Annotated in this window: 45 protein-coding genes and 1 tRNA gene (2 of these 46 running past the window's edge); 24 read left to right on the top strand and 22 right to left on the bottom strand. The window is 65.3% G+C overall.

Features of this window, described 5'->3' with window-relative positions:
* The 3 genes in view from pilD to pilB are tightly spaced (at most 3 nt apart) and all read right to left on the bottom strand, a layout consistent with a single transcriptional unit that may run on beyond the window.
* Positions 1–555, bottom strand: the 5' portion of a protein-coding gene (pilD, locus tag LE197_RS21395; protein WP_003107301.1) for a type IV prepilin peptidase/methyltransferase PilD. It extends 318 nt beyond the left edge of the window; the window shows 555 of its 873 coding nt (coding positions 1–555); its start codon is at positions 553–555; the stop codon falls past the left edge of the window.
* The gene (locus LE197_RS21390; protein WP_003107299.1) at positions 556–1,773 is read right to left on the bottom strand and encodes a type II secretion system F family protein; all 1,218 of its coding nucleotides are present in this window, start codon (positions 1,771–1,773) and stop codon (positions 556–558) included.
* A gap of 3 nt (positions 1,774–1,776) precedes the next feature.
* On the bottom strand, positions 1,777–3,477 hold the full coding sequence (gene pilB, locus LE197_RS21385) for a type IV-A pilus assembly ATPase PilB (RefSeq protein WP_003122078.1): 1,701 nt from the start codon (positions 3,475–3,477) through the stop codon (positions 1,777–1,779).
* 230 nt (positions 3,478–3,707) lie between these two features.
* Between pilB and LE197_RS21380 the strand changes: the two genes are divergently transcribed.
* From LE197_RS21380 to LE197_RS21370, 3 genes are all read left to right on the top strand, one after another.
* Complete coding sequence (locus LE197_RS21380) at positions 3,708–4,172, top strand: pilin (RefSeq protein WP_003122079.1); 465 nt, start codon at positions 3,708–3,710, stop codon at positions 4,170–4,172.
* A gap of 75 nt (positions 4,173–4,247) precedes the next feature.
* Entirely contained in the window at positions 4,248–5,633 is a 1,386-nt protein-coding gene (locus tag LE197_RS21375) for an O-antigen ligase family protein (protein WP_003122080.1), read from the top strand.
* Between the two features lie 52 nt (positions 5,634–5,685).
* Positions 5,686–5,761, top strand: a tRNA-Thr gene (locus LE197_RS21370).
* Positions 5,762–5,813: 52 nt separating this feature from the next.
* On the opposite strand, the gene nadC is transcribed toward LE197_RS21370, so the two are convergent.
* On the bottom strand, positions 5,814–6,662 hold the full coding sequence (gene nadC / locus LE197_RS21365) for a carboxylating nicotinate-nucleotide diphosphorylase (RefSeq protein ID WP_003122081.1): 849 nt from the start codon (positions 6,660–6,662) through the stop codon (positions 5,814–5,816).
* Between the two features lie 285 nt (positions 6,663–6,947).
* Here nadC and LE197_RS21360 point away from each other — a divergent pair, with 285 nt between their 5' ends.
* The 6 genes from LE197_RS21360 to LE197_RS21335 all read left to right on the top strand — a co-directional run bounded on the left by LE197_RS21360 (position 6,948) and on the right by LE197_RS21335 (position 15,120).
* Entirely contained in the window at positions 6,948–9,203 is a 2,256-nt protein-coding gene (locus LE197_RS21360; protein ID WP_016264271.1) for a DUF1631 domain-containing protein, read from the top strand.
* A gap of 150 nt (positions 9,204–9,353) precedes the next feature.
* The gene (gene ampD, locus LE197_RS21355; protein WP_003094640.1) at positions 9,354–9,920 is read left to right on the top strand and encodes a 1,6-anhydro-N-acetylmuramyl-L-alanine amidase AmpD; all 567 of its coding nucleotides are present in this window, start codon (positions 9,354–9,356) and stop codon (positions 9,918–9,920) included.
* Positions 9,917–10,753: a regulatory signaling modulator protein AmpE gene (gene ampE, locus LE197_RS21350; protein WP_003110342.1), complete on the top strand. Its 837-nt coding sequence runs from the start codon at positions 9,917–9,919 to the stop codon at positions 10,751–10,753. Before ampD ends, ampE begins: the two co-directional genes overlap by 4 nt.
* Positions 10,754–10,942: 189 nt before the next feature.
* Positions 10,943–12,964: a methyl-accepting chemotaxis protein gene (locus LE197_RS21345; RefSeq protein WP_023108749.1), complete on the top strand. Its 2,022-nt coding sequence runs from the start codon at positions 10,943–10,945 to the stop codon at positions 12,962–12,964.
* 451 nt (positions 12,965–13,415) lie between these two features.
* Entirely contained in the window at positions 13,416–14,579 is a 1,164-nt protein-coding gene (locus LE197_RS21340) for a type III PLP-dependent enzyme (protein WP_003094617.1), read from the top strand.
* Positions 14,580–14,694: 115 nt separating this feature from the next.
* On the top strand, positions 14,695–15,120 hold the full coding sequence (locus LE197_RS21335; protein WP_003094613.1) for a VOC family protein: 426 nt from the start codon (positions 14,695–14,697) through the stop codon (positions 15,118–15,120).
* Positions 15,121–15,175: 55 nt separating this feature from the next.
* Here the strand turns inward: LE197_RS21335 and LE197_RS21330 are convergent, their stop codons facing one another.
* From LE197_RS21330 to LE197_RS21320, 3 genes are all read right to left on the bottom strand, one after another.
* Positions 15,176–16,978: a phosphoethanolamine transferase CptA gene (locus LE197_RS21330; protein WP_003104902.1), complete on the bottom strand. Its 1,803-nt coding sequence runs from the start codon at positions 16,976–16,978 to the stop codon at positions 15,176–15,178.
* 122 nt (positions 16,979–17,100) lie between these two features.
* Positions 17,101–17,916, bottom strand: coding sequence for a tetratricopeptide repeat protein (locus tag LE197_RS21325; protein ID WP_012614537.1), 816 nt, complete (start codon positions 17,914–17,916; stop codon positions 17,101–17,103).
* Positions 17,917–17,918: 2 nt separating this feature from the next.
* Positions 17,919–18,599 carry a Fe2+-dependent dioxygenase gene (locus LE197_RS21320; protein WP_003145945.1) on the bottom strand — a complete coding sequence of 227 codons (681 nt, stop codon included), beginning with the start codon at positions 18,597–18,599 and terminating at the stop codon, positions 17,919–17,921.
* Positions 18,600–18,816: 217 nt separating this feature from the next.
* Here LE197_RS21320 and piuD point away from each other — a divergent pair, with 217 nt between their 5' ends.
* Both piuD and LE197_RS21310 read left to right on the top strand, forming a co-directional pair.
* Entirely contained in the window at positions 18,817–21,117 is a 2,301-nt protein-coding gene (gene piuD / locus LE197_RS21315; protein WP_003104896.1) for a TonB-dependent siderophore receptor PiuD, read from the top strand.
* A gap of 215 nt (positions 21,118–21,332) precedes the next feature.
* Positions 21,333–23,885 (top strand): PepSY domain-containing protein, encoded by a 2,553-nt coding sequence (locus tag LE197_RS21310; protein WP_023089628.1) that lies wholly within the window; start codon positions 21,333–21,335, stop codon positions 23,883–23,885.
* 404 nt (positions 23,886–24,289) lie between these two features.
* Here the strand turns inward: LE197_RS21310 and lpxO are convergent, their stop codons facing one another.
* Positions 24,290–25,189 carry a lipid A hydroxylase LpxO gene (lpxO, locus tag LE197_RS21305; protein ID WP_226033698.1) on the bottom strand — a complete coding sequence of 300 codons (900 nt, stop codon included), beginning with the start codon at positions 25,187–25,189 and terminating at the stop codon, positions 24,290–24,292.
* Between the two features lie 129 nt (positions 25,190–25,318).
* Between lpxO and LE197_RS21300 the strand changes: the two genes are divergently transcribed.
* Genes LE197_RS21300 through LE197_RS21290 form a run of 3 tightly spaced genes read left to right on the top strand, consistent with a single transcriptional unit; the run spans position 25,319 to position 27,674 of the window.
* Entirely contained in the window at positions 25,319–26,074 is a 756-nt protein-coding gene (locus LE197_RS21300) for a 5-oxoprolinase subunit PxpA (RefSeq protein ID WP_003105460.1), read from the top strand.
* The gene (gene pxpB, locus LE197_RS21295; RefSeq protein WP_003116237.1) at positions 26,071–26,748 is read left to right on the top strand and encodes a 5-oxoprolinase subunit PxpB; all 678 of its coding nucleotides are present in this window, start codon (positions 26,071–26,073) and stop codon (positions 26,746–26,748) included. Before LE197_RS21300 ends, pxpB begins: the two co-directional genes overlap by 4 nt.
* Positions 26,745–27,674, top strand: a complete 930-nt coding sequence (locus tag LE197_RS21290) for a biotin-dependent carboxyltransferase family protein (protein WP_023108748.1) — start codon at positions 26,745–26,747, stop codon at positions 27,672–27,674. The genes pxpB and LE197_RS21290 overlap by 4 nt, the downstream gene beginning before the upstream one ends.
* Before the next feature lie 4 nt (positions 27,675–27,678).
* Here LE197_RS21290 and LE197_RS21285 read toward each other — a convergent pair whose 3' ends face one another.
* Complete coding sequence (locus LE197_RS21285; protein ID WP_003094456.1) at positions 27,679–28,152, bottom strand: Lrp/AsnC family transcriptional regulator; 474 nt, start codon at positions 28,150–28,152, stop codon at positions 27,679–27,681.
* A 141-nt stretch (positions 28,153–28,293) separates the two neighbouring features.
* Between LE197_RS21285 and LE197_RS21280 the strand changes: the two genes are divergently transcribed.
* Positions 28,294–28,926: a LysE family translocator gene (locus tag LE197_RS21280; protein WP_003105452.1), complete on the top strand. Its 633-nt coding sequence runs from the start codon at positions 28,294–28,296 to the stop codon at positions 28,924–28,926.
* A 32-nt stretch (positions 28,927–28,958) separates the two neighbouring features.
* Here LE197_RS21280 and LE197_RS21275 read toward each other — a convergent pair whose 3' ends face one another.
* From LE197_RS21275 to psdR, 8 genes are all read right to left on the bottom strand, one after another.
* Positions 28,959–29,930, bottom strand: coding sequence for a peptide ABC transporter ATP-binding protein (locus tag LE197_RS21275; RefSeq protein WP_003094452.1), 972 nt, complete (start codon positions 29,928–29,930; stop codon positions 28,959–28,961).
* On the bottom strand, positions 29,930–30,904 hold the full coding sequence (locus LE197_RS21270) for an ABC transporter ATP-binding protein (RefSeq protein WP_003094451.1): 975 nt from the start codon (positions 30,902–30,904) through the stop codon (positions 29,930–29,932). The genes LE197_RS21275 and LE197_RS21270 overlap by 1 nt, the downstream gene beginning before the upstream one ends.
* A 52-nt stretch (positions 30,905–30,956) precedes the next feature.
* A complete protein-coding gene (locus LE197_RS21265; protein ID WP_003105451.1) occupies positions 30,957–31,868 on the bottom strand; it encodes an ABC transporter permease subunit in 912 nt (303 codons plus the stop codon).
* A gap of 11 nt (positions 31,869–31,879) precedes the next feature.
* Complete coding sequence (locus LE197_RS21260; protein WP_003105448.1) at positions 31,880–32,890, bottom strand: ABC transporter permease subunit; 1,011 nt, start codon at positions 32,888–32,890, stop codon at positions 31,880–31,882.
* Between the two features lie 67 nt (positions 32,891–32,957).
* On the bottom strand, positions 32,958–34,553 hold the full coding sequence (locus LE197_RS21255) for an ABC transporter substrate-binding protein (protein ID WP_226033697.1): 1,596 nt from the start codon (positions 34,551–34,553) through the stop codon (positions 32,958–32,960).
* Between the two features lie 49 nt (positions 34,554–34,602).
* Positions 34,603–36,057 carry an OprD family outer membrane porin gene (locus LE197_RS21250; protein ID WP_003120938.1) on the bottom strand — a complete coding sequence of 485 codons (1,455 nt, stop codon included), beginning with the start codon at positions 36,055–36,057 and terminating at the stop codon, positions 34,603–34,605.
* A 224-nt stretch (positions 36,058–36,281) separates the two neighbouring features.
* On the bottom strand, positions 36,282–37,883 hold the full coding sequence (locus LE197_RS21245) for an ABC transporter substrate-binding protein (RefSeq protein ID WP_003116233.1): 1,602 nt from the start codon (positions 37,881–37,883) through the stop codon (positions 36,282–36,284).
* Between the two features lie 265 nt (positions 37,884–38,148).
* On the bottom strand, positions 38,149–38,712 hold the full coding sequence (psdR, locus tag LE197_RS21240; RefSeq protein WP_003094433.1) for a transcriptional regulator PsdR: 564 nt from the start codon (positions 38,710–38,712) through the stop codon (positions 38,149–38,151).
* A gap of 167 nt (positions 38,713–38,879) precedes the next feature.
* On the opposite strand from psdR, the gene mdpA reads away from it, so the two are divergent.
* Positions 38,880–40,097 (top strand): metallopeptidase MdpA, encoded by a 1,218-nt coding sequence (gene mdpA, locus LE197_RS21235; protein WP_003107426.1) that lies wholly within the window; start codon positions 38,880–38,882, stop codon positions 40,095–40,097.
* Between the two features lie 67 nt (positions 40,098–40,164).
* On the opposite strand, the gene LE197_RS21230 is transcribed toward mdpA, so the two are convergent.
* The 3 genes from LE197_RS21230 to LE197_RS21220 form a co-directional block, all read right to left on the bottom strand.
* A complete protein-coding gene (locus tag LE197_RS21230) occupies positions 40,165–41,763 on the bottom strand; it encodes an ABC transporter substrate-binding protein (RefSeq protein WP_003112862.1) in 1,599 nt (532 codons plus the stop codon).
* Between the two features lie 93 nt (positions 41,764–41,856).
* Complete coding sequence (locus LE197_RS21225; protein ID WP_003161454.1) at positions 41,857–43,470, bottom strand: ABC transporter substrate-binding protein; 1,614 nt, start codon at positions 43,468–43,470, stop codon at positions 41,857–41,859.
* A gap of 252 nt (positions 43,471–43,722) precedes the next feature.
* Positions 43,723–44,433, bottom strand: a complete 711-nt coding sequence (locus LE197_RS21220) for an SIMPL domain-containing protein (protein ID WP_003094423.1) — start codon at positions 44,431–44,433, stop codon at positions 43,723–43,725.
* Positions 44,434–44,709: 276 nt separating this feature from the next.
* On the opposite strand from LE197_RS21220, the gene LE197_RS21215 reads away from it, so the two are divergent.
* The 8 genes from LE197_RS21215 to LE197_RS21180 all read left to right on the top strand — a co-directional run bounded on the left by LE197_RS21215 (position 44,710) and on the right by LE197_RS21180 (position 56,997).
* Positions 44,710–45,978 carry an ATP-binding protein gene (locus LE197_RS21215; RefSeq protein WP_003094421.1) on the top strand — a complete coding sequence of 423 codons (1,269 nt, stop codon included), beginning with the start codon at positions 44,710–44,712 and terminating at the stop codon, positions 45,976–45,978.
* A gap of 25 nt (positions 45,979–46,003) precedes the next feature.
* Positions 46,004–46,564: a response regulator transcription factor gene (locus LE197_RS21210; protein ID WP_003094419.1), complete on the top strand. Its 561-nt coding sequence runs from the start codon at positions 46,004–46,006 to the stop codon at positions 46,562–46,564.
* 161 nt (positions 46,565–46,725) lie between these two features.
* A complete protein-coding gene (locus LE197_RS21205; protein WP_003094417.1) occupies positions 46,726–47,535 on the top strand; it encodes a YfaP family protein in 810 nt (269 codons plus the stop codon).
* Between the two features lie 38 nt (positions 47,536–47,573).
* Positions 47,574–49,343: a DUF2138 domain-containing protein gene (locus tag LE197_RS21200; protein ID WP_003116230.1), complete on the top strand. Its 1,770-nt coding sequence runs from the start codon at positions 47,574–47,576 to the stop codon at positions 49,341–49,343.
* Entirely contained in the window at positions 49,340–49,978 is a 639-nt protein-coding gene (locus tag LE197_RS21195) for a DUF1175 domain-containing protein (protein ID WP_003094413.1), read from the top strand. The genes LE197_RS21200 and LE197_RS21195 overlap by 4 nt, the downstream gene beginning before the upstream one ends.
* A 26-nt stretch (positions 49,979–50,004) precedes the next feature.
* A complete protein-coding gene (magD, locus tag LE197_RS21190) occupies positions 50,005–54,555 on the top strand; it encodes an alpha-2-macroglobulin MagD (protein WP_025921210.1) in 4,551 nt (1,516 codons plus the stop codon).
* Positions 54,552–56,201 carry a YfaQ family protein gene (locus LE197_RS21185; RefSeq protein WP_003106536.1) on the top strand — a complete coding sequence of 550 codons (1,650 nt, stop codon included), beginning with the start codon at positions 54,552–54,554 and terminating at the stop codon, positions 56,199–56,201. The genes magD and LE197_RS21185 overlap by 4 nt, the downstream gene beginning before the upstream one ends.
* 4 nt (positions 56,202–56,205) lie before the next feature.
* Positions 56,206–56,997: a YfaP family protein gene (locus LE197_RS21180; protein WP_003112868.1), complete on the top strand. Its 792-nt coding sequence runs from the start codon at positions 56,206–56,208 to the stop codon at positions 56,995–56,997.
* Positions 56,998–57,121: 124 nt separating this feature from the next.
* On the opposite strand, the gene LE197_RS21175 is transcribed toward LE197_RS21180, so the two are convergent.
* Positions 57,122–57,508: a carboxymuconolactone decarboxylase family protein gene (locus tag LE197_RS21175; RefSeq protein ID WP_003094405.1), complete on the bottom strand. Its 387-nt coding sequence runs from the start codon at positions 57,506–57,508 to the stop codon at positions 57,122–57,124.
* Positions 57,509–57,539: 31 nt separating this feature from the next.
* A protein-coding gene (locus LE197_RS21170) for a septal ring lytic transglycosylase RlpA family protein (RefSeq protein ID WP_003116225.1) crosses the window boundary here: on the bottom strand, positions 57,540–57,671 show its 3' end. Its footprint extends 246 nt past the window's final position; 132 of the gene's 378 nt are visible here — the last part of the coding sequence; its start codon lies beyond the right edge, outside the window; its stop codon occupies positions 57,540–57,542.

The following is a 57,671-nucleotide window of genomic DNA, read 5'->3' as shown; positions in this document are numbered from 1 at the left end:
GCCGAACAGCGCATCGTCGAGGCTGGCGAAGAGGCCGAAATGGTTGGCGATCAGGCCCAGCCAGAGCAGCGGCAGCACCAGCACGTCCGGCAGCAGTTGGTGATCGGCATCGATCAGGCTCATCGCCAGCAGACCCCAGGTCAGCAGGAGCATCGCGCCCGCCTGCCAGGTGAAGCCGAAATGCCAGGCGACGTAGCCGGAAAGCAGCGCGGTGGCCAGTTCCACCAGGGGGTAGCGTTTGCCGATGGCGGCCTTGCAGGACGAGCACTTGCCGCCCAGCGCCAGGTAGCTGACCAGCGGGATGTTTTCCCAGGGGCGGATCTCGTGGCCGCAGCGCGGGCACGCCGAATTCGGCAGCACCAGGTTGTAGGTCGCCTGCTTGGGTTCCGGCTCCAGCCCGAGCGCTTCGCGGGCTTCGGCCTTCCAGTTGCGCTCCATCATCTTCGGCAGGCGATGCACGACGACGTTGAGGAAGCTGCCGACCAGCAGGCCGAGGAGGATGGTGCACAAGACAAAGGCCAGCGGATGGCTGGCCAGGTAGTCGAGGAGGGTCATTTAGACGACGTTGCCCAGCTGGAAGATCGGCAGGTACATGGCGATGATCAGGCCACCGACCAGGACCCCGAGGACCGCCATGATCATCGGTTCCATCAGGGCGGTCAGGTTGTCCACGGCATTATCCACTTCCTGCTCGTAGAAGCCAGCGACCTTGGCCAGCATGTCGTCCAGCGCGCCCGACTCCTCGCCGATGGCGGTCATCTGGATGGCCATGCTGGGGAAGATGTTGGTGGTGCGCATGGAGAAGTTCAGCTGCATGCCGGTGGACACGTCCTGCTTGATCTTGCCCACCGCGTCCCTGAACACCACGTTGCCGGTGGCGCCGGAAACCGAGTCGAGGGCTTCCACCAATGGCACGCCGGCGGCGAAGGTGGTCGACAGCGTCCGCGCGTAGCGTGCCACGGCGGATTTGTAGAGGATGGCGCCGACGATAGGCAGCTTCAGTACCGTGCGGTCGGTGGCGTCGCGGAACTTCTCCGAACGCTTGTAGGCGTGGTTCAGCAGGAAGCCGGCGCCGCCCATCATCAGCAGTACCAGGAGCCACCATTCCTGGAGTACGTTGGAAATGTTGATGACCATCATGGTGAAGGCTGGCAGTTCGGCGCCGAAGCCCTCGAACACCGACTGGAACTGCGGCACCACCTTGATCAGTAGGATCGCCGAAACGATGATGGCGACGACGATCACCGCGATCGGGTAGGTCATGGCCTTCTTGATCTTGGCCTTCAGCGCCTCGGTCTTTTCCTTGTAGGTGGCGACCCGGTCGAGCAGGGTTTCCAGGGCGCCGGATTGTTCGCCGGCGTCCACCAGGTTGCAGTAGAGCGAGTCGAAGTACTGCGGCTTCTTGCGCAGCGAGTTGGCCAGGCTGTTGCCGCCGGCGACTTCCTGCTTGATCTCCTCCACCAGCTTGCGCATGTTCGGATTGTCGAAGCCTTCGCTGATGATGTCGAACGACTGCAGCAGCGGCACGCCGGCGGCCATCATGGTGGACATCTGGCGGGTGAACAGGGCGATGTCCATAGGCTTGATCTTCTTCCCCGCCCCCAGCAGGGAGATGCCTTTCTTGCGGACCTTGACCGGCGTGATGCCCTGCTTGCGCAGTTGCGCCTTGACCAGGGTCGGGTTCTGGCTGGACAGCTCGCCCTTGACCTTGGTGCCTTTCTTGTCAGTGCCTTCCCATACGAAGACACTGGTCTTTAACGCTTTGTCCGCCATGGATTAATCCTTGGTCACGCGGTTGACTTCCTCCAGGCTGGTGATTCCCTGCATGGCTTTCAGCAGGCCTGAGGTGCGCAGATCGTTGAAGCCTTCTTTGCGGGCTTGCTCGGCGATCTCGATGGAGTTGCCTTCTTCCATGATAATCCGCTGCAGGGCGGGGGTGTTTTTAACCACTTCATAAATACCGACGCGACCTTTGTAACCGCCTTTGCAGTTTTCGCAGCCTACAGGCGAATACAGCTTGAAGGTGCCGATCAGCTCTTCCGGGAAACCTTCGTGAAGCAGGGTTTCCTTCGGCACGTCGTGTTCTTTCTTGCAGTGCGAACAGAGTTTTCGCGCAAGGCGCTGGGCGATGATCAGGTTCACCGAGGTCGCCAGGTTGAACGCCGGCACGCCCATGTTCAGCAGGCGGGTCAGGGTCTCGGCGGCGCTGTTGGTGTGCAGGGTGGACATCACCATATGCCCGGTCTGCGCCGCCTTGATGGCGATCTCGGCAGTCTCCAGATCGCGGATCTCGCCGACCATGATCACGTCCGGGTCCTGGCGCAGGAAGGCGCGCAGCGCCTGGGAGAAGTCCATGCCCTGACGCGGGTTGACGTTGACCTGGTTGATGCCTTCCAGGTTGATCTCCACAGGGTCTTCAGCGGTGGAGATGTTGATGTCGGTGGTATTGAGGATGTTCAGACCGGTGTACAGCGAAACCGTCTTGCCCGAGCCGGTGGGGCCGGTGACCAGGATCATGCCCTGTGGCTGCTTGAGCGCGGCCAGGTAGAGTTCCTTCTGGTCCTCTTCGTAGCCCAGTGCGTCGATGCCCATCTGCGCGCTGGAGGAGTCGAGGATCCGCATCACGATCTTCTCGCCCCACAGGGTCGGCAGGGTGTTGACGCGGAAGTCGATCGACTTGGTCTTCGACACGCGCATCTTGATCCGCCCGTCCTGCGGCTTGCGCCGTTCGGAGATATCCAGGCCGGCCATTACCTTGAGTCGCGCGGAAATGCGGCTGGCCAACTGGATCGGCGGCTTGGCCACTTCGTGGAGCATGCCGTCGGTACGGAAGCGCACCCGGTAGGTCTTTTCGTAGGGCTCGAAGTGCAGGTCGGAAGAGCCGCCGCGGATGGCGTCGAGCAGCATCTTGTTGACGAAGCGCACCACCGGGGCATCTTCGGCATCGTCGCCGCCGTCGTCCTGGCTGGCGCTTTCCGCCTTGCCGACATCGACCCCGTCGAGATCGATGTCACCGAGGTCGCCGAGAGCGTCCATAGCGCCCTCGTAGAGCTTCTCGATGGCTACGCCGAGCTTGTCGTCCTCCACCAGCAGGGCTTCGGTGGTGAGACCGGTGCTGAACTGGATATCGGTGACCGCCTGGTGGTTGGTCGGGTCGGAGAGACCGATGAACAGTTTGTTGCCGCGTTTCCACAGCGGCAACACACGGTGCTGGCGGACCAGGCGCTCGCTGATGACATCCTTCGGAATGCTTTCCCGGTCCAGGCTGTTCAGGTCGCAATAGGCGATGCCGAACTGCTCGGCGGCCACCTCGACCAACGCCCGGCTCTGCACCAGCTTGGCCTGGACCAGGTGGCTGACCAGCGACTGCTTGTTGCGCGCGGCCTGCACCTGGGCCTGGCGGGCGGTCTTTTCGTCGAGGAGTTCGTTCAGGACCAGTTGCTTGGCAAGGCCGCTGAGAGGCGTGGAATCGTTCATTGGGGAACATCTGAAGAAGGCTTGGAGCGAGACTTATAACGCAGATGCCTGGGGCTGCCAAACCGACGATTCCGAGATGCCAAAAAGTGTCACATATTGCCGGCAGGGGAGAGCGGAACACTTTCGAAGTCCCCGCAAGAGTTGCGAAAGGAGGGCGTTTGAAAGGTTGGCATGCAACCTGCTTTGAAGGGGGAAGGCGTTTGGCCTATACATACCACATGGAGATATTCATGAAAGCTCAGAAGGGTTTTACTCTGATCGAACTGATGATCGTGGTTGCGATCATCGGCATCCTGGCCGCCATTGCCATCCCGCAATACCAGGACTACACCGCCCGTACCCAGGTGACCCGTGCCGTGAGTGAAGTCAGCGCGCTGAAGACCGCTGCGGAGTCGGCGATTCTGGAAGGGAAGGAGATTGTTTCCAGCGCGACTCCTAAAGATACCCAGTATGACATTGGCTTCACCGAGTCTACTTTGCTAGATGGTTCTGGTAAGAGTCAGATCCAGGTAACGGACAATAAAGATGGCACCGTTGAGTTGGTCGCTACCTTGGGTAAATCTTCTGGTTCCGCTATCAAAGGGGCTGTAATCACTGTTTCGCGTAAAAATGACGGAGTCTGGAACTGCAAAATCACCAAAACTCCTACAGCTTGGAAGCCCAACTACGCTCCGGCTAATTGCCCGAAATCCTAATCGGTTTTTTGAGTTGTTTTGAGTGTGAAGGAAGCGCCCCGCATTGCGGGGCGTTTTCATTCTGGAGCCCATGTGATGCGAATTTGGCTAGCCTGGGAAAGGATGGGTAAGGCGTCGCGTACTATTCTATTATTGCTGATAAGTATTCTTCTGCTTTCTCCCGTTGTTTACTGCGGGGTTTCCAAGAACTGGCATGATCAGCAGCGAATACTCCAATTGGTGGTGTTGAGTGGATCGTCACTCCTGCTGCTCTTTTCTTCTCGTCTGTCATTTGCCAGAAGGATGGTTCAGGTAACACTGTTGGTTATCTTGGGTCTAGGCAGCGTTTCCGCATTTCTCTCCGCCAATCCTTCCTGGGCATTCAAGGAATGGTCGGTATTCGCCGGCCTGATGCTGTTTTCCTTCAATATATCCGCCAGCCCAGAGTGGGTTCGCCGTATCGCCCTCTGGGGGGTGGTCGTGTTGGGAGGGTTCTTCTGCTACCAGTTCCTGCTTTCCTATCTCGCGGCCTTCGTCAGCGGGCTCCGTGAGTTGAATCCCAGGGTTCTGCTCAGCGGCTTTTCCAACGTCCGGACCATGGGGCAGTTCCAGGCCATGCTGCTGCCGCTGATGGCTGCGCTGGGGTTGTACCTGCGAGAGACCGGGCGGTTCAGACTGTCCTGGCTTGTCATGCTGCTGCTGGCCATCCAATGGTGCATCTCCTTCGCCTTGGCTGGACGCGGGCTCTGGTTGGGTTTCGCCGTCGCGCATCTCGCGCTTTGCTGGATCGGCCCCGTGGGGCGCCGCTTTTTGATCGTCCAGTTGTCCGCGGCATTCGTCGGGTTGGCGCTCTATTTCCTGTTAATGGTTGCCTTGCCGACCTGGCTAGGTATCGACATGACCCTCATGTCCGGTATGCGCAGTGGTCTGTCTCTGCGCGACGTGTTGTGGCGAGATGCCTGGGGCATGTTCGTAGCCCATCCTTTGCTTGGGGTCGGGCCCATGCATTTCTCGGCGGTGCCGAACAGCGTCGGTGCCCACCCGCACCAGATGCTGCTGCAGTGGTTCGCTGAATGGGGCGGGGTCGCTGGCCTTCTGGTGGTTGGACTGATGACCCTTGGTCTGCTTCGCGGCGCGCGTTACCTGCGTGAACAGGGCGATCCGATGGATGCCGGACTGTGGCTGGCCCTCGTTTCGGTCCTGGTCCTGGCCCAGGTGGACGGCGTGTTCGTCATGCCCTTCACCCAGACCGTATTGGCCTTGCTGGTAGGCATCGCCATGGCACGCTGGTCGAAGCCGGTCGCGCCGTCCCCCGCACAGCGCTGGCTCTGTCGGGGCCTGGCTGTCGTTGTCATTGTCGTGCTGGGGCGCGTGCTGCTGCTCGAGGTGCCGGGGCTGACCGCGGCCGAGGAGCGCTACCTGGAAATCCACGGCGGCGGTGAGGCGCCACGTTTCTGGATTCAGGGTTGGATTCCCATGTGAGGGGGAATATCGGTTGAAATCCGGCTGTGCCGAGTGATACCTTCCCCGCGCCGCCGGATTAGCTCAGTCGGTAGAGCAGCTCATTCGTAATGAGAAGGTCGGGGGTTCGATTCCTCTATCCGGCACCAGTCGCAATAAAAAGCCCCGCTTCGGCGGGGCTTTTTATTACCTGCGATTCGTTCAGAGGGTGAGGCGCATGGACAGGTCGACGGCCCTGACATCCTTGGTCAGGGTGCCGATGGAGATGTAGTCGACGCCGGTCTCGGCGATGTTGCGCAGGGTGCCCTCGTTGATTCCGCCGGAAGCTTCCAGCTTGGCACGGCCGGCGGTGAGGGCGACGGCGGTGCGCATGTCGTCCAGGCTGAGTTCGTCGAGCATGACGATATCGGCGCCGGCCTCCAGCGCCTGGCGCAGTTCATCGAGGTTCTCCACTTCCACTTCCACCGGCTTGCCGGGTGCTATGCGCCGGGCTTCGGCGATTGCCCGATCGATACCGCCGCAGGCGGCGATGTGGTTTTCCTTGATCAGGAAGGCATCGTAGAGGCCGATGCGATGGTTGTGGCAACCGCCGCAGGTGACCGCGTACTTCTGCGCCAGGCGCAGGCCGGGCAGGGTCTTGCGCGTGTCGAGGAGCTTCACCGCGGTGCCGGCGACCAGGTCGGCGTAGTGCTGGCTGCGGGTGGCGGTACCGGAAAGCAGCTGGAGGAAGTTCAGCGCGCTGCGCTCGCCGGTGAGCAGGGCGCGGGCCGGACCTTTTAGCTGGAACAGCATCTGGTTCGGCTCGACTCGCTGGCCGTCCTCCACCTGCCAGGTCACCAGCACTCGGGGATCGACCTGGCGGAAGACCTCGTCGACCCAGGCGCGGCCCGCGATCGTCGCGTGCTCGCGGGTAATCACCCGGGCCTCGGCCTCGCGCTGTGGATCGATCAAATGAGCGGTAAGGTCGCCGCCGCCGACGTCTTCCGCCAGGGCGGTGCGGACGTTGGCCTGGATTTCGCCTTGGAGGTCGGCAAGGGTGAGGTTAGGCATGGCGGGCTCCTGTACGAGATCGGGCGATTATACGGAGCGCAGCGGACGGCGTCTGTGCCTGCCTGGGCGCCGGTCGGGACGGCCGCCATTCATCGGCCTTCGCTTGTGTGAAGAGAGTCATGTCTATAGGAAAACCCTCTATCTAGATTTGAAAGTATCTCTATAATGAATGTAGATACTTGTTTTTGACGCCTGGAAATTGACGTTACGGACGACGCCAATCGATCCTCTGTGCCCGATTTTTGCCATTCCATGCGCGGCCGCGAGGGTGGCAGGAGAGTCCCGATGCAGAACGATGCCAATGTGGTGCACCTGACCAGGGTCGCTTCCGAGCCGTCGCCGAACGCCGGAGCGGGGCGCCTGCCGGTCATCCTCGTGCAGGTGCGCGACAAGGCGGCGTTGCAGCTGAAACAGGCGTTGCAGGCGTTGTTCGACAACGCCGACGACACCCTCTTCGAAATGGCCGACCGAGCCACCAGTAACCTCGAACAGAACGCTTTCTTCGAAGCCATGCGCGACCTGCGCCTCAAGCGCAAGAGTATCGAGCGGGTCTACCTGCAGAAGGTCTTCGAGGAGTTCTCGGCGCTCAACCAGGTACAGTCCGGCAAATCCGTGCCGACCCTGGATACCGTGTCCTTCGACAGCCTCAGCCTGGTACAGAACGAGGAACTGGAGGAGTCCGTCGCGGTGGACGCGATGGTGGCGCGGGTGATGAGCCGCGATGCCACCGCGCTGGCCCACCTGAGCACCCGCCTGAACACCCTGGTCGGCCGGAAGGTCGACGAGAAGAGCAATCCCCTCGCTCCGCGTCCGCTGACCGCGGCTTTCCTCGATGCCTGCCAGGGGCTCGGCGTCGAGATCAAGGTCAAGCTGATCATTCTCAAGCTGTTCGAGAAGTACGTCCTGGCCCATTGCGACCAGTTGTACGCCGAGGCCAACCAGATCCTGGTCGCTGCGGGCGTGCTGCCGGAACTCAAATCCGCGCTGCCGCGGCGTCAGCCCGCTGTCCGTCCCGAAGCGGTACGCGATGCCGGGACCCTGCAGGCACAGGCTGCGCTGCTCGACGGCGGCCAGCAGGAAGTCTTCGGCGCGCTGCAGGAACTGCTGGCGCAGGTCCGCGACAATCCTTCCTTCTACCGTCGCGAAACGCCTGAGAATGCCGCGCCGATTTCCAGCAACGACCTGATGCGCCTGCTTTCCCACCTGCAACAGCACTTGCCGGGCCCTGGCGCCGCGGAGTTCGACGTCCGCGACGGGGTCGATCAACTGCTCCAGCGGGTCAGCCACAAGAGCGGCCGTTCTCGGGTGGTCGGCCAGGTGGACGATGACGTCATCAACCTGGTGTCGATGCTGTTCGAATTCATTCTCGACGACCGCACCCTGCCTGATTCGCTGAAGGCCCTGATCGGTCGGATGCAGATCCCGATGCTCAAGGTGGCCCTGCTCGACAAGACCTTCTTCAGCCGCGGTAGCCATCCGGCGCGTCGCCTGCTCAACGAGATCGCATCCGCGTCGCTGGGCTGGGCCGAACACAATGATGCCCGGCGCGACAGCCTGTACCAGAAGATCGAACAGGTCGTGATGCGGCTGTTGAACGACTTCGTCGACGACCCGGCGATCTTCGCCGAGTTGCTGGAGGACTTCATTGCCTTCACCGGCGACGAGCGCCGCCGCAGCGAGCTCCTCGAGCAGCGCACCCGCGACGCCGAGGAAGGCCGCGCCAAGGCCGAACTGGCTCGTCAGGACGTGGAGCAGGTGCTGAACCAGCGACTGCTCGGCAAGGTCCTGCCGGAGGTGGTGGTGCGCCTGCTGCGGGATGCCTGGAGCAAGGTGATGCTGCTGATCTGCCTTAAGCATGGCAAGGCTTCGGCCGAGTGGCGGGAGGCCCTGGATACCATGGACGAGCTGATCTGGAGCGTCGGCCCGCATGATGATCCGCTGTCCCGCCAACAGTTGCTGGAGCGCGTGCCAGGCCTGCTCAAGGCGCTGCGCGAGGGATTGGCCAGCGCAGCCTTCGATCCGTTTTCCACCGGTGAATTCTTCAGCCAGCTGGAAACCCTGCATGTCCAGGGCCTGCAGCGCGACAAGCGCGGCGAGGCGGCGGTCGCGGACAGCCCCCTGCTCGACGAAGCGACCCCGGGCACGGCCGCGGAAAAGCCCCGGGCGCCGGTCATGCTGCGGGTGGTCGAGGAAATCGTCCTGACCTCGCCGGACGCCGCCCCGGCGCCTGTCGAGAGCGAAGTGCGCCTGCCGGACAACGACGAGGCACTGCTGCGGGTCGATGCGCTGCGTGTCGGCAGTTGGGTGGAGATCCAGGAGGACGCCGAGCACAAGCTGCGCTGCAAGCTGGCGGCAGTGATCCGGCCCACCGGTCGCTACATCTTCGTCAATCGCACCGGGATGAAGGTCCTGGAAAAGACCCGCATGGGCCTGGCGGTGGAGTTTCGCCGGCAGGCGGTACGCCTGCTGGACGATGCCTTGCTGTTCGACCGGGCCCTGGAGTCGGTGATCGGCAACCTGCGGCGCCTCAAGGGCGCCTAGCCGCTTCTCGAGGACCCGGCGGATGCCGGGTCTTTTCGTTCTTGCGGGTAATACCTTTCCTCGACGCATGTCGAAGCGGCCGATCCAGAGCCCGCCTGATCGTCATTCCGGCGCCGCTGGATTAGAGTGGGGGCTCGTTCAGGAGCCCGTATGCATTTCGATTCCGTTACCGGCTGGGTCCGTGGCGTCCGCCACTGCCCTTCACCGAATTTCAACCTGCGTCCGCAAGGGGACGCGGTGTCGCTGCTGGTCATCCACAATATCAGCCTGCCGCCGGGACAGTTCGGCACCGGCAAGGTCCAGGCGTTCTTCCAGAATCGCCTGGACCCGAACGAACATCCCTATTTCGAGGAGATCCGCCACCTGACGGTTTCCGCGCATTTCCTCATCGAACGCGACGGCGCCATCACCCAGTTCGTCTCCTGCCACGACCGCGCCTGGCATGCCGGGGTTTCCTGCTTCGACGGTCGCGAGGCGTGCAACGACTTCTCCCTTGGCATCGAACTGGAGGGGACCGACACGGAACCGTACACGGACGCGCAGTACACTGCCCTGGCCGGGCTGACGCGGCTGTTGCGCGCGGCCTTCCCGGCGATCACCCCGGAACGCATCCAGGGCCACTGCGATATCGCCCCGGAGCGCAAGACCGATCCCGGCGAGGCTTTCGACTGGTCGCGCTACCGCGCCGGATTGACCGATTCCAAGGAGGAAACATGACGTTCCTGGTGTTGCTGCTGGCCCTTGCGCTGGAGAAGTTCTCCGGCTGGCGCCGGCGTATCCAGCGCGATGGCGCCTGGCTCGCCTGGCTGGGCCTGGTCGAGGATCTGCCCTCGGTGTCCCGCCGCTCCTGGCTGGGGTTGCTGCTCGCGGTGGTCCTGCCGTTGCTGCCGCTGGCCCTGCTGCTGACATTGCTGCAGCCGCTGGCCTATGGCTGGTTGAGCCTTCCGCTGCATCTTCTGGTGGTGGTCTACAGTCTCGGCCGCGGCGACGTCATGGCCGACCTCGGGCCGTTCCGCGACGCCTGGCGGCGCGAGGAGGCCCAGGCTGCCTTCCATGTCGCCGAACGCGATCTGGGGATCCTGGGCGGCAGCGAGAGCGACCTGATCGGCCGGGTGCACGGCCATCTGCTCTGGCAGGGCTACCAGAGCTTCTTCGCGGTGATCTTCTGGTATGCCTTGCTCGGCCCGGTGGCGGCCCTGGCCTATCGCCTGCTGGCACTGGCGCTGGAGCACGCCCGCCAGCCGGCGTTGCGCGAACAGGCGGCGCGCGTCCGGCATATCTTCGACTGGTTGCCGGTGCGTGCGCTGGTGCTGAGCTTCGCCCTGGTCGGCAACTTCCTCGCGGTTATCCGCGTGCTGCTGCACTGGCTGCTGGCCTGGGACATCTCGGCGGCCGCGCTGCTGGGCAAGGCCGGACGGGTCGCCAGCGATGTCGAAGCGGTCGAACTGGGTGCCGCCGGCGTCGCCAGCCTGGATGCGCTCTGGCAATTGCTGGTGCGTGCGGCCGTGCTCTGGTACGCCGTGTTCGCCTTCTGCGCGCTGTTCCTCTGAGCGCAGCGACGGGGAATCCGCCTGCGATTCCCCGTTAACCTTAAGTTACAGAACACCAGGCCGATATCGGGTACACAGGTGAACGTGTCCGCATGATTTCGAAAGGCCATTACCGAGCGGACTCCGTGCGTCAATGTCGCCACGCGGCGGCATCTCTCAGAACGATAAGAACAATCAGGAGACGTCTGGGTGAAGACCGTACTCTATCCCGCCATCGCGCTGATGAACCGGCTCAGCTTCGGCATGAAGTTCGGCCTGATCAGCGTGCTGTTCTTCCTGCCGCTGCTGATCACCAGCTTCTATCTGGTGCGCGATGCCTATCGCCAGTTCAGCGACACCCGGATCGAACTGCAGAGCTTGACGCTGCTGGGTAGCGGACTGCAGATCCGGCGTGGCCTGGAGTCCCTCAACGATCTGTTGCAGATCAATGCGGTCATCGGCCAGTCCGGCAAGGCCGGCGATCTGGAAGCGCGCATCGCGGACGTCCAGAAGGGGCTGCGCGGGCGGCTCGAGGCGCTGGCGCCGCTCAGCGAGGATGGTGCGGCGGTAGCCGAATTCGAGGCCCAGCGCGACCGGTTGCTCAACGGCTTGCAGGCCGTGGAGGCCGAAGGGTCCCTGCAGGGCAAGGGCGCACGGGCGGAGAAGCTGCTCGGTAGCGCACAGGTATTCATCAAGTTGCTCATCGCCCAGGCCGGGCTCAGCCAGGACAGCCAGCGCCAGGTGCGCCAGCTCAGCGAGCTGGTCGGTTCGATAACGCCGGAGGTGACGGCGGCCATCAGCAAGGGGCGCGCCATCGGCGCCTACTCCCTGGGCCAGGGTTTCCTCAATTCGTCCTCCAGCGCGCGGCTCGACGAACTGCTGCTGGAGTTCGAGAAACTGCATGGCGAGTACGGCCTGAAGCTGCAGGAGTCCCTGGCCGGCAGCCCACCGGCGCTCGCGGAGGCCGCCCAGGCCAGTCGCGAGACCCTGAAGAGACTGGGGCAGTTGTTCGAGGACCGGGTGATCGTGGCCGAGACGCTGGATACCCCGTGGACGCAGTTCTACGATCAGGTCAGCGCGGCGATGGACAAGACCTACCAGCTCGACGACGCCGTTCTCGGCTATCTCGATACCCAGTTGCAAAAGCGCCTGCAACAGGTGCGCACGCAGATGCTGTTGCTAGTCGCCGCGCTGGCCGTGGTTTTCGCCGCGATCCTATACCTCTACGGCGGTTTCTACGTTTCCACCCGCGCCACCCTGAAGGATCTCGGGCGAATGATGGAGCGCGTCGCCGGCGGCGACATGACGGTCAGCTTCCAGGCCCGCAGCCGTGACGAGCTGGGCGAGCTGGGACAATCGTTCAACGAATCGGTGGCGAAGATCCACGACCTGATCGAGCGGGTCAGCCAGACCGTCGGCGAGGTCGAGCGGCAGACCCTGCGCGTCGAGTCGGTGTCGGCCGAAAGCAACCAGGCGGTAGCCGGGCAACGCAGCCAGATCGAGCAGGTGGCCACGGCGATGAACCAGATGGCCGCTACCGCCCAGGAAGTGGCACGCAGCGCGGCGATGGCGGTGAGCAGCGCGAACAGCGTGAACCAGGAAACCCTCAGCGGGCGCAGCCTGGTCGAGTCGCAGGTGGGTAGCATCCAGCGCCTGGCCGGCGAGATCGACCAGTCGGTGGCGGCGATCAATCGCCTGGCCAGTGACAGCGCCTCGATCAGCCAGGTGCTGGATGTGATCAAGGGCATCGCCGAACAGACCAACCTGCTGGCGCTCAATGCGGCGATCGAGGCCGCTCGTGCCGGGGAGCAGGGGCGCGGTTTCGCGGTGGTGGCCGACGAGGTGCGCACGCTGGCCAAGCGCACCCAGCAATCCACCGCCGAGATCGAACAGATGATCCTGCGCCTGCAGGGCGGCGTCGATGCGGCGGTGAAGGCGATGGGCAGCAGCCACCATACCGCCGATGGCACGGTCAACGAGTCGGCGCAGGTGCAGCAGGCACTGGAGAATATCCTCGGCGCGGTGGGCATGATCGTCGACCAGAACCAGCAGATCGCCGCCGCCGCCGAGCAACAGACCGCCGTGGCCCACGATATCGACCAGAACATCGTCGAGATCAACCAGGCCGGCGAGCGCACCGCGGAAGGCGCCAGCCAGACCGAACGGGCCAGCCGCGAACTGGGCGCCCAGGTGACCCAGCTGAAACGCCTGATCGGCGCGTTCCGGGTGTAGGCGCAAGGCCTGCGCGGGACGTTTTTCGTCCATCCGATTGAACGCTGGGCGGACGGGGACATCCCACTGTCATGCACATGGGGTAAAGGCTGAGCAGGTCAATCCGGCGGTGCGACAGGCGGAGGCGAAATCGCGGCATTTTTTTATTGATCTCGCGTCCCCTTGGTCCTAAAGTTCGCGCCCGAACGTCCATGCTGGAAACGATCCATCCGGCTCAAGTACTGACGACGAGAGATCGCCTTGTGGCAAGGCGACGTCCGCTGCTCAAGCGGCCAGGTCGTCGCGCGGGACACGCGCGCGACCTACCAGGATGAACAGGCGGTGGCTGCCGGCAGGCAGGTGATACTCGGCGACATGCCTTGGGAAGTAGGCGAACCAAAGTGGGGAAACGGATTAGACGTTCAGCTTCACCCCTACGAATCCATGTGTTTTGCCATTGGGAGTCCCAACCATGTCCATCAAGGTCGAGGATTATTTCGCCCCTGAAACCTTCCAGCGCATGAAGGCCTTCGCCGACAAGCAGGAAACCCCCTTTGTAGTCATCGACAAGCAGACCATCGCCGATGCCTACGACCAACTGACCGACTGCTTCCCCTTCGCCAGGATCTACTACGCGGTGAAGGCCAATCCCGCTACCGAAATCACCGAGCTGCTGCGCGACAAGGGTTCGAACTTCGATATCGCCTCGATCTACGAACTGGACAAGGTGATGAAGACCGGCGTCGGTCCGGAGCGCATCAGCTACGGCAACACCATCAAGAAATCCAAGGACATCCGCTACTTCTACGAGAAGGGCGTGCGCCTGTTCGCCACCGACTCCGAAGCCGACCTGCGCAACATCGCCAAGGCCGCTCCCGGCGCCAAGGTCTACGTGCGTATCCTCACCGAGGGCTCGACTACCGCAGACTGGCCGTTGTCGCGCAAGTTCGGCTGCCAGACCGACATGGCCATGGACCTGCTGATCCTGGCCCGCCAGCTGGGCCTGGAGCCCTACGGCATTTCCTTCCACGTCGGTTCGCAGCAGCGCGACATCTCGGTGTGGGACGCGGCGATCGCCAAGGTCAAGGTGATCTTCGAGCGCCTGAAGGAAGAAGACGGCATCGTCCTGAAGATGATCAACATGGGCGGCGGCTTCCCGGCCAACTACATCACCAAGACCAACGACCTGGAAACCTATGCGGAGGAGATCATCCGCTTCCTCAAGGAGGACTTCGGCGACGACCTGCCGGAAATCATCCTCGAGCCGGGCCGTTCGCTGATCGCCAATGCCGGCATCCTGGTCAGCGAAGTGGTGCTGGTCGCCCGCAAGTCGCGGACCGCCGTGGAGCGCTGGGTCTATGCCGACGTCGGCAAGTTCTCCGGACTGATCGAAACCATGGACGAGTCGATCAAGTTCCCGATCTGGACCGAGAAGCAGGGCGAGATGGAAGAGGTGGTGATCGCCGGCCCGACCTGCGACAGCGCCGACATCATGTACGAGCACTACAAGTATGGCCTGCCGCTGAACCTGGCGAGCGGCGACCGCCTTTACTGGCTGTCTACCGGCGCCTACACCACCAGCTACAGTGCGGTGGAGTTCAACGGCTTCCCGCCGCTGAAGGCGTTCTACCTCTAGCGCAGTCGCCTCTGCTACGAAGAGCCCCGCCTCGGCGGGGCTTTTTCATGTCGCTCTGGAAGCCTCGCGGCGCTCGTGTCAGCCTTGTTCGACAACCCATGACAAGGACGCCGACATGACAGGCAATGGTGTTTCCCTGGTGACCCTCGGGGTCGCCGATCTGGCCCGCTCCTCTCTCTACTACCAGGCGCTGGGCTGGCAGCCCTCTTCGGACGGCAACGAGCAGGTGGTATTTCTCAAGGGCCGCAACCTGGTCCTCGGCCTCTACGGACGCAGCGCCCTCGCCGAGGATGCGCAGGTGGAAGATCGCCCGACCGGCTTCGCGGCTATCACCCTGGCCTGCAACTGCGCCTCGCGGGACGAGGTGGACCGTCTGTTCTCCGCAGCTACGGCGGCCGGCGGGCAGGCGACCAAGATGCCGCAGGAAGTGTTCTGGGGTGGCTACTCCGGATATGTCGCCGACCCGGATGGACACCTTTGGGAAATTGCCTACAACCCGTTCTGGCCGTTCGACGAGCAGGGCAACCTGGTCTTGCCCTGAGGGCGCTACGGATGGAAAAACGCCCCGCTCGGCGGGGCGCATTCCTTGGCGGCGGTCAGCCTTCGTTCGGCTGGCGGGACGGTGCGCGCGGCGTCGTTGGCGCGGGTCGTCCGGCCTGGGCTACCTGCTGCCCGGCGTCGGCCTTGTCCAGCGGCAGCTTGTCGAAGTCGCGCAAGCCATTGTGGGCATAGGGGTTGCCGATCCAGCGGACTTCATGCTGGAAGTCGTTGCTCACCAGGCTCTTGGTCGGATCGAAGAGGTCATAGTTGAGGCCGGCGAGGTCGGACCAGGTATGGATCAGGTCTTCGCTGCTGTAGCGTCGGTCGACCAGGGCCTGCAGGTCGCGCGGATGGGTCTGCTGCCAGCTGGGCGAAGTCCAGACCAGGAAGGGCACGGTGTACATGCCGCGGGTCGGGTCGCCTTCGTTGCGGCCGAGACGGTCGTGCGGGGCTTCGTCGAAGACTTCCTCGCCATGGTCCGAGAGGTAGACCAGGAAGCCGTTCGGATCGCTGTTGGCGAAGCCCTTGATCAGGCTGGAGACCACGTAGTCGTTGTACAGCACGGCGTTGTCGTAGCTGTTGTAGACCTCCACCTGGTCGTCGCTGAGGGCCGCCGGGGCGCCCTGGCGGTCGACGAAGCGAGCGTAATCGGCGGGATAGCGGTACTTGTAGTTCATGTGGGTGCCGAGCAGATGGACCACGATGAATTTCTTCGGCGCCGGGTCGTCCAGCACCTTGGCGAAGGGCGCCAGCACCGCGCCGTCCAGCTGGCTGGCGTTCTGGCTGCGCTGGTTGTTCAGGTAGAACTGCGCATCGGTCTGCTGGGCGAAGGTCGTCAGCATGGTGTTGCGCTTGGTCATGGTCTGCTGGTTGGTGATCCAGAAGGTCTTGTAGCCGGCCTGCTTCATCAGGTTCATCAGCGACGGATCGGTGAGGAAGCGGTCGGGATGCTCCTGGTCAGCGAACGTCAGCACCTGCTGCAGCACCTCGATGGTGTATGGCCGCGACGCCACCACGTTGTTGAATACCGTGAGGTTCCGGTTCGCGGCCTTCAGTGCGTCCAACTGCGGGGTCGTTTCGCGTGGATAGCCGTAGAGGCTCATGTGCTTGCGCGACGTGGATTCGCCGATCACCAGGACCAGCGTGCGCGGCGTATCGCCATTGGCATCGACGAGGTTCTTCAGCGGCGGTAGGGCCGCGTTCTTTTGCAACAGCGCCTGCATGCTGCCCAGTTGCTGGCGGTATTGCTGGTAGCCGATCAGCAATTGCCAGGGCACCGCCGGTTCCATGCGCGCCTGGACCTTGTCCAGGGCTTCGTCGAAGGGTCGGCCCTGGCTGACCAGTTGCTTGTAGAACGGATAACCGATGGTCGCGACGATCAGCAGCACCGCCACCGGCAGGGCGCTGAAGCGCGGCAGGTAGACCGGGCGCAGGCGGCGCCAGAGGAGGATGGCGACCAGGCTGTAGAGCACCAGGCCGAGGGTCATCCAGGGGTTGAAGTACTGGCTGAAATATTCGCTGGCCTCGGCGGTGTTCGACTCGAACATCACGAAGATCACGCTTTGCGAGAATTCCTGGTGATAGATGCCGAAATAGCTCAGGCCGACCAGCGAGGCGGCCCACAGCACCAGCCCGATGACGGCGGCCAGCGGCTTGGTCCAGCGCGGGAACAGCAACACCGGCGCAAGCCAGATGGTGCTCAGCACCATGGCGTTGCGGAAACCGGAGAAACCGCTGTTGCCGGAGGTCAGCAGGAGCAGTTGGGTGATACCGGAGAAGAACCAGAAGAACAGGAACAGCCAGCCCAGGCCGGCCCAGTCGATGCGATTGCGCGTAACGCTTGGTGGAGTGGGGGACACGATAGCCTCGTACGATGGACCGGAGGCGCGATCGTCGCTCGCCTCGATGAAGCGGCGAGGGTAGGGAAAGGCTTGTCAAAAAAGTGTTATGTGGGTGTGAACAAAGGGTTGGGCGTTGTTCGTCAGACGGGCAGTCGTGCGTACCCGTGACGTTCGAGCGCCTGTTCCAGAGCCTCTCGATCGGTGTCGTCGCCCAACTGCGCCGCGCGTCGGTAGTAGGCCAGCGCCAGGCTGCGGAACGGCGGGTGGGCCGACTGCTCCAGGCCATGGCGGGCACTGCGCAGGAAGTTCAGGTTGCCGCCTTCGAGGGCACGCCGGAGCCAGGTTTCGGCTTCGGCATGGCGGCCCGAGGCGCTGAGCATCGCGGCGTGGCTGAACTGGCCGCGAAAATCGCCGCCCTCGGCGGAACGTCGATACCAGTGCGCAGCTTGCGCCAGGTCGCGAGCGACCACCAGGCCTTCTTCGTGGTAGCGCCCCACCAGGTTCATCGATTTCGCGTGGCCCTGCTCGGCCGCTTGCCGATACAGCGCATAGGCGCGCGGCTGGTCCTGGGACACGCCGCGGCCGGTGGCGTGGAGATTGGCCAGGTTGTAGCGGGCCCAGTCAAGGCCGGCCTGGGCGGCGATCCGATAGTGGACGGCTGCCGCGGCTGGATCCGCCGGGCCGCCCCAGCCATGTTCAAGACAGCGAGCGAGCATATTGCGCGCCATTGCGTGGCCGCGTTCGGCGGCGATCGTGAACCAGGTCCGCGCCAGGCTCGGGTCGCGCTGGATGCCTTGGCCGTCCAGAAGGATCTGTCCGAGCAGGGCCTGGGCTTCCGTCAGGCCCTCGCGCGCAGCGCCAAGGATGGCCTGGGCAACCTCGCCCGGGGCACCGGCCAGTTGTGCGGCGAAACCTTCGGCGTCCAGCGCGTCGTGACGAAGCAGCAGGTGGCGCATGTTCAGAGTTCCGACCAGCGCCGCAGGAGATTGTGGTAGGTACCGGTGAGGCGGATCAGCGAGGGATGGTCGGGGACGTCGCGGGTGAGTCGCTGGATCGACTGGTCCATTTCGAATAGCAGGGTGCGCTGGCTGTCTTCGCGGACCAGGCTCTGGGTCCAGAAGAACGAGGCGTAGCGCGCGCCGCGGGTGACCGGATTGACCTTGTGCAGGCTGGTGCCGGGGTAGAGCACCAGATCGCCGGCGGGCAGCTTCACCTGTTGCAGGCCGTAGGTGTCCTGGATCACCAGTTCGCCGCCGTCATAGTCCTCCGGGTCGCTGAAGAAGAGGGTCGAGGACAGGTCGGTACGGACCCGCTCGCGGCCGCCATGGATGTCGCGCACGGCGTTGTCGATGTGGAAGTCGAACGAGCCCCCGCCGGTATAGCAGTTGAACAGCGGCGGGAAGACCTTGAGCGGCAGGGCGGCGGACATGAACAGGGGATGGTTCCACAGGCGCTGCAGCATGGCTTCGCCGATCTCCCGGGCCAGCGGGTGGTCCTGCGGCAGTTGCAGGTTGTGCTTGGCCTTGGCCGATTGGTAGCCGGCGGTCGCCTTGCCGTCGGCCCATTCCGCCTGCTCCAGGGCTGCGCGGATCCGGGAGACTTCCTCGGCGGTGAAGATGGCGGGAATATGCAGCAACATGGCGCTGTCCATGAAGGCGAAATGATTGCCAATGATATTGATTTGCATTGGCCATGTAAAACCGCCAAATGTTCCAGACGAGCGAGATGGGAAAAAATGTAATGAGAAAATTGTAAAGAATGTAAATTCCTGTCGAATGCGAATCCGTAATAATTGATAACAATTCTGATCTGCAATAAATTCCGCGACCTTCACAGCTCCCGGGGAGGGGTTTCGAATGTCGCGTCAGTCCACGGATACCGCCGTTTCTTCGCAACGTCTGCTGGCTTCGGCCATCGGTGTGGCCATCACCGCCATCGCCGCACCGCAGGCAGCCCACGCCGACGAGGCCGGGCAGAAAAAGACCGACAAGGACCGCGTACTGTCGCTGGATGCGGCCACCATCGTCGGCGAGCAGCAGGACGAAACCACCTACAACGTCGACCGCTCGGCGTCGAAGAAGTACACCGCGCCGCTCTTGGATACGCCGCGCTCCGTCACGGTAGTACCAAAGCAGGTGATCAAGGATACCGCCGCCGTGTCTCTCCAGGATGCACTACGTACCGTTCCAGGTATTACCTTTGGCGCGGGCGAGGGCGGCAATCCCACCGGTGACCGGCCATTCATTCGCGGCTTCGATGCGCAAAGCGATACTTACGTCGATGGTGTACGCGATACTGGTGCACAGACCCGCGAGATCTTCAACCTTGAGCAGATCGAGGTCAGCAAGGGCCCTAACTCGGCATTCGGAGGACGGGGCTCGGCCGGCGGCAGCCTCAATCTCGTCAGCAAGCAGGCCAAGGCTGGGAACTTCATCGATGGAGGCTTCACCTATGGTTCTGACCAGACTCGCCGGTACACCCTGGACCTCAACCAGGAATTCCTCGATGGCAATGCGGCATTCCGGCTGAATCTTCTCAAGCACGATGCCAATGTCGCGGGCCGCGATGAAGTCGATGTCAGTCGCTGGGGCGTAGCGCCGTCGCTCACCTTCGGTCTTGGCTCGCCGACCCGAGTGACCGTCAGCCATTATCACCTGGAAAGTGACGATACCCCGGATTCGGGCATTCCCTATGCCAAGAGTAGCGATCGCAGCAAGCACAATCCGGACAAACCGGTGAATGTCGATCGAGGCAATTTCTATGGGCTGACGGGGCGCGATTTCCAGAAGAGCCGCATCGATACCAGTACCATCACCGTTGAGCATGATCTGACTGACAGCCTCACTATTCGCAATACCTCGCGTTACGGCAACAGTCATCAGGACTATCTGTGGACACAACCGGATGACAGCCAGGGCAACATCAACAATGGCTCGGTCTGGCGCCGCCAGAACAATCGGGTAAGTACCACCACCACAGCAGTCAACCAGACTGACCTGTTTGGAGAGTTCTACCTGGGTGGCTTCAAGAACAGCTTCAGCACCGGCCTGGAGTTCAGCCGAGAAGACAGCAAGCGCGATGGGTATACCGTCGATACCAATACCGGCCTGGGCAGCAACAAGTGCAATCCATCGCTGATCGGGGCGCCTAGCGGCTATAACTGCACTAGTCTGGAAAATCCCAATCCGCACGATCCATGGAATGGCAGTATTACCCGGAAATATGCGCCGCTGAATACGGTCGGCACCACCAAGGCAATATATGCGTTCGACACCATCGACCTGAACGAGCAGTGGCAGGTCAATATTGGCGCGCGCTTCGATAGTTTCGAAACTACGGCGAAGAACCACGGTGTAAGACCCGCTACCAAACTCAGCGACAAGTCGAGCTTCTGGAACTGGCAGGCAGGCTTGGTGTGGAAGCCTGTACCCAACGGCAGCATCTATGCGTCCTACGCCACTTCGGCTACGCCGCCGGGTAGCATGCTCGATAATGGGGATACCTCGAATGCTGTCGACGGGTTCGCCATCAGCAACAACCTTGAGCCGGAAGAAACCACGAACTACGAGCTTGGTACCAAGTGGGCTTTCTTCAACGAGCGGCTGGAGCTGAGTGCCGCGATCTTCCGCACCGACAAGGACAATACCCGCATCCTGGTCGCCAACCAGACCTACGACAACGCCGGACAATCCCGCGTCGACGGCGTGGAGTTGAGCGCCAGCGGCAAGCTGACCGAGAAGTGGAAGGTGTTCGCGGGCTACAGCTACCTGGACAGCGAGTTGGTCGATGCCGGTAAGGCTGGGCGTAACGGCAATGTGAACGCATCGGCGGCTTCCAACAACGGCAACGAGATGCCAAATACGCCGAAGAACAGCTTCAGTCTCTGGACCACCTATGACATCTTCCCGAAGACCACCATCGGCGGCGGGGCTTTCTATGTCGACAAGGTCTATGGCGACGTTGGCAATACCGTCTATGTCCCCGATTACTGGCGCTATGACGCAATGGCCAGCTACAAACTGAGCAAGAACGTCGATTTCCAGTTGAACGTGCAGAATGTGTTCGACAAGAAGTACTTCGACAAAGCCTATGCGGCGCACTATGCGTCCCAGGCCGCTGGAAGGACGATACTGTTCAGCACCAACTTCCACTTCTGACAGCCGCTCTCGCTCCCCACGAAAGCCCCATTCCCCCTGCGGGATGGGGCTTTCCCGCATCCAGGTGGGTAAATAGAGCGTAAAGAACGTTAATTCGGCTTTATCGCAACTGATTATCAAATAGAATTGCCCGCCGACGTCCTCGTGTCGTCTGGCCGGCGCTTGGCGTCGGCGTAGTCCCGTTGTTGCCGCGCGGCGGCCGTGAAGGTGATCCTGTGAAGAAAGTCTGGTTCCAGTTGCATTGGTTCTTCGGTATCAGCGCCGGCCTGGTGCTGGCGCTGATGGGCGTCACCGGAGCGACCCTGTCGTTCCAGGACGAGCTGATGCGCGCGCTCAACCCTGACGTGCTGGTGGTGCAGAAGCGCCCCGAGGGTGTGCTGCCGCTGGACGAACTGGTGCGCCGTATCGAAGGCGCCGAGCCGGGGCGGAAAGTGGCCTTCGTCTGGGTCGAGATGGACAGCGACAAGGCCGGGCGGATCTTCTATACCCCGCCGCCGGGACAGCGCCGCGGCGAGTCGCGCTGGATCGATCCCTACACCGGGGCTTTCGTCGGCGAGCCGCGCGGCGAGGGTTTCTTCAACCTGATGATGCAACTGCACCGTTTCCTCGCCATGGGCGAGTACGGCAAGCAGGTCACCGCCGCCTGCACCCTGATCCTGATCTTCTTCTGCCTGTCCGGTCTCTACCTGCGCTGGCCGCGCAAGGTCCTCGACTGGCGCGCCTGGCTGACCCTCGACTGGTCGCGCAAGGGCCGCAGTTTCAACTGGGACCTGCATGCCGTGGCCGGCACCTGGTGCCTGGCGCTCTACCTGCTGGCTGCGCTGACCGGCCTGTACTGGTCCTACGAGTGGTACCGCAACGGCCTGTTCAAACTGCTCGACGACGCGCCCGCCGGCCAGCAGGCGCAGCGCGGCAAGCCGGGCGGACGTGGCGAGCGCCCGGCCGATGCGGCTCCGCTGGTGGTCGACTACGCGGCGGTATGGAACAGCATCCGCCAGGCCGGCGGCGACCGCTTGCAGGCCTACAACCTGCGCCTGCCGCCGGCGGGCGGCCAGCCGGCGACGGTGTTCTATCGCCTGACCGACGCGCCGCACGAGCGTGCCTTCAACACCCTGACCCTGGACCCGGCCAACGGCCAGGTGAAAAACGACCAGCGCTATAGCGACCGTTCTTTCGGCAGCCAGTTGCTGGCCAGCGTCTATGCATTGCACGTAGGCAGCTATTTCGGCATGGCCGGACGCATCCTGATGATGCTCGCCAGCCTGGCGATGCCGCTGTTCTTCATCACCGGCTGGCTGCTCTACCTCGACCGCCGGCGCAAGAAACGCGCGGTACGGGCGAGCCGCGCCGACCTGGGCGGCAGCGCCGGCGCCAGCGGCGAGCCCTGGTTGATCGGCTACGCCAGCCAGAGCGGTTTTGCCGAGCAACTGGCTTGGCAGAGCGCCGGCCAGTTGCAGGCGGCCGGGTTGCCGGTGCGGGTCGAATCGCTGGCGCGCCTGGATGCCGGGCAACTCGCCGAGGCGCGCAAGGCGCTGTTCGTGGTCAGCACCTTCGGCGACGGTGAGGCGCCGGACAGCGCCCGCGGCTTCGAACGCAAGGTGCTTGGCCAGGCCGCCAGCCTCGATGGCCTGAGCTACGCCCTGCTGGCCTTGGGAGATCGCCAGTACGAGCAGTTCTGCGGCTTCGCCCGGCGCATGCAGGGCTGGTTGCAGGGGCAGGGCGCGCGGAGCCTGTTCGCCCCGGTGGAGGTCGATGATGGCGACGCCGCGGCCCTGCGCCAATGGCAGGAAAGCCTGGCCGAGGTGACCGGCGGTGCCGCCCCGGCGGCCTGGGAAGCGCCGGCCTTCGAGGTCTGGTCGCTGGCGCGGCGGGAGTGCCTGAATCCTGGCAGCCAGGGCGAGTCGACCTGGCTGCTGGACCTGCGTGCGCCGGCCAACAGCGCCATCCAATGGCGCGCCGGCGATCTGCTGGAGATCGTCCCGCACCAGGCGCCCGTGCGCATCCGCGAATGGCTGCAGCGGCATAACCTGGACGGCCAGGCGCGGGTGGCGGTCGAGGGCGTCGAGCAGAGCCTGGAGCAGGCCCTGGCTGGGCGCTTGCTGCCGGACTCTTTCGAACACCTGGTCGGCTTGCACCCGCAGGCGCTGCTGGATGCGCTGATTCCGCTTTCCGTGCGCCAGTACTCCATCGCGTCGCTGCAGAGCGATGGCGACCTGCAACTGATCGTACGCCAGGAGCAGCATGCCGACGGTAGCCTGGGCATCTGCTCCGGCTGGCTCACCGAGTACCTGCCGCTCGGCGCCGCGCTGACCCTGCGCCTGCGCCGCAACGCGGGCTTCCACCTGCCGGAGGATGACGTGCCGCTGATCCTCATCGGCAACGGCACCGGGCTCGCCGGCCTGCGCAGCCTGTTGCGCGCCAGCATTGCCGCCGGGCGCAAGCGCAACTGGCTGCTGTTCGGCGAACGCAATTTCGCCCACGACTACTACTGTCGTGCGGAGCTGGAGCAAGCCCTGGCCAGGGGTGAGCTGCAACGCCTGGACCTGGCCTTCTCCCGCGACCAGGCGGAGAAGATCTATGTCCAGGACCGCCTGCATGAAGCGGCGGATGAACTGCGGCGCTGGATTGACGAGGGTGCGGCCTTGTACGTCTGCGGCAGCCTGCAGGGCATGGCCGGCGGTGTCGACCGGGTGCTGCGCGAAGTGCTCGGTGAGGAGGCCTTGCAACGCCTGGCCGACGAAGGACGTTACCGACGCGACGTGTACTGAACGGATGAATGAAAAAGGCTCCCAAGGGAGCCTTTTCGTTGCCAACTGCCGGGACTGCTGGGCTTTGCGGGGTGTAGGGCGAATAACCGCAGAGCGGTTATCCGCCATTTCGGCGGGGTGTCGGCGGATGACGCCGTTGGCGTCATCCGCCCTACGGAGCTATCGGACTTCGCGCTGTCCGTGGCGTAGGGCGAACAACCGCAGAGCGGTTATCCGCCATTTCGGCGGGGTATCGGTGGATGACGCCGTTGGCGTCATGCGCCCTACGGAGCTATCGGGACTTCGCGTTGTCCGTGGCGTAGGGCGAATAACCGCAGAGCGGTTATCCGCCATTTCGGCTGGGTGTCGGCGGATGACGCCGTCATGCGCCCCACGGAGCTATCGGGGCCTTGCGTCGCCGGGCCTCAGATCCACAGGATGAAAGCCAGTACCAGGGCGAAGAAGCCCCATTTCTGCAGGTAGTAGAGCTTGCGGTTGCGCTTCTTCAAACGTTTGCCCTGCAGGCGGATCTTGTAGAGGCTGTCGAAGATCCGATTGAGTCCGCCGGTCCGGTCGCCTGCGTTGTTCGGGGCGGCCGCGGCAGCCATCACGTTGCGGCTGAACCAGCGGTTGAAGGCGGTGGCCCAGTCCTGGGTCAGCGGCCGCTCGATGTCGCAGAAGAGAATGATGCGGTTGTGTTCGGTGGCGTTTTCCGCGTAGTGGATGAAGGTTTCATCGAACACCACCGCCTCGCCGTCGCGCCAGTGGTAGCGCTCGCCGTCCACCTCGATGAAGCAGGCCGGGTCGTTGGGGGTGAACAGTCCCAGGTGGAAGCGCAGCGAGCCGGCGTAGGGATCGCGGTGTCGCACCAGCTTCGAGCCCGGCGGCAGTTCGGCGAACATCGCCGCCTTGACCGAGGGAATCTGCCGCAACAGGGCGGTGGTCTGCGGGCAGAGTTGTCCGGCGGAGGGATGGGCCTCGTCGTACCATTTCAGGTAGAAGCGCTTCCAGCCGCTCTTGAAGAACGAGTTGAAACCGATATCGTCGTACTGTTCGGAACGCTTGATGTTGCCGGCGTCGTGCAGGTGCAGCGCCTCGCTGCGGATGGCTTGCCAGTTGTCGACCAGAACCTGCAGTTCGGGGAAGGTTTGCGGTGCCAGGTAAGGGCGGTTCGGTACCTTCGAGAACAGGTACATCAGGCAGTTGATCGGAGCGAGGAAGCTGGAGTGGTCGCTCAATTGGCGCGACAGCTTGTGGCGTACCCGGCCGCGGAAATGGACATAGAGGATGCTCAGCGCATAGGCCGCCAGGATGAGAACTTTCATGAATGCAAGGTCGTCGGTGCAAAAGAGGAGAATTTACTCCTGTTCTCAGTGCCTGAGTATGCTACCTGACGCTAATTCGCCAGCACTGCGCTCATTTTTCCGTAATCCTGGCCTCGAAAGGAACGCACAATGAACGACACCGGCCGGCGTATCCTGCTCAACTGCGACATGGGCGAAAGCTTTGGCGCCTGGCGCATGGGCGACGATGTCCACAGCATGCCGCTGGTTGACCAGGCCAACCTGGCTTGCGGCTTCCACGCTGGCGACCCGCTCACCATGCTGCGCGCGGTGGAGCTGGCGGTACGCCATGGCGTGAGCATCGGCGCGCACCCGGCCTATCCCGACCTGAGCGGCTTCGGCCGGCGCTCGCTGGCCTGCTCTGCCGAAGAGGTGCATGCCATGGTGCTGTACCAGATCGGCGCGCTGGACGCTTTCTGCCGTTCCCTCGGTACCCAGGTGGCCTACGTCAAGCCGCATGGCGCGCTGTACAACGACCTGGTCGGCGACGATGAGCTGCTGCGCGCCGTGCTCGACGCCTGCGCCGCCTATCGCAAGGGCCTGCCGCTGATGGTGCTGGCCCTGGCCGACAACGGCCGCGAGCTGGAACTGGCCGACGAGGCCGACGTGCCGCTGCTGTTCGAGGCCTTCGCCGATCGCGCCTACCTGCCGGACGGTCGGCTGGCGCCGCGGCGGCTTGGCGGCGCGGTGCATCACGATCCGCAGCGGATCATCGAACAGGCCCTGGCCATCGCCCGCGGCGAAGCCTTCCCCGACTACGACGGCAACCCGCTGCGCCTGACCGCCGACAGTCTTTGCGTGCATGGCGATAACCCGCAGTCGCTGGCGGTCCTCCGGCGCCTGCGCGCGGCCCTGGACAGCCTGTGATCCGCATCGAACCCGCTGGTGCCGAAGCCCTGCTGCTGACGCTCGCCGAAGAGCCCGAAGTGGACCTGTCTGTGCGCCTGGCCGAGCTGGCCAGACGTCTGCGCGAGGGGCTCGGCGAAGGCGTCAGGGATCTGGTGCCGGGCTGGACCACCCTGATGCTGCATTACGACCCCTACCGCATCGCTCCGCAGGTACTGGAAGAACGCCTGGGTCCGCTGCTGGCGGAGTGGCATGCCTGGCGCCCCGCCGAGGATGCCGGGCGCCTGCACGAGATTCCCGTCTGGTACGCCGGCGAGGACCTCGCGACGGTAGCGGTTGCCTGCGGATTGACTGGCGAAGGGGTGATCGAACTGCACAGCGCGGCCGAATACCGGGTCGGCGCGATCGGTTTCGCTCCGGGATTCGCCTACCTCGGCGGCCTCGATCCGCGCCTGGTCCTGCCGCGGCGGGCCACCCCGCGGGCGCGCGTACCGGCCGGCAGCCTGGCCATTGCCGAGGCGCAGACGGCGATCTATCCGCAGGCCTCGCCCGGCGGCTGGCACCTGCTGGGACGCAGTCCGTGGCGTCCCTTCGATCCGGCCGCCACTCCTCCGTGCCCACTGGCGCTGGGCGACCGGGTGCGCTTCGTCGCCATCGGGCGCGAGGCTTTCCTCGACCTGGGCGGGCGCGAATGAATGGTTTGCGGGTCGTCAAGGCGGGTCCGCAGAGCCTGCTGCAGGACGACGGCCGGCGCGGCTGGCAGCACCTCGGCGTATCCCCGGGCGGCCCTCTGGACCGCCAGGCGGCAGCCTGGGCCAATCGTCTGCTCGGTAATCCCTGGGGGACGCCATTGCTGGAAATCGCTTTCGGCGGCTTGGTGCTGGAGTGCAGGGTGGAGGCGACCTGGCTGGCGTTGACCGGAGCGCGCCTGGCGCTGACGGTGGACGGTCGCGAATGCCTGCCCTGGAGTCGCTTCCGGGTCCGCCGCGGGCAACGCATCGAAACGGGCTTCGCCGAGGCCGGGCAGCGTGCCTACCTGGCCTGCGCCGGCGGTTTCCGGGCGAGGCCGGTACTGGGCAGCGTCGCCTGCCAGGTTCGCGACGGGCTCGGCGGTTTACAGGGCGATGGCCGGATCCTGGCGGAGGGCGATTGCCTGCCGTGTGCCGAAGCGGGAGCGGCGTGTCCGTGGGATGCCAGCGTGCCCTGGCGTTTCCAGCCGGACTACCGGCAGCAGCGGCCCTTGCGCGTGCTGCTCGGCGGCGATGCGGCGGCCTTCGACGCAGCCAGCCGGCAAGCCTTCTTCGCCAGCGCCTGGCGAATCAGCCCGCGGTCCGATCGCATGGGCGTCCGCCTGGCCGGCGAGCCACTGCGCGGGGCGCCGCGCGCCTGGTCGCAGGGCGTGGTGGAGGGCGCTATCCAGGTTCCGCCCGATGGCCAACCCATCGTGCTGATGGCCGACCGCCAGAGCATGGGCGGCTATCCGCTGCTGGGCTTCGTCCATCCACTGGACCTCTCGCGCCTGGCGCAAAGCCCCGCGCATAGCGAGGTAACCTTCGTCGAGAGCGACCTGGCGACGCAGCAGGCCGATCTGCTGCGCTTCTACCGCTTCTTCCGCGGCTGAGCGCTCAGCCGGCCAGGTGGCCGAGCGGCAGCGGCGAGGGCGCCTTGACCGTCTTGATCGCGAAGTTGCTGCGAATGTCGCTGACCCCGGGCAGGCGCAGCAGAGTCTCGCTGAGCAGGCGTTCGTAGGCGCGCAGGTCGGGGACCACCACTTGCAGGAGGAAGTCCGACTCGCCGGAGACGAGGTGCACCGAGATCACCTCCGGCAGGTCGACCACCGCACGGTGGAAGGCCTCGGCCTGCTCCTGGCGGTGGCGTTCCACCTTGATCCCGACGAACACCGTGAGGCCGAGGCCGACCTCGTCGCGGTCGATGCTGGCCTGGTAGCCGCGAATCACCCCGGCCTCTTCCAGCAGGCGCACGCGGCGCAGGCAGGGGGACGGGGAGAGGCCGATCTCCTCGGCCAACTGGACGTTGCTCAGGCGGCCGTCGCGCTGGAGGGCGGCGAGGATGCGGTGGTCATAGGCGTCGAGTTTCATCTTGGCATATCCGGATGGATAGTCTCCAGAGAGTGGAATTTACTGCCAAATAGAATGGATAGGCTGGTGGAAAACGCAAGCACCTGCCCTGCCTTGCGGGCATAGAATCGTTATCCGGGTCACCTTCCTGGAGCCGATACGATGGACACGAGCGCTTTCCTGATTGCCCTGGCGGTGGTTTACCTGGTGCCCGGACCAGACATGCTCCTGCTGTTCCAGACCGGCGCCCGCCAGGGCCGTCGCGCGGCGCTGGTCACCGCCCTCGGCCTGGCCCTGGCTCGGGCCTGCCATGTGCTGATGGCCGCGACTGGACTGGCGCTGCTGTTCCGTACCGCTCCCTGGACCTTCGACCTGGTGCGCCTGCTCGGCGCCGCCTACCTCGCCTGGCTTGGCCTGCAGATGCTGCGCGGTGGCGGACTGGCCTTGCCGACCAGCGACGCGGGTTCCGCGCCGGTGGTCCCTCACGCCGACCGCCGGGCCTTGCTGCGCGGACTCCTGACCAACCTGCTGAACCCCAAGGCCCTGCTGTTCTGTTCGGTGCTGCTGCCGCAGTTCGTCAGCCCCGAAGCCGGTTCGCTGGCCGTCCAGTTCGCCGCGCTCGGTACGGTCCTGGTTCTGGTTGGCCTGGCCTTCGACTGCGCCTATGCGCTGGCCGGTGGCCGCCTGGGCCGCTGGCTGGCGTCCCGGCCGCGGGCACAGCGCCTGCAGCAGTGGGGCTTCGGTGGGTTGTTGATAGGGTTCGGGGTAAGGCTGGCGCTGCTGCGCCAGCTCTGAAGGGCTGCGGGGCGGCGAGCGCCCCGTGGCGCTCAGCCGAGGAATTGCTCGGCGTGGTGGCAGGCCACCTGGCGCTGGTCGAGCAGGCGCAGCTCAGGCACCTCGCTGCGGCAGCGCTCGGTGGCGTAGGGGCAGCGCTTATGGAAGGCGCAACCCTCCGGCGGGTTCAGCGGGTTCGGCAGTTCGCCCTGGATGCGGATCTTCGGCTTCGTCGGGTCCGGGTGGATCGCCGGGGTCGCCGAGAGCAGCGCGCGGGTATAGGGATGCAGCGGGTTCTCGTAGAGCTTGTCCGCCGGCCCCATCTCCGCCGGTCGGCCGAGGTACATCACCAGGACGTCGTCGGCGACGTGGCGGACCACCGCCAGGTTGTGCGAGATGAACACGTAGGCGGTGCGGAACTGCTGCTGCAGGTCCATGAACAGGTTCAGTACCTGGGCCTGGATCGACACGTCGAGGGCCGAGGTCGGCTCGTCCGCCACCAGCACCTTGGGTTGCAGCATCATCGCCCGGGCCAGGGCGATGCGCTGGCGCTGGCCGCCGGAGAACATGTGCGGGTAGCGCTGGTAGTGCTCCGGCCGCAGGCCGACCTGGCGCATCATCTGCTGGACCTTTTCGCGGCGTTCCTCGCGCGACAGCGCGGTGTTGATCAGCAGCGGCTCGGCCAACTGGTCGCCGATCTTCTGTCGCGGATTGAGCGAGGCGTAGGGGTTCTGGAAGACCATCTGCACGTCGCGGCGCAACTGCCGGCGCTGGTCCTTGCTGGCGCCCTTGACCTCCTGCCCGGCGATTTTCAGCGAGCCGGAGGTGGGTTCCTCGATCAGGGTCAGGGCGCGCGCCAGGGTCGACTTGCCGCAGCCGGACTCGCCGACCACGGCGAGGGTCTTGCCGGCTTCCAGTTCGAACGATACGCCGTTCAGCGCGCGCACCTGGGCGTGGCCCTTGAACAGGCCGCGGGAGACTTCGTAGTGACGGGTCAGATCACGGGCGGTCAGAACGGTTTCCATCAGGCCACCTCGTTCAGCAGGTTCAACGGATAGAAGCAGCGCACCGCGCCGCGCTCGTGTGCCTCCAGGGCCGGCCGCTCCTGGCGGCAATGCTCCTGGGCATAGGGGCAGCGTGGCGACAGCAGGCAACCGCGCGGGCGGTCGTAGCGCCCCGGAACGATGCCGGGCAGGGTGGCCAGGCGGGCTTCGCCGGCACAGTGCTCGGGGATCGCCTTGATCAGCGCCTCGGTGTAGGGATGGGTCGGGCGGTCGAACAGCGCCGGCACGCCGCCGATCTCCACCGCTTCGCCGGCGTACATCACGCAGACGCGCTGGGCGGTCTCGGCGACCACGGCGAGATCGTGGGTGATCAGGATCAGCGCCATGTCCTGGTCGCGCTGCAGGTTCAGCAGCAGCTCCATGATCTGCGCCTGGATGGTCACGTCGAGGGCGGTGGTCGGCTCGTCGGCGATCAACAGCTTGGGCTCGGCAGCGATGGCCATGGCGATCGCCACGCGCTGGCTCATGCCGCCGGAGAGCTGGTGCGGGTAGGCGTCGAGACGGCTGGCGGCGGCCGGGATCTCGACCCGTTCGAGCAGTTCCAGGGCGCGCTGGCGCAGGGCCTTGCCGCGCAGGCCGAGATGCAGGCGGAGAACCTCCTCGATCTGGTAGCCGACGGTGTAGCTGGGGTTGAGGGCGGTCATCGGGTCCTGGAAGACCATCGCCATGTCCTTGCCGACGATGCGCCGGCGCTGGCGGCCCTTGAGGGTGAGCATGTCGTGGCCGTCGAAGCGCAGGTGATCGGCGGATACCCAGCCGGGGGCGTCGATCAGGCCCATCAGGGCCATCATGGTCACCGACTTGCCGGAGCCGGACTCGCCGACGATGGCCAGCACCTCGCCCTTGTCGACGCTCAGGTCGAGGCCGTCGACCACGGGCACGGCGGTGGTGTCGCCGAAGCGTACGCTGAGGTTCTTGATATCGAGGAGGCTCATGCGGCGGTCTCCTGTGGCGCGGATACGGATGCGCTGTTCATGGTTGTGCTCCTCATGCCGCGTTCTTCAGTTTCGGATCGAGGGCGTCGCGCAGGCCATCGCCCATCAGGTTGATCGCCAGTACGCTGAGCAGGATGGTCAGGCCGGGCAGGCTGACCACCCACCAGGCGCGCTCGATGTAGTCGCGGGCGGAGGCGAGCATGGTGCCCCACTCGGGGGTCGGCGGTTGCACGCCGAGGCCGAGGAAGCCGAGGGCGGCGGCGTCGAGGATCGCCGAAGAGAAGCTCAGGGTGGCCTGGACGATCAGCGGCGCCATGCAGTTCGGCAGCACGCAGACGAACATCAGTCGCAGGGTGCCGGCGCCGGCCAGGCGCGAGGCGGTGACGTAGTCGCGGTTTAGCTCGGTCATCACCGCGGCGCGGGTCAGGCGTACGTAGGCCGGCAGCGAGACGATGGCGATGGCGATCACGGTGTTGATCAGGCCCGGGCCGAGGATCGCCACGATGGCCACCGCCAGCAGCAGCGACGGCAGCGCCAGCATGATGTCCATCAGGCGCATGATCAGCGGCCCGGCACGGTTCGGCGAGAAGCCGGCGAGCAGGCCGAGGAGGATGCCGGGGATCAGCGAGATCACCACCGAGGACAGGCCGATCAGCAGCGACAGGCGGGCGCCGTGGATCAGCCGCGAGAGCAGGTCGCGGCCCAGCTCGTCGGTGCCGAGCAGGAAGCGCGCCTGGCCGCCTTCCAGCCAGGATGGCGGGGTCAGCAGGAAGTCCCGGAACTGCTCGCTCGGATCGTAGGGGGCGACCCAGGGGGCGAACAGCGCGCAGAACACGATCAGCAGCATGAACAGCAGGCCGCCGAGGGCGCCCTTGTTGTGCGCGAAGGCCTGCCAGAATTCCTTCAGCGGGGACGGGTAGACCAGGCTCGGGTCGCTGGCGGGAGCGTTGTGCATGGCGTTCATCGGCTGGCTCCTCAGCGTTGGTGGCGAATGCGCGGGTTGGCCAGGCCGTAGAGGATGTCCACGACGAAATTGACCAGGATGACCAGGGTGGCGACCAGCAGGATGCCGTTCTGCACCACCGGGTAGTCGCGACGGCTGATGGCGTCGATCAGCCACTTGCCGATGCCCGGCCAGGAGAAGATGGTTTCGGTCAGCACCGCGCCGGCGAGCAGCGTGCCGACCTGCAGGCCGAATACCGTCAGCACCGGAATCAGCGCGTTGCGCAGGGCGTGCACGAAGACCACCCGGGCCGGCGACAGGCCCTTGGCGCGGGCGGTGCGCACATAGTCTTCGCGCAACACCTCGAGCATCGCCGAGCGGGTCATGCGGGCAATCACCGCCAGCGGGATGGTGCCCAGCACGATGGCCGGCAGGATCAGGTGGCGCACGGCATCGAGGAACGAGCCCTGTTCGTCGGAAAGCAGGGTGTCGATCAGCATGAAGCCGGTCTTCGGCTCGATGTCGTAGAGCAGGTCGAGACGGCCGGACACCGGCGTCCAGCCCAGCGACACGGAGAACAGCATGATCAGGATCAGGCCCCACCAGAAGATCGGCATCGAATAGCCGGCGAGGGACACCGTCATCACCCCGTGGTCGAACAGCGAACCGCGTTTCAGGGCGGCGATCACCCCGGCCAGCAGACCGAAGGTGCCGGCGAAGAGCATGGCGGCCAGGGACAGTTCCAGGGTCGCCGGGAACAGGGTGAGGAATTCGTGCCAGACGCCTTCGCGGGTGGTCAGCGATTCGCCGAGATTGCCCTGTGCCAGGTTGCCCACGTAGTCCAGGTACTGCTGGTACAACGGCTTGTCCAGGCCCAGGCGGTGCAGGGCCTCGGCATGCATCTGCGGATCGACGCGACGTTCGCCCATCATCACCTCCACCGGGTCGCCGGGAATCAGGCGGATCAGCGCGAAGGTGAGCAGCGTCACGCCGAAGAAGGTGGGGATCAGCAACCCCAATCGTCGTGCAATGAAACTAAGCATGTTGGCGGGTAACTCCTCATCGCGGACCGTGCGCCCCGCTGGCGGCGGGGCTGTGGTCCTTGTTCTTCTACGGCTTCACCGAGGTGGTGGCGAAGTTGTTGTTGCTCAACGGATTGATCACGTAGCCCTGCACCGTGTTCCGCCGGACATTGAACAGCTTCGGGTAGGCCAGCGGTATCCATGGGGCCTGTTCGTGGAATACCACCTGGGCCTGCTCGTACAGTTTCGCCCGCTCGGCCGGATCGCTCACCTCGCGGGCCTTGCGCATCAGCGCCTCGAAGTCCTTGTCGCACCAGCGCGCCTGGTTTTCACCCGACTCGGCGGCGGCGCAGCTCAGGTTCGGGCTGAGGAAGTTGTCCGGGTCGCCGTTGTCGCCGGCCCAGCCAAGCAGCGACAGGTCGTGCTCGCCGGCCTTCGAACGCTTGAGCAGCTCGCCCCATTCCAGGGAACGGATGGTCAGCTGGATGCCGGCCTTGGCCAGGTCTGCCTGCAGCATCTGTGCCGCCAGGGCGGGGTTGGGGATGGTAGGCGAGGTGCCGTTGCGAATGAACAGGGTGATCCTGAGATTTTCCGCGCCGGCTTCCTTGAGCAGCGCCCTGGCGCGTTCGGGATCGTGCGGCCAGTCCTGGATCGAATGGTTGTAGCCGAGCAGGGTCGGGGGATAGGGACCGACCGCCGGACTGGCCGCGCCGGGGCCGAACACCGCGTCGAGCATGGCCTTCTTGTCCAGCGCGAGGTTGATCGCCTGGCGCACGCGCGGGTCGTCGAGCGGCTTGTGCTGGGTGTTGATGGCAATGTAGGTGGTCAGCAGGGCATCGATCTCGTCCACCGCCAGGTTCGGGTCCTGCTTCAGGCGCGGCACGTCCTCCGGTTTCGGGTACAGCGAGACCTGGCACTCGCCGGCACGGACCTTCTGCATGCGCACGTTGGGATCGAGGGTAATGGCGAACACCAGGTTGTCGATCGGCGGCTTGCCGGCGTAGTAGTCCGGGTTCGCCGTATAGCGGACCTGGGCGTCCTTGGCGTAGCGCTTGAAGACGAACGGCCCGGTGCCGATCGGCTGGTTGTTCAGCTGGCCCTGCTTGCCGGCGGCGAGCAACTGGTCGCCGTACTCGGCGGAATAGATGGACGCGAAGGGCATCGCCATATCGCGCAGGAACGGCGCTTCGGGACGGTTGAGGACGAAGCGCACGGTGAGCTCGTCGACCTTTTCCACCGACTTGATCAGCTCGCCCATGCCCATCGTGTCGAAGTAGGCGTAGCCGCGCAGCGCCGAGGCATGCCAGGGATGCTTCGGATCGAGGGCGCGCTGGAAGGTCCACAGCACATCATCGGCATTCAGGCTCCGGGTCGGCTTGAAGTAGTCGGTGGTATGGAATTTCACGCCGGGGCGCAGGTGGAAGGTATAGCTCAGTCCGTCGGCGCTGACGTCCCAGCGCTCGGCCAGCCCCGGGATCACCTCGGTGGTGCCGGGGCGGAAGGCGAGCAGGCGGTTGAACACGGTTTCCGCGGAGGCGTCGGCGGTCACCGCGCCGGTGTACTGGACGATGTCGAAGCCTTCCGGGCTGGCCTCGGTGCAGACCACCAGGTTCTTCGCCTGGGCCGCGCCGGCGGTGCATAGCGCCAGGGCCAGGGGCAGGTGTCGGAGCAACGGATGGAGCATGGGGTCCTCCTCGTGGGCCCCGTCGCCGGGGCCGCCGGTTGTCGCAGGTTTACAGCAGGTTGAAGGGGAAGGTGCTGACCAGGCGCAGTTCGTTGACGCTGCCGTCGACCTGGTTCTGGCTGGCCTTGTGCATCATGTAGGTGAGCTTGAAGGTGCTGTCCTTGATCGGCCCGTTCTGCACCTTGTAGGCCGCCATCAGGCCCAGCTCGTGGTGCTTCTCGCCGTCCTGGGCGCGCACCTCGGCGTAGTTGCCGTAGGCACCGTTGCGATCGCCGTCGTAGTGGGTGCCGTCGATGTCCCAGCCCTTCACGTACCACACGCCGGTGCTCAGGCCGGGGACCCCGTAGTAGCTCCAGTCGGTCTCGTAGCGGATCTGCGCGGACTTCTCGTTGGGGCTGTTGTAGTCGGCCAGCATCGAGTTGGCCAGGAAGATCGCCGAGGTCTCGTGCACGTAGTCGAAGTATTCGTTGCCGTCGACCTGCTGGTAGGCCAGGGTCAGGGCGTGGGCGCGATGGCCGAGAGTGAAGGCCAGGCTCCAGGTGTCGTTGTCGATGTAGCCGGCCTCGCGCGCGCCGGTGTCGCCGGTGTGGTAGCCGTTGAAGGCGGTGCGCAGGGCGATGCCGTTCTCGAGGTCGCCGATGTCGTGGGTCACGCCCAGGTAGTACTGGTTCCAGACGTCCTGGAAATGCGAGCCATAGAGGGAGATTTCCAGCCCGTCGAGCGGCTTGTAGTTGCCGCCCAGGTAGTTCAGGCGGTCGCCCTTGACCTGGCGGGTGCCGTACTCGGTGGTCATGTCCTCGTCGCCGGAACCGGTCCGCGGGCTGACCTTGCGGAAGCTGCCGGCCTGCAGGCTGAGGTTGTCCAGCTCCTCGCTGGTCACGGCGAAGCCGGTGAAGCTGGAGGGCAGGGCACGGTTGTCGATATAGCTGAACACTGGAGTGTTGACCAGGAAGCGACCGGCCTTGAATTCGGTATTCGAGGCGCGCAGGCGGATGTTGGCGACGCCCAGCTTGGACCACTCGCCGATCGCCTCGCCATCGCTGTTCGCCAGGGTCCGGTTGCCGCCGCCGCCGATGCGGCCCTTGCCGCGCTCCAGGGCGATCTCGTTGAAGGCTGCGACGTCGAAGCCGAAGCCGATGCTGCCCTGGGTGTAGCCCGAGCTGTACTTGAGCACCGTGCCCTGGACCCAGGCGTTGCGCTGGTGGATGCGCTGGGAGCCGCCGCCGGCCTTGGGAATGCGGAAGGTGAAGCTGTCCTTCATGTTTTCCCGCGAGTAGAAGTTGCGGGTGGTCAGGGTCAGGCTCTGCCCCTCGAACAGCCCGCTGGCGCCGGCCTGGCCCTTGATCGGTTTCTCCACGCTGGGGATGCTCTGCACCTGGGCGGCGTAGCTGGGATTGTCCGGGGTCGGCGGGGTTGCCTGCTCGTCCGCCGCCCAGCCTGGCGCGGCCGATGCCATCAAGGCCAGTCCCAGCGTCGCGCCGGTCACTCGTTGGTATCTCATCACCTGATTGCTCCCTTTATTGTTGTCATGGCACCTGTTTTACCCACCAGGTTTGCGCCGGTTTCGCCCGCGCCTGGGCGCGGCGGTCGAATACGGCGAGGCGAGCGCTCCTGGCGGAACGCGCGCAGCGCCGTTCTGGAACACGGGCAGGAAAAGCAAAGAAATGAAGTACGGGTCGTGCCGTTCTTCTGCACCCCGGTCGTTTCACGACCGGGGTGGCGTCGGCATCAGGGCTGGTTGGCTACGCCATAGAAGGCGTTCCGCGAGAAGGGGCTGATCTTGAAGTCATGCACCGACTTGTTCATCGGCTGGTACACGGTGGAGTGGGCGATCGGGGTGATCGGCACCTGCTCCTTGAGGATGTGCTGGGCCTGCTTGTACAGCTCGCTGCGTTTGTCCTGGTCGGAGACCCGCTTGGCAGCCTTGACCAGCTTGTCGTAGGCCGCGTCGCACCATTTCGATACGTTGTTGCCGTTGATCGAGTCGCAGCCGTAGAGGGTCGCCAGCCAGTTGTCCGGATCGCCGTTGTCGCCGGTCCAGCCGAACAGCATGGCGTCATGCTCGCCGGCATGGGCGCGCTTGATGTACTCGCCCCATTCGTAGCTGACGATCCTGGCCTTGATGCCGATCTTCGCCCAGTCGGCCTGGATCATCTCCGCCATCAGCTTGGCGTTGGGGTTGTAGGGACGCTGCACCGGCATCGCCCACAGGGTGATCTCGGTGCCCTCGGCGACGCCGGCCTTCTTCAGCAGTTCCCGGGCCTTGGCCGGATCGAACGGGGCGTCCTTGATGGTTTCGTCATAGGACCACTGGGTCGGCGGCATGCCGTTCACCGCCAGTTGCCCGGCACCCTGGTAGACGGCGTCGATGATGGCCTGCTTGTTCACCGCCATGTCCAGCGCCTGGCGTACTTCGAGCTGGTCGAACGGCTTGTGGGTGACGTTGTAGGCGATGTAGCCGAGGTTGAAGCCTGGCTGCGAGGGCACCTTCAGGTTCGCCGCTTCCTGCAGGGCCTTGAGATCGGCGGGGCGTGGGTTGAGGGTGATCTGGCACTCGCCGGCCTTGAGCTTCTGCGCGCGCACCGCGGCGTCGGTGTTGATCGAGAAGATCAGGTTGTCGATCTTCACGTCTTCGGGTTTCCAGTAGTCCTTGTTGCCCTTGAAGCGGATCTGCGCATCCTTCTGGTAGCGGCTCAGGATGAAAGGCCCGGTGCCGATCGGCTTCTGGTTGATCTGCTGTGGCTTGCCGGCCTCGAGCAACTGCCCGGCGTACTCGGCGGACTGGATCGAGGCGACGTCCATCGCCAGGTTCTGGATGAAGGCGGCGTCGACCTCGTTGAGGGTGAACTTCACCCTGTGCTCGTCGAGCTTCTCGACCCTGGCGATGTTCTTGTCCAGGCCCATGTCGGTGAAGTAGGGAAACTCGGTGGGGTAGGCCTTGCGGAACGGATGATTCTTGTCGAGCATGCGCTGGAAGGTGAACAGCACATCGTCGGCGTTGAATTCGCGGGTCGGCTTGAAGTAGTCGGTGCTGTGGAACTTCACACCCTTGCGCAGGTGGAAGGTGTAGGTCTTGCCGTCGTCGCCGATGTCCCAGCTTTCCGCCAGGGCCGGGATCGCCCGGGTGCCGCCGCGCTCGAACTGGACGAGGCGGTTGAACAGGGTGACCGAGGTCGCGTCGTAGTCGGTGCCGGTGGTGTACTGGGCGGGATCGAAGCCGGCCGGGCTGCCCTCCGAGCAGAACACCAGGTTGCTGGCGGCGTGGGAGAACGGGGAGCCGAGGATCAGACCGGCTGCCAGCCAGGCCCGAAGGGGAAGGATCTTACGCATGCAAACCTCATTTTTTCTTTTTCTAAGGGCATCGTCTGAGGATCGGCCTTATGGGCCATGGCAACTCTCGCCTTTCCATGGATGGCGGGTGACAGCCATGGACCCTGTGCGGCGACAGCGATCGTCCGTTTGTTGTTGGTCGACGATTCGCTGATGCCGAAATTAAGTCATGCTGAAATTGTGGTCAACGAAAATTAAGCACGACTAACATTTCTCTTGCGAAAACGTTTGCCTGACAGGATGGGAAGGTGCGCTACGGACTGGCTCAGGGCGTCGGATGGTCGTCGAACAGGCCCATGGTGGTGATGGTCAGGACTTCCGCCACATCGCTGCCGACGTTGGCCAGGCAATGGGTCTTGGTCGCGTCGAAGTGCACCGAGTCGCCGGCGCCGAGGGGGTACTGGCGCCCCTCGATGGTGTAGACGATCTGCCCGGACAGGACGTAGGAGAACTCGGCGCCCTCATGGGAGATCAGCTCCGACTGGTAGCCCACCGGCATGTTCATCTTGACCGCATTGATCAGGTTGCCGGGGAAGGAGCTGGACAGGCGTTCGTAGGCCAGCGGCTGGCCCTCGATGGTGTAGCGTACCCGCTCGCCTTCGTGGGAGTCGGGCTGGGGTTGTGCCGGTTGGTCGAACAGGGCATTGAGCGGGATATTCAGCGACTTGGCGATGTTGGCCAGGGAAGAGATCGATACACCGGTGAGGTTGCGCTCCGCCTGGGAGAGGAAGCTCGCGGTGAGACCGGATTCGCTGGCGACTTGGTGCAGGGTCTTCTTGGCGGCGCGGCGATAGCGACGCAGGCGTTCGCCGATGCGGTCTACGGTCATTGGGGAGACTCTTGTTGAAAGGCGCAGTATACCCAGCGCGGGGCGTCAATAAAGTCTGACAGATGAACTACCCGAACCCCTATTTTTAAGTGTGACTGAAAATTTGTTTTGACCTGAATTTAAGCTCGACTTAAATTTCAGCCCGGTCCAGACGAGGAGAACAACAAATGACCGTGGGTGTTGGCGGGAGTACCCCTGCGCAGGCGCTGGAGCGTCTGCGGAACATGATGGACGGCGCGCAGCCGATCGGCCTGGCGTCTTACCGTGCGCGAATCGCCGCGGCCCAGGCGTGGATGGGCGAGCATGGCATCGCCGCGGCGTACCTGCATGCAGGCAGCAACCTGCGTTACTTCAGCGGCGTGCAATGGCACCCCAGTGAACGCCTGGTGGGTGCTCTACTGCCCGCCGAGGGCGCCCTCGAATACCTTGCGCCGGCCTTCGAGGAAGGTACGGTGCGCGACTTCCAGGTGGTCGATGGCGCCATCCACACCTGGGAGGAACACCAGGATCCCTATCGCCTGCTGCTCGATCGCCTGGAGGCGCTCGGCGTGGGCGAGCGCAGCACGGTCGCACTGTGTCCGAGCCTGCCGTTCGGCATGTTCGAGCGCTTGCGCCAACAGGCGCCGGGCAGGAACTTCGTCAGCGCCGCGCCGCTGATCGACCAGGGACGGATGCGCAAGTCGGCCGAGGAGCTGGCGCTGATGCAGCGGGCCAAGGACATGACCCTGGAAGTGCAGAAGGCCGCGGCGAGCATTCTCCGCGAAGGCATCAGCACCACCGAAGTCGCCGAGTTCATCCACCAGGCGCACCGCAAGGTGGGCGCGCCCGGTTCGACCTTCTGCATCGTCCTGTTCGGTGCCGCCAGTGCCTTCCCGCATGGGGTGAAGCATGCGCAGGTGCTGAAGGATGGCGACATGGTGCTGATCGATACCGGCTGCCAGGTCCACGGCTACCAGTCGGATATCACCCGCAGCTATGTGTTCGGCACGCCTAGCGCACGCCAGCGCGAATTCTGGGGGATGGAGCGCGACGCCCAACTGGCGGCCTTCGAGGCCGCGCGTCTGGGCCAGCCCTGCGAGGCGGTGGACGCCGCCGCGCGGCGTTCGCTGGAGGCCAACGGCCTGGGGCCGGACTACCGCCTGCCTGGCCTGCCGCACCGCACCGGGCATGGCATCGGCATGGACGTCCACGAAGGCCCGTACCTGGTGCGTGGCGATCGCACGCCGCTGGATGTCGGCATGTGCTTCAGCAACGAACCGATGATCTGCGTGCCCGGCGAGTTCGGCATTCGCCTGGAGGATCACTTCTACATGACGAAGGAAGGACCGCGCTGGTTCACCCAACCGAGCCCGTCCATCGACGATCCCTTCGGCCTCGGCGGCTGATCCGGCCGAACGATAACGCCGCACGCGGGAAGGCAAGGACCAGGGCTTCCCGCGTGCGGCGCAGCGATCAGTCCAGCTTCACCCGCGAAAAGTCCCGCGCCGACATCGGGCTCATGCGGTAGCCGCTGACGTTCTTGCGTTGCGCGTCGAACATCAAAGGATGCGCCAGCGGCAACCAGGGCATCTGCTCGTGGAAGATCCGCTGCGCTTCCTTGTACAGCGCTACCCGTTGGCTCTCGTCGTTGCTCATGCGCGCCTTGCGGATGGCTTCGTCGAAGCCCTTGTCGCACCAGCGCGCGCGATTTTCCCCGGACTCCACCGAGGCGCAGCCGAGGTTGTGGGTGAGGAAGTTGTCCGGGTCGCCGTTATCGCCGATCCAGCTGTAGAGCATCATGTCGTGTTCGCCGGCCTTGGTGCGCTTGACCATCTCGCCCCACTCGAACTGGCGGATGTTCACCCGGATGCCGATGGCGGCCAGGTCGGACTGGATCAGTTGCGCCACTCGCGCCGGGTTGCCGCCGGGGCCGCTGCCGGTGCTGATGTAGAGGTTCAGGGGTGTGTCCGGGGTGACGCCGGCTTCCTTCAGCAGGGCCTTGGCCCGTTCGGGGTCGTAGGGCCAGTCGCGGATGCTGTCGTCGTAGCCGAGCAGCATCGGCGGGTAGGGGCCGATGGCTGGGCGGGCCTGGTCGCCGAAGACGATCTTCAGGTAGGACGACTTGTTGAAGCCCATGGCGATCGCCCGGCGCACGCGCGGGTCGTCGAACGGTTCGTGCCGGGTGTTGATCGCGGCGTGTGAGGTGATCATCGCCGCTTCTTCCAGCACCGTCAGTTGCGGGTCCTGGCGTAACGCGGCGACGTCTTCGGGCTTGGGCGTCAGGGCGATCTGGCATTCGTTGCGGCGCAGGCGCTGCACGCGCACGTTGGGGTCGAGGGTGATCGCCAGCACCAGGTGGTCGATGGCCGGCTTGCCCTTCCAGTAGTCGGGGTTGGCTGCGTAGCGCACCTGGGCATCCTTGCGGTAGCGGGTGAAGACGAACGGGCCGGTGCCGATCGGCTTGCTGTTGAGTTCGTCGCCCTTGCCCCTGGCGATCAACTGGCCGGCATATTCGGCGGAGAGGATCGAGCCGAACGGCATGGCCAGGTCGGCAAGGAACGGCGCCTCCGGGTGCTTGAGGACGAAGCGCACCTGATGTTCGTCGATCTTCTCGATGCGCTCGATGATGTCGCGCAGTTGCATGGCGTCGGCGTAGGGGTAGCCGCTGGGCGAAAGGTCGTGGGCGGGGTGCTGCGGATCGAGCATGCGCTGGAAGCTGAACAGCACGTCGTCGGCGTCGAATTCGCGGGTTGGCTTGAAGTAGTCGGTGCTGTGGAATTTCACGCCTTGGCGCAGGCGGAAGGTGTAGACGAGGCCGTCAGCGGAGACGTCCCAGCTTTCCGCCAGGGCCGGGATCACCGTGGCGCTGCCCGGAGCGAACGCGGCCAGCGCGTTGTACAGCGGATGGGCTGAGGCGTCGAAGGTGTAGCCGGAGGTATAGCGGGCCGGATCGAACCCTTCCGGCGCCGCTTCGGTGCACACCGCCAGGGTCTTCGGCTGGGCCTGGATGGCGGCGCTGGCGGCGAGGGCGAGCAGCAGCAGGCTGTAGCGCAGGGCAGAGCGTGGTCGCATGGATGACTCCTCTGGAGCGGGACGGCCGGGTCGGCCGCCCCGGGGAGAGGCGCCGCCTCGCTCGTGGCGGGGCGGCGCGGCTGGCAGGCGAAGCTACTTGCCGACGCTGACCTCGTAGAACGAGTTCAGGCCGAAGGGACTGATCCTGAAGTCGTGTACCGTCTTGCGCATCGGCTGGTACACGGTGGAGTGGGCGATCGGGGTGATCGGCACCTGTTCCTTGAGGATGTGCTGGGCCTGCTTGTACAGCTCGGTGCGCTTGCCCTGGTCGGTGGTGCGCTTGGCATCCTTGACCAGCTTGTCGTAGCCGGCGTCGCACCATTTGGAGAAGTTGTTGCCGTCCACCGCGTCGCAGCCGTAGAGGGTGCCGAGCCAGTTGTCCGGGTCGCCGTTGTCGCCGCTCCAGCCGATCAGCATGGCGTCATGCTCGCCGCCCTTGGCGCGCTTGATGTATTCGCCCCATTCGTAGGTGACGATCTTCGCCTTGATACCGATCTTCGCCCAATCGTTCTGCAGCATTTCCGCCATCAGCTTGGCGTTGGGGTTGTAGGGGCGTTGTACCGGCATGGCCCACAGGGTGATCTCGGTGCCTTCGGCGACGCCGGCCTTCTTCAGCAGCTCCCTGGCCTTGGCCGGATCGTAGGGCGCGTCCTTGATGGTCTCGTCGTAGGACCACTGGGTCGGTGGCATGCCGTTGCTCGCCAACTGGCCGGCGCCCTGGTAGACGGCGTCGATGATGGCCTTCTTGTTCACCGCCATGTCCAGCGCCTGGCGTACTTCCAGCTTGTCGAACGGCTTGTGGGTGACGTTGTAGGCGATGTAGCCGAGGTTGAAGCCGGCCTGCGACGGCAGGTTCAGGTTCGGGTCCTTCTTCAGCGCGTCGAGGTCGGCGGGGCGCGGGTTGAGGGTGATCTGGCACTCGCCGGCCTTGAGCTTCTGCGCGCGCACCGAGGCGTCGGTGTTGATGGCGAAGATCAGGTTGTCGACCTTCACCTCGTCCGGCTTCCAGTAGTCCTTGTTGCCCTTGAAGCGGATCTGCGCATCCTTCTGGTAGCGGCTGAACACGAACGGGCCGGTGCCGATCGGCTTCTGGTTGATGTCGCTGGCCTTGCCCTGCTTGAGCAGTTGCGCGGCGTATTCGGCGGACTGGATCGATGGGAAGGGCATCGCCAGGTTCTGGATGAAGGCCGCGTCGACCTCGTTGAGGGTGAACTTCACCGTATGCTCGTCGAGCTTCTCGACCCTGGCGATGTTCTTGTCCAGGCCCATGTCGGTGAAGTAGGGAAACTCGGTGGGGTAGGCCTTGCGGAACGGATGATCCTTGTCGAGCATGCGTTCGAAGGTGAACAGCACGTCGTCGGCATTGAATTCGCGGGTCGGCTTGAAGTAGTCGGTACTGTGGAACTTCACGCCCTTGCGCAGGTGGAAGGTATAGGTCTTGCCGTCGTCGCTGACGTCCCAGCTTTCCGCGAGGCCGGGAAGGACCTTGGTGCCGCCGCGCTCGAACTGGGTCAGGCGGTTGAAGACGGTTTCCGCCGCGGCGTCGAAATCGGTACCGGTGGTGTACTGGGCGGGATCGAAGCCGGCCGGGCTGCCTTCCGAGCAGAAGATCAGGTTGCTGGCGAAGGCCTGGGGAACGGCGGCGACCAGCGCTGCGCCGAGCAGCGAGGGCATGATCGCGGAGCGGATGACGGCGTTTCTACGCATGGAGTGACCTCTGGTTATTTTGATTGTCTGCGAGGGACAGCCTCGTGAGCTGTCTTGCGCGAAGCTATGCAGGGCGTGTGCCGGCCGCAAGCGTCGAGGTCGCTTCAGTGTAGATGTTGTTATCCGATTGAAAGGGAATGTCGCATTTTCGAATTTGCGCAAACGCGACGCAGGCCGCGTTTGCTGCGCGAGAGACAGTGGAAACGCAAGAGGCAGCCCGGAGGCTGCCTCTTGTGGTGCGCGCCGGCCGGATCAGGGCATCTGCACCTCGATCACACCGTCGGCGTTGACCGTGACCTGGCTGGTCCCGGCCTCGATCTCCGGCGCCTGGGCGCCGCCGAAGCTGGCGTCGGCCTTCATCGCCGCCATCCGCATCACCGGGTACGGGCGCGGTGCGCCGGCGCTGTTCACGCTCAGGCTGACCAGCTTGTAGCCCTTGCCGCCGAGCGCCTCGGTGAGCAACTGGGCGCGCTCCTTGAACGCGTCCACGGCGCCTTTCATCAATTGGTCCTCGTTCTTCTTGCGGGTCGCATCGGCGATGCTGAAGTCCATGCCGCCCATTTTCAGCTTGCCCAGCAGGTCGGCGGAAAGCTGGCCGAGGGCGGCGAAGTCGGAGCTTTCCAGGCGCAGCTCGGCGCGCTCGCGCCAGCCGGTGATCTTCTGGCCCTTGTCGTCGTAGACCGGATAGCTGTTGCGACTGCCCAGGCTGATGGTCACGCCCTTGACCTTGCGCGCGTCGGCGACGGCGGCGTTGAGGACGCTGGTGGTCTCGGCGGCGAGCTTGGCCGGATCGCTGCCCTGGTTTTCGCTGTAGAGGGTGACCTGCATCAGGTCGTGGGCCACCTGCTGGCTGACTTCGGCGTGCAGCGAGACCTGGTTGTAGCGCGGCGCTTCCTCGGCGACGGCCGAGAGGCTGGCGGCGCAGAGGGTGACGGCGGCGGCCAGGCGGGAAATCGCAGACATTGGGCAACTCCTTGTACTAAGGCTGAATTCACACTGTAGAGCATCGTTCCGGCAGGCGCGGCAAACACGCCTATACGCCAGTCTTGGACCATGAGACGAAGGCTTTTCCCGGAACGGGTTAGGCGATTTCGGAAAAAACGTGAAATTTACTGATCTGAGCCCTGACAGCGCTCGGCGAAACAGGGCAGGATGGCGACCTGCGAGGTTTCTGAGTCACTTTGCCGCAGAGTTGCCGACAGCGTCTTGGCTATACTCGCGCTTATTCCGGAAGAAAACATGCGCGCACCGGTTTTCCTGCTCTCCGCCAGTCGCCAGAACCTTGGCCGTCTGCTCCTCATCCGTATTCTCGTGCTGGCCGCGCAGGCCGGCTCGGTGGGTTTCGCCTGGCTCTCCGACCTGTTGCCGCTGCCGTGGCTGGCGCTCGGCCTGACCCTTGGCCTGTCCGCCTGCCTGATTCTGTTCACCGCGCTGCGCCTGCGCGCGCCGTGGCCGGTGACCGACCAGGAGTACGCGGTACAACTGGCCTGCGACCTGATCATCCACAGCACCTTGCTGTATTACTCGGGCGGCTCGACCAACCCCTTCGTCTCCTATTACCTGGTACCGCTGACCATCGCCGCTGCGACCCTGCCCTGGATCTACTCCATGGTGCTCTCCGGCCTGGCCCTGACTGGCTACACCCTGCTGCTGATCTGGTACCACCCGCTGCACCTGCAGGCGGTTCAGCACGAGGCGATGCTGATCAACCTGCACCTGTTCGGCATGTGGCTGAACTTCGCCCTGTCGGCGGCCTTCATCACCTTCTTCGTGGTGAAGATGTCCGAGGCCCTGCGCTGGCAGGCGCACATGCAGGCCGAGCGGCGCGAGGAAAGCATGCGCGACCAGCAGTTGCTCGCGGTGGCCACCCAGGCGGCCGGTGCCGCGCACGAACTGGGTACGCCGCTGGCGACCATGAGCGTGCTGCTCAACGAGCTGCGCCAGGAGCGCCCGCAGGACCCGACCCTGCAGGAAGACCTGGCATTGCTCCAGGAACAGGTCAAGCAGTGCAAGCACACCCTCCAGCAACTGGTACGGGCGGCCGAGGCCGACCGTCGTCAGGCGATCGAGGAGCAAAGCGCCGCGGAATGGCTGGAATCGGTGCTGCGCCGCTGGCACCTGATGCGTCCGGAGGCTTCCTACCGCTACCAGTGCCTGGGCCTCGGCTCCGCGCCGCGCCTGACCCCGCCGACCGACCTCAGCCAGGCTCTGCTGAACCTGCTGAACAATGCGGCGGACGCCTGTCCCGACGACCTCGACATCCGCCTGGACTGGGACAGCAGCAGTATCTGCCTGAGTATCCGCGACCACGGCGTCGGGGTGCCCCTGGCGATCGCCGAACAGATCGGCAAACCGTTCTTCACCACCAAGGGCAAGGGCTTCGGCCTCGGCCTGTTTCTCAGTCAGGCCAGCGTGACCCGCGCTGGTGGAACGGTGAAGTTGTATAACCACGAAGATGGCGGCACTCTGACCGAACTGCGCTTGCCGCGCAGCTACGGAATGGCTTGAGTGATCCGTCTGAGAGGCCCTGCCTATGTCTGAAGAGCTGCTCTTCGAAGGGGAAGAACATCCCCACCTCCTGCTGGTGGACGACGATCCCACCTTTACCCGGGTCCTGGCCCGGGCCATGAGCCGTCGCGGCCTGCGGGTCAGCACCGCCGGCTCCGCCGAGGAAGGCCTGGCGCTGGCCCAGCAGGATACGCCGGACTACGCCGTGCTCGACCTGAAGATGGAAGGCGACTCCGGCCTGGTGCTGCTGCCGAAGCTGCTGGAGCTGCACGCGGACATGCGGGTGGTGATCCTCACCGGCTATTCCAGCATCGCCACCGCGGTGGAGGCGATCAAGCGCGGCGCCTGCAACTACCTGTGCAAGCCTGCGGATGCCGATGACGTGCTGGCCGCGCTGCTCTCCGAGCACGCCGACCTGGACACCCTGGTACCGGAAAACCCGATGTCGGTGGATCGCCTGCAATGGGAGCACATCCAGCGCGTGCTCGCCGAGCACGAGGGCAACATCTCCGCCACCGCCCGCGCCCTGGGCATGCATCGACGGACCTTGCAGCGCAAGCTGCAGAAGCGGCCGGTACGGCGCTGAAGCGTAAATGACAACGGGGGCGCCGCATGGCGCCCCTGTGCTTTCCGCTTTCCGTCGAATCGCGGTGGATTTCGCACATTCCGCCGGTCGCCGGGGATATCCAGCGGACAGCGCAATCGTTAAGATGCAACTTTCATGAATCGCACGACCAGGGATTGATCATGCGTATCTTCGGTTCGAGTGCCGGCTGCCTGTCGGTGCTGTTCGGACTGGCCTTCGGGCTGCCTGCACTAGCCGAGCCTTCGGTGGACCTGGATGGTCCGACGGCAGGCTGGCGCTATTCCGGCCTGCTCGAGCAGCCCGATGCCCCGCGTGTCGCCTATCCGACTCCGCCCATCGATCGCGGCGGCCAGCGCGGCCGCAGCCTGATCGAAGGACACCTGCGCGAACTGGTCGGCACCGAGCGCGCCCAGCGCCTGGTGGTCAACGGCAATCCTCTCCCTCTCTATACCGACGGCGCCGGGCGCTTCGTCCGCCCCTATGCGTTCGGCCACGGCTCCAACGGCGTCCAGGTCGGCAGCGCCGACGGCAAGATCCTCAAGCGCGTACAGTTCTACGAGGCCAATCGCTCCCAACTGCCGCCGCGCGTGCGCGTGGTGCTGGGTTGGGACGATCCGAAGGCCGAGCTCGACCTGCATATCGTCACCCCCGATGGCCAGCACGCCTACTGGGCGCATCCGCGCCTGAGCAACAGCGGCGGCCTCGATCCGGACGGCGTCGACGGGCCCGGCCCGGAGATGTTCACCATGGGCGCGCCGCTGCACGGCACCTACCTGATCTACGTGAACTACTGGGGCAACCTCAACAACCAGGGCTACAACTTCCAGGCCGGCAGCAACGTACAGGACGTGATCACCGCGCAGGTCAACCTGGTGTTCAACGAAAACAGCGTCGACGAGAAGCACGAGACCTTCGTCGTGCCCCTGCGCACCATCGGTGACCTGGTGCTGGTCAAGACCTTTACCTACTGAAGCATCCCCTCGTACGGATGACACGGGATTAGCGAACCATGAGCGAGAACAACACCCCCAGCCCTGCCAACGGAACCCCTGCGCCCGCCGCTGCGCGCACCCGAAGCGCCCTGTGGCCGGTGCTGGGGATCGTCGCCGCGCTGGCCGCCGGCGGTGTGCTGGCCTGGCAGATGGGCTGGCTGGAGCGGCTCGGCGGAGGGCGCCCGGCCGAAGAGGACCTCGGCCAGCCGATCGGCGCCCAGGCACCCGCGGACGCCGACGCGCCACGTGCCTACCGTGACCTGCGCAAGCCCGACGCGCTGATCGAGAGCGTGTCGCTGAGCCGCCTGCCGAAGGAAATCCTCGAGGTGCCGTTGCTGCGCGATACCCTGACCGAGGACTTCGTCTTCTATTACGAGAACAATGGCGACCGCCTCGGCCTGACCGGTACGTTGCGGCGGATCATCTACGAGCACGACCTGACCCTGAAGGACAGCCTGGTCGAGGAACTGCTCGACCAACCGGCCCAGGTCGCCCTCTGGCGCGGCGCCGACGGCCGCCTGCGCGACTTCGTGGTGGTGCTCAAGCGCGGCGGCCTGGCGCGGGTGCTCGAGCCGCTGGCCCATATCGCCGCCGACGACCAGCAGTTGCGCAAGGTCGGCGAGCTGGCGGGAACCTCGGTCTATCGCCTGCGCTACGGCAACGACAAGGCGATGCTGTTCCTGTCCAAGGGCGACCGGCTGTTGTTGCTGTCGAACCCACGGATGCTCTTCGACGATGGTGGCGAAAGCGACGACAGCCCGCTGAACGCTCCGGCCAGCGAAGACCTGGAGGCACTGCTCGACGGCGACGAACTGTTCCCCGAGCGCTTCGGCCTGCCGGGCCGCGGCGAGCTGCGCCAGCGCATCACCCTCAATGCCAGCGTCCTGGCCATGGGCTACCAGCGCTTCATCCCGAGCTTCGCCGGGGTGCGCTTCGAGAAGGGCGAGCAGGGCTGGAGCAGCTACCTGGCGCTGAACGAGGTGGAACGCCAGCCGCCGCTGGACTTCGCCCCGGTCTGGCAGGCCATGCCGATGGGCGCCAGCGCCTGCGTGGCGCTGCCGGTCACCCCTGGCCTGTACGGGGTGATGCTGGAGCGCCTGGGGGCCGAGCAGAAGATGGCCCAGGCCTTCTCCGAGCATCTCAGCGGCGCTGCCGGTCTCTGCTGGTACGCCAGTTCGCGGCTGCATTCGCCGCTGCTGGTGGGCCAGTTGAGCGCGCCGGCCAGTGCCGAACTCGACGACGAGCTGGGCAAGCTGTTCGGTCGCGTGATCGGCGCGAAGGAAGCCAAGGTCGAGGGTGGCAGCTTCCCGGTGGAAGACCGGGTGGATGGCCAGACCCGCCGCTGGACCCGCCAGGTCAGCTCGAACTTCGGCGCCTATCCGGCCAGCCAGGCGGACAACCCGGAGAGCATCAGCGGCCGCGCGTTCTTCCGCATCGGCATGGCGCGCCATGGCCAGACCCTGCTGTTCTCCCTCGACGACCAGTTGCTCGGCAAGGCCCTGGACACCCTCGACAAACGCTATCCGCCGCTCGCCGAGGTGTTGCCGAAGGATGCGCTGGTACCGGCCTACCTGGCGCCGCAGCCGCTCTCCGAACTGCTGCAACGGGAAACCCTCGACAGCCTGCCGCAGGACATGGAGCCGGTATTCCGCAATGCCGCCGACACCTACCTGATGCCGCGCCTGAAAACCCTCGCCGGCAAGGGCAGCTACGCCCTCGGGCTGCCTGCCGGAAGCCAGGCCAACGCACCGTGGCAATGGCTGCCGCTGGAATGGCGGTCGCTGTGAGACGCCTGACTGCCTTCGGCCTGGCGCTGCTCCTGCTGGCCAGCGGCGGTGCCCGCGGCGAGCCCGCGGTAACGCTCGACCCGCAGCAATCGCAGGTATTCCGCGCCTGGTTCGTGCGCATCGCCCAGGAACAGTTGCGCCAAGGGCCGAGTCCGCGCTGGCACCAGCAGGACTGCGCCGGCCTGGTGCGCTTCGCCGCCAACGAGGCGCTGAAAGTCCACGATGGCAAGTGGCTGCGCGCCAACGGCCTGTCCAACCGCTACCTGCCCCCGGAGCTGGCGCTCAGTCCCGAGCAACGGCGCCTGGCGCAGAACTGGCAGCAGGGTGGCGGCCAGGTCGGGCCCTACGTGAATGCGATCAAGCTGGTGCAGTTCAACAGTCGGCTGGTCGGCCGCGACCTCAACCAGGCGCGCCCCGGCGACCTGATGTTCTACGACCAGGGCGACGACCAGCACCTGATGATCTGGATGGGCCGCTCCATCGCCTATCACACCGGCAGCAGCACCCCGACCGATAACGGCATGCGCTCGGTCAGCCTGCAACAACTCATGACATGGAAGGACACCCGATGGATCCCCGACGAATCCAATCCCAACTTTATCGGCATCTATCGGCTGGCTTTCCTCTCTCAATGAATCGCGTCCCAGTGAAGACCACAGCAATGAGCAACCTGCGCCGTTTCAGCCGTAGCCTGGCGGTCGCCGCCCTGGTCCTGCTGCCGTTCGCCGCCGTCCAGGCGGAAGACACGGTGGAGCCGAGCGGCTACACGCCGATGGCCGGCGAATCCTTCTTCCTGCTCGCCGACAGCAGCTTCGCCACCGACGAGGAAGCGCGGGTCCGTCTCGAAGCGCCCGGCCGCGACTACCGGCGCTACCGCATGGAGCCCTATGGCGGGGTCGACGTGCGCCTGTACCGGATCGAACAGCCGCTGGAGTTCCTCAAGCGGCAGAAGAACCTGCACCGGGTCCTGGCCGAGGGACAGTTCAAGGGCGAAGGCCTGTCGAACACCCTGGCCTATCTCTGGGACAACTGGTATCGCAAGTCGCGCCGGGTGATGCAGCGCGCCTTCTCCTACGAGTCGCGGCAACAGGTCACCGAGGCGGTGCCCGAGCTGAAGATGGGCAACGCCATGACCGCGCCGACGCCCTACGACGCGCAGCCGCAATACGCGCCGATTCCCGGCCTGCCGCTGGTCAGCCAGTTCCGCTATCCGCTGTGGGACGCCAAGCCCATCGAGCCGCCGCAGGACGTCAAGCTGGCCGGTTCCTCCAGCGAGTTCATCAACGTCGTGCCGGGCAATGTCTACATCCCGCTGGGCAAGCTGAAGCCGGGCCTGTACCTGGTCGAGGCGCTGGTCGGCAAGTACCGCGCCACCACCGTGGTGTTCGTCTCCAACAGCGTGGCGGTGAGCAAGGTCGCCGGCGACGAGCTGCTGGTCTGGACCGCACGCAAGCACGAAGGCACCCCGGTGCCCGACACCAAGGTGCTGTGGACCGACGGCCTGGGCGTGATGAGCAGCGGCAATACCGACGCCGACGGCCTGCTGCGGCTCAAGCACGCCAGTCCGGAGCGCTCCTACGTAATCGGCGAGGACCGCGAGGGCGGGGTCTTCGTCTCCGAGAACTTCTATTACGACAGCGAGATCTACGACACCAAGATCTACGCCTTCACCGACCGCCCGCTGTACCGGCCAGGCGACTGGGTCTCGTTGAAGATGGTCGGCCGCGAGTTCAAGGACGCCCGGCAATCCCAGGCCGCCGCCAGCGCGCCGGTGCGCCTGAGCGTGATCGACGCCAGCGGCACGGTATTGCAAAGCCTGGACCTCCGCTTCGACGCGAAGAGCGGCGCCAATGGCCGCTTCCAACTGCCGGAGAACGCCGTCGCCGGCGGCTACGAGTTGCGCTTCGACTACCGCGGGCAGACCTACAGCAGCGCCTTCCGCGTCGCCGAATACATCAAGCCGCACTTCGAAGTCGCCCTCGACCTGGCCAAGCCGGACTTCAAGACCGCCGAGCCGGTGAAGGGCGAGATCGTCCTGCTCTATCCGGACGGCAAGCCGGTGGCCAACGCGCGCCTGCAACTGAGCCTGCGCGCCCAGCAGTTGTCGATGGTGGACAACGAACTGCAGTATCTCGGCCAGTTCCCGGTGGAACTGAGCAGCACCGAACTGACCACCGACGGCAAGGGCCGCGCCGCCATCGAATTGCCGCCGGCCGAGAAACCCAGTCGCTACATGCTGACCATCTTCGCCAGCGACGGCGCCGCCTACCGGGTCAAGACCAGCAAGGAGATCCTCATCGAGCGCGGCGCCGCGCGCTACCGCCTGAGCGCGCCGCAGCGCTTCAGCGCCGCCGGCGAGAAGGTCGAGTTCAGCTATGCCAGCGAACAGCCGACCCCGCTCAAGCCGAGCAGCTACCAGTGGATCCGCCTGGAGGACCGCGCCACCGATAGCGGTCCGGTCGCCGACGGCCGCTTCGCGCTGACCTTAGAGCGCCCCGGTACCTATTCCGTGGAGCTGCGCGACGACAAGGGCCAGCTCCTTGGCGCCACCGGCCACTCGGTGAGCGGCGAGGGCGTGAAGTCGGTGCCGGGCACCGTCGAGGTGGTGTTCGACAAGCCCGAGTACCGCACCGGCGAGGAAGCCTCCGCACTGATCACCTTCCCCGAGCCGGTGGAGGATGCGCTGTTGTCCCTGGAGCGCGACAAGGTCGAGGCCACCGCCCTGCTGTCCAAGGGCGCCGACTGGCTGCGCCTGGAAAAGCTCAATCCGACCCAGTACCGCGTGTGGATCCCGGTGCGCGAGGAGTTCTCGCCGAACCTGACCTTCTCGGTGCTCTACACCAAGGGCGGCGACTACAGCTTCCAGAACGCCGGGATCAAGGTCGGCATGCCCCAGGTAGAGATCGACATCGCCACCGACAAGGAGCGCTACGAACCGGGCGAGACGGTGACCGTGACCCTGGCCACGCGCTTCGCCGGCAAACCGGTTTCCAGCCACCTGACCGTCAGCGTGGTGGATGAGATGGTCTATGCCCTGCAGGCGGAGATCGCCCCCGGCATCGACCAGTTCTTCTACCATCCGCGGCGCAACAACGTGCGCACCAGCGCCAGCCTGGCCTTCATCAGCTACGACGTGGCGTTGCCCGGCAGCACCAGCGCACCCGGACGGGCGAACCGCAGCGAGCGCGGCGTCAAGGTACTGGAGCGGCCGCGCCGCGAGGACGTCGACACCGCCGCCTGGCAGCCGGAGCTGGTCACCGACGCCCAGGGCAAGGCCAGCTTCAGCTTCCGCATGCCCGACTCGCTGACCCGCTGGCGGATCACCGCGCGGGCCATCGACGACAACGGCCAGGTCGGCCAGAAGAAGCAGTTCCTTCGCTCGGAGAAGCCGCTGTACCTGAAGTGGAGCGGGCCGACTCGCTTCCGCCAGGGTGACCAGCCCGACCTCGGCCTGTTCGTCTTCAACCAAGGCGAACAGCCGGTCAAGGCCGAGCTGCTCAGCGGGCCGCCTGGCAGCCAGCGCAGCCAGACCCTGGAGCTGGCCAAGGGAGTCAACTACATTCCGCTGGCGCAACAGCCGCTCAGCGATGGCGACTGGAGCGCCGAGCTGCGCCAGGACGGGCAGGTCCGCGACCGCCTGGCGGTGCGCTTCAACCTGCTGGCCGACGGCTGGCAGGTGGAGCAGGTGCAGAACCTCAGCCTGGCGGCGGCGAGCAACCCGCTGCAACTGCCGGCGGACGCGCGCGACGTACGCCTGCGCCTGGCCGATGGCCCGGCCGCTGCCTACCTGGGCAATCTCGATGATCTGCTGGAGTATCCCTACGGCGGCGTCGAGCAGACCGCCAGCCAACTGCTGCCGCTGAGCATCGCCTATCCGGCGCTGGCCGGCGGCGAGCCGCGGATTCGCGACCGCCTGCGCCTGATCATGCAGAACAGTCGCCTGCGCCTGGTGCAGATGGCCGGCCCGGACGCCTGGTTCGCCTGGTGGGGTGGCGACGTCGATGGCGACGCTTTCCTCACCGCCTACGCCTACTACGCCGACTGGTACGCCAGCCGCGCACTGGAGATCCAACTGCCGGCCGAACACTGGCAGCGCATCCTCGAGCCCTACGCCAAGCAGGCGACGCAGACCCCGCTGCTGCAGCGTGCGCTGATCCTGGCTTTCGCCCGCGACATGCAGTTGCCGGTGAACACCCTGCTCGGCGGCCTGCTCAACGATCTGGCCAACGCCGGCGAAGGGCAGGCGCGCGCGGAGCCGCTGGAGGCCGACGACGGCCTGGTGCTGGGCGACCCGGACTCGGCCGTCGGCCTGGCCGCGGCGCGAGTACTGGCGGTGGACCTGGCACGGCAACTGCGGGTCGCGGTGCCCGCTCCGCTGGCCGCCCAGGCCGAGACGGCGACGCAGCGCCTGCGTGAGGCCGGCTTGCCGTTCACCGATGCCTTGCTGGCCTCTCACTCGGCCGTGGATGGCCAGCAGGCCAGCGCTTTGCTGCAACGCCTGGCGCCGGCGCAATCGACCCTGGAACGCGCCCTGGCCCTGACCTGGCTGCAGGGCGCCCTGGCCCAGGCGCCGCAGGGCAAGCTGCCGCAGCCGCCGAAGGACTGGCAGGCGCAGCGCGGCGCCAGCGGCGAAACCTACTGGCAATGGCGCGGCCGCGGCATTCCGAGCTGGGTCGACCTGGACGAGGCGCCGGCCCGGCCGTTGCCGGTTGCGCTCAGCTACCGCAGCGCCCAGGCGCCGAGCGGGCAACTGCCGGTGCAGATCAGCCGTCGTCTGCTGCGCCTGGTGCCCGGTGAGGGGGCGTTCGAGTTCAAGGTCGAGGAGGTTGGCGACAAGCCGCTTTCCAGCGACGAACTGTATCTCGACGAAGTGACCCTGAACGTTCCGGAAGACACCGCTCTACGCTACGGCATGCTGGAACTGCCGCTGCCGCCCGGCGCGGATGTCGAGCGCACCACCTGGGGCATCAAGATCAGCGGCCTGGCCGGCGACGAAGCGACCACCCTGGAGCGCGCGCGCAACGAACCGGGCGAGTTGTTCTACGGGGTGCCGGTGGACAGCCTGAGTGGCGAGCAGCGTTTCCGTCACCTGGTGCGTTTCTCCCAGAAAGGCAGCTTCAACCTGCCACCGGCCCGCTACCTGCGTCTCTACGCGCCGGAACAGCAGGCCCTGGAAGCCAAGCCGGCGCTGGCCAAGGTCAAGGTCGAGTGATTGCGTTGCGCGCCTGGCTGGTCCTGCTGTGCGCCGTGCCGTTGCTGCTTCGCGCAGCGGAGGCGCCGGTCCAGCTGGCCTGGCGCACGACCCAGGGCTACGAACTGGTGAGCCTGGATCGCCAGCGGGTACTCGAGCGCCGGCCGTTGCCGGCCGATTTGCAGGCTCCGCTGGGCAGCCTGTGGAAACTGTTCGTCTTCGCCTGGCTGAGCGACACCGGCCAGGCCGAGCCGCCCTATACCTGCCAGGGGCGCAGCCGCGAGGAGGTCTACTGCTGCGAGAATGGCCAGACGATCGGTCGTGACCGCGCCCTGGTGCGCTCCTGCGGGCTGTATTTCGAGCCGCAGCGCCTCGCCTTGCGGCCGGAGGCCTGGCGCGGCTACTGGCAGGCGCGCCAGGCACCGGCCTGGTTGCTCGATCTGGAACGGCTGCAACCGCAGACGCGGGTGCCGGTTAAGGAGCTTCTGGAGCAGTTGCAGCAACTGCCGGCCCAGGGCGAGGCGCGGCGGGTACTGCTCGACGTGGCGTTGCAGGCCGGCGACGGCCATGCCGTGGCCAGCCTTGGCGGCCGCCTGCGGGTGAAGACCTGGAGCTGGCTCGACGACCATGACCCGCAGGCGCGCCAGGGCGGTTTCGCTGGCTGGCTGGTCGATGGAACGCCGCTCTGGCTCGGCGGCCCGGGAACCAGCAAGATGATTCTGGACCGCTACGCCGAGGTGCTCGGGCGCTTCCTGCCGAGTCCGTGGCCGGCCGATCCGGGCCGTTGCGTGGAAGTGAACCTGTTCAGCCGCTATCCGCTGCGCTCGGTCAGCGATCCCTCCGGCCACCCGGCCGCCGAAGGCCTGCTGCATGGTCCGCAGCAAGTGCTCTTCGCCAACGGCAATCGACTGGACATCGCCAGCGCCGGCGACCTCTTCCTGCAACGGGTGGATGGCGTGCCGCGCCTGGTCGCGCGGGTTTCGCGCGAAGAGTACGTGGCGCGGGTGCTGGAGCGCGAAGCCTCGGCGCAGCCGAAGGAAGCCGCTCGCGCGCTGGCGGTGACCATTCGCACCTATCTATTGCAAAACGCCGCGCCGCGCGGCGAATGCCTGGCCATCGATGACAGCAGCCAGCGCCAGCGCGTGGCGCCGCGCCCGGCCAGCGCGCCGACGCGGCGGATCGCTGCCTGGAGCGCCGACCTGGTGCTGGCCGGGGCGACCGTCAACTATCACTCCGACCAGCCTGGTCCGGCGCGCCTGTCCTGGAAGCACGCGGTGGAGCAAGCCGGGCAGGGACTGGGCTACGACAGCATCCTCGCCCAGGCTTTCCCGCGCAGCAGCCTGAGCCGCTGGGACAACCCGGTGGCCGCCTGCCAGCCGTTGCCGGCTGCCGAAGACTGGCTGCGCAAGCAGCGCCGGCAGTGGCGCGAGCGTCTCGACCGAGAGCCCGGCTACGAGGAGATTCCGAGTTTTTCCGTGTGCCGCCTGGCTTCCGGGCGGCCCTATGTCGATCGCGAGCGCGAACGCATCTTCGTCCGCGGCCTGTATTCCCTACAGGAACGCTTGGACCTCACCCACGAATACCTGCACCTGGCCTTCCGCGCCCATCCCAGCGGCCAGGACGAAAACTATGTCGAAAGCCTGGCCCGGCGCCTGCTACTGGAATGACTCCATGAACCGAATGTCCCTTGCCGCCCTGCTCAGTTGCCTTCCCCTCGTCGCCTGGGCGGACAACCCCGTGAAACTGGATACGCCGGTCTCCGGCTGGCGTGCCGGCGACGGTTCCGCCGCCAATTACCGGCAGGTGGTGAACTACCCGGCGTCCTCGGTCAACGTCGCCGCCGACCAGGCGACCACCGCGCGCATTCGCGGCGCGATCGAGAGCCAGCCCAAGGACCGCCCGGCGACGCTGGTGGTGAACGGTGTGAGCATGCCACTGAAGGTGGACGCCGATGGCAGCTTCGACCGCCCGTTCGCCTTCCCGTCCGGCAGCAACAGCGTCGAGGTGCGCAACGCCGCCGGGCAGTCGCGACGGGTCCAGTTCTATCACGGTGGCGGCGGCGGGGAAGTGCCGGCCAAGCTGCGCGTGCTGCTGTCCTGGGACAGCGACAACACCGACCTCGACCTGCACCTGGTGACCCCGGACGGCGACCATGTCTGGTATGGCAATCGTTCGCTGGCCAACGGCGCGACCCTGGATGTCGACGTCACCACCGGCTACGGCCCGGAAATCATCGCCACGCCGACGCCGCAGAAGGGGCCCTACCTGGTCTACGTCAACTACTTCGGCGGTGGCTACGGCAGCAGCGAGGATGGCGCCGAACAGGCCGCCCAGGACCTGACCACGGCGCGCATCACCCTGGTCACCGAAGAGGGCACGCCGAACGAGAAACAGGAAACCTTCCTGGTGCCGATGCGCAAGCCTGGCGAGCTGACGCTGGTGAAGCGCTTCAGTTATCCGTAGGCGCCTGCGCTCGGTCCCATAGGGCGGATAACGCCCCTGGCGTTATTCGCCGTCGCTCAGGCATCGGTGTTATCAACCCGTGGCCTGACGGCGGCGCTCATGCCGCTGCGAATGGCTCCTGGGCTCAGGCGGGCTGTTCGCCCTGCCAGGTATCGATCGCTTCCTGCGCCGCACGGAACGCATCGATCGCCGCCGGCACCCCGGCATAGACCGCGCAGTGCAGCAGTGCCTCGCGGATTTCCTCCACCGTGCAGCCGTTGTTCAGCGCACCGCGCACGTGCCCCTTGAGTTCCTGCGGGCACTTCAGGGCGGTCAGGGCGGCCAGGGTGATCAGGCTGCGGGTCTTGCGCGGCAGCGCCTCGCGGGCCCAGACCGAGCCCCAGGCATGCTCGTTGACGAAGTCCTGCAATGGCTGGGTGAAGGCGGTGGCGTTGCCCATGGCGCGCTCGACGAAGGCGTCGCCCATGACTTCACGTCGGATCTCCAGGCCGGTCTTGCCTTGTTCGCTCATCGGAAGGTTCCTGTCGTGGGTAGAAGGTGGCTCAATCCAGCGACTCTATCCGAACCGGCGCCACGCCGCTGCGGATCATACCCAGGCCTTCGGCGGCCTTGCGCGATACATCGATGATCCGCCCGCGGCGGAACGGCCCGCGATCGTTGATCCGCACCACCAC

The sequence above is a fragment of the Pseudomonas sp. PS1(2021) genome (assembly GCF_020405165.1).
GTDB lineage: Bacteria > Pseudomonadota > Gammaproteobacteria > Pseudomonadales > Pseudomonadaceae > Pseudomonas > Pseudomonas aeruginosa.
Note: the sequence above shows the minus strand (reverse complement) of the source record. Positions and strands in the feature narration are given on the sequence as shown.

Excerpts from the sequence above, each read along its gene's own strand:
- LE197_RS21390 (WP_003107299.1), bottom strand. The coding sequence starts at position 1,773 with ATGGCGGACAAAGCGTTAAAGACCAGTGTCTTCGTATGGGAAGGCACT.
- pilB (WP_003122078.1), bottom strand. The coding sequence starts at position 3,477 with ATGAACGATTCCACGCCTCTCAGCGGCCTTGCCAAGCAACTGGTCCTG.
- LE197_RS21380 (WP_003122079.1), top strand. The coding sequence starts at position 3,708 with ATGAAAGCTCAGAAGGGTTTTACTCTGATCGAACTGATGATCGTGGTT.
- LE197_RS21375 (WP_003122080.1), top strand. The coding sequence starts at position 4,248 with ATGCGAATTTGGCTAGCCTGGGAAAGGATGGGTAAGGCGTCGCGTACT.
- nadC (WP_003122081.1), bottom strand. The coding sequence starts at position 6,662 with ATGCCTAACCTCACCCTTGCCGACCTCCAAGGCGAAATCCAGGCCAAC.
- LE197_RS21360 (WP_016264271.1), top strand. The coding sequence starts at position 6,948 with ATGCAGAACGATGCCAATGTGGTGCACCTGACCAGGGTCGCTTCCGAG.
- ampD (WP_003094640.1), top strand. The coding sequence starts at position 9,354 with ATGCATTTCGATTCCGTTACCGGCTGGGTCCGTGGCGTCCGCCACTGC.
- ampE (WP_003110342.1), top strand. The coding sequence starts at position 9,917 with ATGACGTTCCTGGTGTTGCTGCTGGCCCTTGCGCTGGAGAAGTTCTCC.
- LE197_RS21340 (WP_003094617.1), top strand. The coding sequence starts at position 13,416 with ATGTCCATCAAGGTCGAGGATTATTTCGCCCCTGAAACCTTCCAGCGC.
- LE197_RS21335 (WP_003094613.1), top strand. The coding sequence starts at position 14,695 with ATGACAGGCAATGGTGTTTCCCTGGTGACCCTCGGGGTCGCCGATCTG.
- LE197_RS21325 (WP_012614537.1), bottom strand. The coding sequence starts at position 17,916 with ATGCGCCACCTGCTGCTTCGTCACGACGCGCTGGACGCCGAAGGTTTC.
- LE197_RS21320 (WP_003145945.1), bottom strand. The coding sequence starts at position 18,599 with ATGTTGCTGCATATTCCCGCCATCTTCACCGCCGAGGAAGTCTCCCGG.
- piuD (WP_003104896.1), top strand. The coding sequence starts at position 18,817 with ATGTCGCGTCAGTCCACGGATACCGCCGTTTCTTCGCAACGTCTGCTG.
- lpxO (WP_226033698.1), bottom strand. The coding sequence starts at position 25,189 with ATGAAAGTTCTCATCCTGGCGGCCTATGCGCTGAGCATCCTCTATGTC.
- LE197_RS21300 (WP_003105460.1), top strand. The coding sequence starts at position 25,319 with ATGAACGACACCGGCCGGCGTATCCTGCTCAACTGCGACATGGGCGAA.
- LE197_RS21290 (WP_023108748.1), top strand. The coding sequence starts at position 26,745 with ATGAATGGTTTGCGGGTCGTCAAGGCGGGTCCGCAGAGCCTGCTGCAG.
- LE197_RS21285 (WP_003094456.1), bottom strand. The coding sequence starts at position 28,152 with ATGAAACTCGACGCCTATGACCACCGCATCCTCGCCGCCCTCCAGCGC.
- LE197_RS21280 (WP_003105452.1), top strand. The coding sequence starts at position 28,294 with ATGGACACGAGCGCTTTCCTGATTGCCCTGGCGGTGGTTTACCTGGTG.
- LE197_RS21275 (WP_003094452.1), bottom strand. The coding sequence starts at position 29,930 with ATGGAAACCGTTCTGACCGCCCGTGATCTGACCCGTCACTACGAAGTC.
- LE197_RS21270 (WP_003094451.1), bottom strand. The coding sequence starts at position 30,904 with ATGAGCCTCCTCGATATCAAGAACCTCAGCGTACGCTTCGGCGACACC.
- LE197_RS21265 (WP_003105451.1), bottom strand. The coding sequence starts at position 31,868 with ATGAACGCCATGCACAACGCTCCCGCCAGCGACCCGAGCCTGGTCTAC.
- LE197_RS21260 (WP_003105448.1), bottom strand. The coding sequence starts at position 32,890 with ATGCTTAGTTTCATTGCACGACGATTGGGGTTGCTGATCCCCACCTTC.
- LE197_RS21255 (WP_226033697.1), bottom strand. The coding sequence starts at position 34,553 with ATGCTCCATCCGTTGCTCCGACACCTGCCCCTGGCCCTGGCGCTATGC.
- LE197_RS21245 (WP_003116233.1), bottom strand. The coding sequence starts at position 37,883 with ATGCGTAAGATCCTTCCCCTTCGGGCCTGGCTGGCAGCCGGTCTGATC.
- psdR (WP_003094433.1), bottom strand. The coding sequence starts at position 38,712 with ATGACCGTAGACCGCATCGGCGAACGCCTGCGTCGCTATCGCCGCGCC.
- mdpA (WP_003107426.1), top strand. The coding sequence starts at position 38,880 with ATGACCGTGGGTGTTGGCGGGAGTACCCCTGCGCAGGCGCTGGAGCGT.
- LE197_RS21230 (WP_003112862.1), bottom strand. The coding sequence starts at position 41,763 with ATGCGACCACGCTCTGCCCTGCGCTACAGCCTGCTGCTGCTCGCCCTC.
- LE197_RS21225 (WP_003161454.1), bottom strand. The coding sequence starts at position 43,470 with ATGCGTAGAAACGCCGTCATCCGCTCCGCGATCATGCCCTCGCTGCTC.
- LE197_RS21220 (WP_003094423.1), bottom strand. The coding sequence starts at position 44,433 with ATGTCTGCGATTTCCCGCCTGGCCGCCGCCGTCACCCTCTGCGCCGCC.
- LE197_RS21215 (WP_003094421.1), top strand. The coding sequence starts at position 44,710 with ATGCGCGCACCGGTTTTCCTGCTCTCCGCCAGTCGCCAGAACCTTGGC.
- LE197_RS21210 (WP_003094419.1), top strand. The coding sequence starts at position 46,004 with ATGTCTGAAGAGCTGCTCTTCGAAGGGGAAGAACATCCCCACCTCCTG.
- LE197_RS21205 (WP_003094417.1), top strand. The coding sequence starts at position 46,726 with ATGCGTATCTTCGGTTCGAGTGCCGGCTGCCTGTCGGTGCTGTTCGGA.
- LE197_RS21200 (WP_003116230.1), top strand. The coding sequence starts at position 47,574 with ATGAGCGAGAACAACACCCCCAGCCCTGCCAACGGAACCCCTGCGCCC.
- magD (WP_025921210.1), top strand. The coding sequence starts at position 50,005 with ATGAGCAACCTGCGCCGTTTCAGCCGTAGCCTGGCGGTCGCCGCCCTG.
- LE197_RS21180 (WP_003112868.1), top strand. The coding sequence starts at position 56,206 with ATGAACCGAATGTCCCTTGCCGCCCTGCTCAGTTGCCTTCCCCTCGTC.
- LE197_RS21175 (WP_003094405.1), bottom strand. The coding sequence starts at position 57,508 with ATGAGCGAACAAGGCAAGACCGGCCTGGAGATCCGACGTGAAGTCATG.